Raw genomic sequence first — 41882 nt, forward strand, 5'->3', positions numbered from 1 at the left:
CCTGTTCAAGCACTGGGCCTGGGAGAGCAACTTCCTCTGGAAAGGATGAGAAGAGCCGTGTAACGGGCGACTGTTACGCACGGTTCTGTGGGAGCCCAGGGGTGGGATTCCCCTGGGCCACCCGACCCTTGGCGCTTGCGAGATCGCTCCAGACCCCACGCCGGTTTCAAGGAGCTGGCCGCATTCCACTACCGCACAGCTCCTCTCCTGATTTCCGCGGTCCCGGTCACCGCTTCCGCCCGCCGTACCGCGGGGCTGGAGCGATCGAGCTGGCTCGCGCGGGATTTTGGTCGCCCGGCCCTGCCAACGCAGCCGGTTCTCCCGCCGGCGCGGATCCCTTGATCACGGCCCGGTCCCACCTGTCAATGACGGGGCCGTGATCAGGGAAGCGCGCTGACGGTCAGGCGCAGGTGTAGCCGGACGGCAGGGCGGTGTTGCCGTTGGGCCTGCTCGCCTGGAAGCCGAAGCTGGTGGTGCTGGCTCCCGGCGCGAGCGTGCCGTTGTGGCTGATACTTCTGGCCGTGACGGTCTGGCCGCTGGTGGTGACGGTGGCGTTCCACGAGCCGGTTAGGGTGTGCCCGGCCGGCAGGGTGAAGGTGACGGTCCAGGTGGTGATCGTCGAGGTGCTGGTGTTGGTGATGGTCAGCGGCTGGATCACATACCCGTTCCCCCACTGGGACTGCATGGTCGGGGTGGCTGAGCAGGCACCGGTCGTGCCTCCCTGAGTGGTGATCTGGACGGTGTTGGAGACCGGTGAGACGTTACCAGCGGCATCGCGCGCCCGGACCTGGTAGCGGTAGGTGGTGTTCAAAGTCAGGCCCGTGTCGGTGAACGAGGTCGTGGCCGAGGTGCCGACCTGGGTGAACGTGCCGCCCATCGCGCCGGGAGCGCGCAGGATGTCATAGCCGGTCACACCGGTGTCGTCAGTGGAGGCCGTCCAGATCAGGCTGGTGCCGGTTGTGGTGGTGCCCGAGGCGGTGAGCCCGGCCGGGGCGGTCGGCGGCGTGGTGTCGCCTCCGGTGGCGGCCGTGGTGAAGATGGCCGGCGCGGAGTTGCCCGACAGGTTGCCCGCGCCGTCACGCGCCCGTACGTACACCTGGTATTGGGTGTTGGCACTCAGCCCGGTCAGGGTGATCGAGGTGGCGGTGGACTGGCCAAGCTGCGGGTCGGTGGCGCCCTGCTCCCGGTAGACGTTGTAGCCGGCCAAGCCGGAGCCGCCCTGGTCGGTGGACGCGGTCCAGGTCAGCGTGGCACTGGCGGCGGTCACGTTGGACGCGACCGGGGTGCCTGGCGTGGTCGGCGGCGTGGTGTCGGTCGGACTGGTAGTCAAGCCGAAGAACTCGATGGCGTAGAGGGCCATACCGCTCTGCGGAAGAGCATGCCCGGCGCCCTGGATGCTGTACGCCTCCACCTGCACGGTGCCGGACAGATTGGCGTACCGGCTGCGGTTCCAGTTTGCCTGCGGGGTGTCGGTGCTGGTCGGGGTCTGGCTCAGCCCAAACACATTGGTCCACTGCTCGATCGACTCTCGCAGCAGCGAGTAGGGCACGAGGGTGTCGCTGGTGCCGTGCCACAGCTGCATGCGCGGGCGGGGGCCGGAATATCCCGGGTACGCCTGGCGGACCGCATCGCCCCACTGCTGGGGTGTTCGGTCCATGCTCCCGCCGGTGCACCTGCTGCTTCCGGGCGGGTAGTCGGAGGCGCCGGCGAAGCAGTTGAAGGGCACACCCATGAAGGAGGCCCCTGCCTTGAACACGTCCGGGTAGACGGCGAGCATGTGCTGGGTCATCATGCCGCCGGACGAGCTTCCAGTGGCGTAGACACGGTTCGGGTCTCCCTGATAGTTCCGCTCGACATAGTCGATCATTGAGGTGATCGAGACCGGATCGCTGCCGCCGCCGCGCTGCTTGGCCGCGTCCGACCAGGTGTCGAAGCAGTTGCCGAACCCTGCCGACTGGGTGGCGGTCGGGTAGATGACGATGAAGCCATATCGATCCGCCAGCGAGGCGAACTCACTGCCCTGGTAGAAGCCGGGACCGGAGCCGCCGCAGCCATGCATCGCAACCACGATCGCCGGCGAGGCCGGGTGCGAGTCCGGCACATAGACGTGCATCCGCATGTTGCCCGGGTTGTTGCCGAAGCTGGTCACCTCCACCAGGGTGGCGGCGACGGCCGGCGATCCGAGTACCACGGTCATGACGGCAAAGAGCGCCGCGGCGCAGGCACTAGCCAGCACCGTGGTCAATCGTCTCATTCGCGCTCCTCCTCTCCATATCCGCGGCGCGCCGCGGATCGGTCCGCCGCGTATTGACATCGGTCGCTGGAAAATAGAAGGGCCACGATCCACCGTCAATGCACGCTTGGTGCGCATGCCCGCCAGTTCACCTGGCAGAGAGCTGTTTTCCCTGGTTATCAAGTAACTTGCTATCAAGGTCCTTGATAACGGTGTGGGAAACTTACATTGGGGCCCGTTCTGACGGGGCGCGATATCGTCTCCTGGTGACCGATCCGGGTGTCCCCGCGGCCGCTGCGCCGGACGCACCGCCGCCCCGTGTGAGCTACCTGGTGTTCCGGCTGGAACGCCGCATCCGCGCCTGCCTGGATGAAGCGCTCGCCCGGCACGGCATGACGACCACCGAATACATGGCGCTCAGCGAGCTGCGCCTGCGCGACGCCCCATCCTCGGCCGACCTGGCCCGCATCGCCTTCGTCACCCCGCAGGCGATGAACCTGGTCATCCGCGATCTCGAACAACGCGGCCTGATCCGCCGCGACCCGCATCCCCGTGGCGGCCGCGCTCTGCGCACCCGCCTTACCCCGAAAGGCCTGAGCACCCTCCGGCGATGCGACCGCTCCCTCGACAGCATCGAAGCCGTCATGCTCGCCGAGATCGACGACCCGGACCGCACGACACTTGCGGAAACGCTCACGCTGTGCGCCCAAGCCCTCCACCAGGACACGCGGGCCCTGACCCCAGTCCTTCGCTCGCAGAAGCCACCGCCGTCGCCCTAGCCATAGTGTGGTCCGTGGTCAGCCACGGACCACAAGCTGCAGCCAGCGCCGGACTCGACCAACCACAGAAGCGATCGAATCGGGACTTCTACACCGGCTCATCACGACCGCCATGATCACAGCCGACATCGCCGAGGCTGCGGCCGTCTACGTCGCGGCGCTGGCAGACGACCCGACTCAGCTCACCATTCTGGCTTCTGGGCTGGCTTGAGGGGGTCGGCGGCCGACCGCCCCTCGAAGTGAGCTCGCCGGACGCGTGATGGTCGACCAGGGACGGCGGTTCAGGGCCGAGCGGAGGTTCGCGAAGCGGGTCCGGCCCCGTGAGGCGATCAGCCTGCGCGGTGCTTGGCTGGACCGCCAATGAGGTGTCCTGGCCGACCGCCAAACGCTGGGCCGAGCGCTATCGCCAGCCTACCGCGGCAAGATCTTCTTCGCCGTAGGGGGCATAGCCAGGGTCCTTCAGCAAGGTCGCGGCGACGCCGGCGTTTCCGCCGCCGTACTCGCTCATGTCGGGCACATCCACGCCGATGCGGTTCAAGTCGTTGGTGCCGACGCCCTTCAACACCACGAAGTTGGTCATCTGGGTGGTGACGTCGGTGGAGCCCGTCACCCAGGGCAGCAGGCTCAGCGCGGCCGGCGCGGCATTCCTTCCGCGAGCACAGGCGCTCCTGCACACTGCCGATCAGGCGGTGCTCGCGGCCCGCGCCGCCGCGCCGCCGCGCACCATCACCATCGGCTACGTCGAGGACCTCGTCATCACCCCCGCAGTGCGGGACCTGCGCCGCCGCCATCCCGACGCTCACGTTCGCACGCAGCACCTGGACTCCGACGAAGCCCGTGCCCTGCCCGACCGCCAGGTCGATGTGCTCGTCGCCCGCACACCGCTTCCGATTCCGAGCGATGACCTGCACGTGACCGTCCTCTACGAGGAGCCCCGGGTACTCCTCGTGCCCGCATCCCACCGCCTCGCCGGGAAGGAGTCGGTCACCCCGGACGACTTCGCCCACGAACCCCTCGTCGCCTGCGCCGGGATGGCCGCAGCATGGACCGGGTTCTGGCGGCTCTCCCCCCGCCCGAACGGCGATCCGGCTCCACTCGGTCCCATGCTCGTCGACACCTTCGAGGACAAGCTCGAAGTCGTCGCCGACGGGCGAGCCATCGCCATCGTGCCCTTCGACGACCGGCGCAGCACGCTCCGCGACGATCTCGCCACCATCCCCATCGACGGAATCGAATCCTGTCAGGTGGCCGTCGTCACCCGCGCCAACGACCGCAACCCGCTCGTCGCCCACTTCCGGGAATCCGCCAAGAACTGCCTCGCCCGGGACCCCAAACGCACCCGCTCACGATAGTGAGACCCCACCGAGAGCGGCGGTCGCTAAATGGCGCGCTCACCGACATCGCGGTGGACACGCTGACCGATGCGGGTCACGAGGTGCGGGTCAGCGATCTGTACGCGATGCGCTGGAAATCCACCATCGACGCCGACGATTTCGGCGCGCCGCCGCCGACCCGCTGGGTGCGGTCCACGATTCCGGACGTGCCTACGAAACCGGCGCGCTCACGCCAATATCCGTACCGAACAGAACAAGCTATGGTGGGCCGATACCGTGATCCGGCCGTTATCTGGGGTTACTGCCATGTCCTAGCCAGGTTGGAGCGAAATGACTCTTTTCAGGCGCGTAAGGCACGCTGGCTGACGCTGCAGGCACGTTGCACCGGACGCGTGGCTAGGCGTTTCGACCGAGGTCGCGATCGGTGCGTGCGCGGTCAAGGCATACGACGCGGCGCCCCTTGAGCATCTTGGCCACCGTGGAACGGATTTCGTGGAATGCCGGGGCAGCCCGCACTTGCCTGACTGTCACGTCGTGAGTGGCGAGATGTGTGGCGGCAAGCTCTGGCCACGGAGGGTTGATCAGTGTGTCCAGCAGGGGCTCACCTGTGGTGCTGCAGATCGTCAGGTCGCACAGTGCCGCGCGCGCGAGTGGGTCGTCGACGGGATCGTCGATGTCGCCGACGCCGAGATCCGCGCCGCCCGCCGACGCCACGACCGGGCAACGCGCTGAAGAACCTTCACGACCAAGAGTGACCTCACTCGCTGCGACCAAGATCCTTCTCGGCGCCAACGGCTGTCCGCCGGTTCCTCACCCCCGGATGCCACAGAGGCCGGCACGGTCAAGGCGTTGGCCCGGGCACCGTCGCCCGCTGTGGCAGGTCTCCCTCGGTCTGATCGCCCCCGCCGCGGTTACAGGACCCTCCACTCGGGTCGCCGCTCACGCTCCAGGGTCGTGTATGCGACTGGGCGAATTTCGGCTTCGGGGCCACGCTCGTCGGCGGACATGCGGCGTAGGAACGCGTCGGCGAGCCGGTCGGTGAAGTCGTTGTCGAGCGGCTCATTCGTCACCAGGATGCGGTAATAGAGAGGACCCACGAGCTGATCGGTCTCGGCTGCGATGTCGAGGTCGGCGGGCAGGTCGCCCCGCCGTACGGCGCGCTCCAGTGGCAGGCGGTCACGGCGGCGTTGCTCGTCTAGGTACCTCCCGCGGAACTCCGCCGCGAAGGCCGGGTCGTGCTGCGCCTGGGCGATCAGGGCCCGGAAGACGGCTCCGGAGTCGGACTCGGCCAGGAAGGCGGCCAGGCGGCGGAGGTACATGCGTAGGTCGAGAGCCAGGTCGCCGTGGTCGGGCGGGGTGAGCTCCTCGGCCAGGTCCTGCAGGAAGGCGTCCATCAGGACCTCGGTCTTGGTCTTCCACCAGCGGTAGATGGTCTGTTTGGCGACGCCGGCCCGGGCCGCGATGCCTTCCATCGTGATAGCCGTGAAGCCCTTCTCGACGAGCAGATCGTCGGCCGCCTCCAGCACCGCCTGACGAGCCTGCTCGCTGCGCCCGTACCGGTTGCCGTGGTGTCGATCGGTCGTCCTGGGCTCGGCAGATGTCATGGGATCATCCTAGAGCTAGACTAGACGCAACGGTATGTCTAGGCTAACGCACATGTCACTCACACACACGCTCGCCGAGCCGCGGGTCCAGGGCGCGCTCGATCGCATGTTCGCCCAGGCCGCGCACGACGACGCCACCGCGGCCCGCATCCAGGCGGAACGCCCAGGTTGCCTCGGCGGAACACCGCAGGAGTACGCCGACGCCGCGGCGGAGATCTACATGCCGATCTCCCGCACGGGCGGCAAGCTCCTCTACAACCTCGTCCGGGCCACGCGGCCGGCCACCGTCGTGGAGTTCGGCATGTCGTTCGGGCTCTCAACGCTTTACCTGGCCTCAGCGGTACGCGACAACGGCGCCGGGCACGTCGTCACCACCGAGATGAGCAAGGACAAGATCGCCGCGGCGCGCCGCACCTTCACGGACACCGGCCTGCATGACCTGATCACGGTGCTCGAAGGTGACGCCCGGGAGACGCTCGCCGGCCTCGACGGCTCGGCGGACTTCGTCCTGCTCGACGGCTGGAAGGATCTGTGTCTTCCCGTGCTGCGCCTGCTCGAACCGCGCATGAAGCCCGGCACCCTGGTGGTGGCCGACGATGTCGACCTGGAAGGGCTACGGCCGCACCTGGACTACGTACGCGATCCGAAGAACGGCTACCAGAGCGTCACCTTCCCCGTCGAGGACGGCATGGAGATCAGCTGCCGCCTCTGAGTGGTCGGGTCGACGCCAGGCCGCGACCGGCCCTGTGGTGGCTCAGAATCGGCTGGCCGACCCACGATCCGGTGGCCCCCAGGACCGGCTCCCCCGGCTCAGGATCGGGTGGCCCGGCTCAGGATCGGATGGCTGTTGGGTGCCGTGCCAGCTGGTCCACAGCGCCGCGTACGAGCCGCCCTCCGCCACCAGCTCATCATGCGACCCGGCTGAGCAACAGTTCTTGAGTTGAGTTCGCTGGACCTCCCTCAACTTCCCCCCACTTGACCTGCGAGCTGGGTCTTCTCGTGTTTGCCGGATGGATCACGGTCATCTGAAGTAAACCTCACTCTGCGTGAAACAACAGTTACTAGAGTGACGGAATGGCGGCCGGAGTGAAGTCGGGAGGTGTGGGTTGGCGCTGGCAGCCGTACGCGATCTGCGCGAGCATCGGGCGCCAGCGACCGCGGAGGAACTCGCCGACTTCGAGACCGATGTGCTGGCAGGGTTCGTGCTCGCTCGGGCCTCGGTCGGGCTGGTCGACAGCACCATCCGCAACGACACCAACCACCTGGAGCTAATCCGGAGCTGGTTCGGCCGGCCGCTGTGGGAGATGGAACCCGCCGACGCCGATGCCTACTTCGGCAAGGCGCTGCGCGACGCCAAACCCTCCACCCGCACCGGCCGGGCGGCCGCGCTGACGGTCTACTTCCAGTTCCTCGTGCCACGTCAGGCCACGTTTGCCCTCTTGACGATCCTGCGTAGGCGAGGGTTGTCGGTGTTGCGGTTTCGCCAGCGATGTAGCGGCGGATCATGCTGCCCTGCTCGCGGTGGCCGGCGCGGTCGGTGCCGTTAAGGGTGAACTCGCGCAACGCGGTGAACTGCGCCTGCGCCGAGACCGACGAACAGTACGAGGGGTGCCTGTCCTTCTTCGACGTGCGCGGCCTGGTCGCACGGCCGCTCACCGTGGAGGTCGAGCACACCGGCCTGGACGGCCAGCAGAAGGTCACCGCCTTCCCGTACGGGCTGGCCCGCCTTGTCGCCCATGAGATCGCCCACCTGCACGGCCGCCTGTACACCAGTCGCATGCGCGAAGGCGTCAAGCCCATCCCGGTCGAGGACTACCGCGGCATCGGCCAGCCCTGGACGCCGCCCGTGAGCACGCCCAATCCCCAGGTCGGAAGGATCGTGCGTGTCTGGCGTCATCGAAGTTGGCAGGAGGGCAAGTGACCGACCTGGGCACTGTCATTTAGATCGGCATCTAATGAGCCCGTCCGAACGACATGCAAAGTGACAGTGTGATCCGAGCCTGGTTCGGAGGGACTCTGTGGCGAGGTGAGGGCATTCCTGCATCACCACCGCTTCTGGCCCGTTTCGACGCCCGGGGGTCAGAAATAGGCACCGTGTATGGCGGCGCCGAGGATGGGGCGGCGAAGGTGTTGTGGGTTAATCATGACGCCGGCGCTTCGGCTGGCGGGTGCCAGTGCCGCCGGGATGGGGTTGTCGAGACGCGTTCCTCGGGGGCGGGCGGCGTCGGCGATTTCGGGGCTCGATGCCGCACAAAGGGCCGGGTTTCGAGGTCGTTCGCGCCGCCGCCTCCGACCGGGCCAAGGCGGGTAGTGGCCTCCTGGCCCGTGCCCTGCGAAGGGGCCGGCCCTGAGGGGACGGCGCGCCCGCGGGGCCGTCCCTTCGCAGGGCGTCAGCGCTGCATGTCGATGATGAGCTTCCCGCGGACACCGCCGGCTTCGAGTCGTTGGTGAGCCTCTGCGATGTCGCTGATCGGGTAGATGGTGTCGATCACAGGGCGGATGCTTCCCGCCTCGGCGGAGGCGGTGAGCTCGGCGATCCGCGCGGGAGAGGGGTTGTTGCTGAAGAGCTTCATGCGCCGGGGTGAGAGGGCGGCCCGCAGTCCCATGGTTGCCATGGAGATCAGGATGCGGTCCTGGTCGAAGGCGAGCGCGACCATGCGGCCATGCTGGGTGAGCCGGGCCCGGTAGGCGCCGAGATCGGTGCCCACGACGTCGAGGATCACATCGAAGTGTCCGAGATTTTGCGGCCGGGTCGTGCGGTAGTCCAGGGCTGCGTCGGCGCCGAGTTCGGTGACCCAGTCGAGATTGCAGGCGCTGGCGAGCGCGGTGACGTGGGCGCCGAGCGCTTTGCCCAGTTGCACGGCGATGCTGCCGACGCCCCCTGTGGCACCGCGGACCAGGAGCCGTTCACCGCTGCTGAGGCCGGCCTTGTCCGTCAGGGCGGTCATGGCGGTGGTGCCCGACGACGGCAGGCTGGCGGCGTCCAGCAGGCTCAGGTTCTTGGGCGCTCGGGCGAGCCGCTGTTCGGGAACGGTGACGTAGTCGGCGATGGCGCCGAAGGCGAAGTGCGGCATCAGCCCCCACACCTCCTCTCCCGCACTCCACGCGTGAACTCCGGAGCCCAGGGCCGCGACGCGGCCGGTGAAGTCGCCTCCCAGGCCGCGGGGGAAGCGGGCTCGGGTGAGGCCGCGCAGTTTGCCGGCGCGGAAGGCGAGTTCCCCGGCGTCCACGCTCGCGGCGCGGACCTCGACGAGCACCTCTCCCGGCCCGGGCTCAGGCGTGGGCACGTCGTTGACGCGCAGCACCTCGGGAGGGCCGAAACGGGTGTATTGGACGCCGCGCATGATCTCTCCTCATCGTTCTGGACATAAGTGGGCTGGCGGCCCAGTTATGAGGTCGGCTACCGCATCCTCGGCGCGGCCCGGGAAGTCTTCGCACGTCAAGGCGCCGGCGCCTCCCTGAAGGAGATCGCGCGTCAAGCCGGGACAGGATCGGCGACACTGCACCGGCTCTTCCCCTCCCGCCGAGCCCTTCTCCAAGCCGTCTTCCACGATCGCGTCGAGGACCTGTGCGCCATGGCAGCACAACGCGCCAAGGACAGCGAGCCAGGTCCCGCGCTCCTCGCCTGGCTGCGCGACCTCAACGCCTACGCGACCGCCAGTCGCGGTCTGGCCGCCTCCCTGCTTCACCACGGCCGGGACGCCGATCTGCTGGAGCAGAACGAGGGCTGCCAGGCAATGATCACCAGTGCGGCGCGCGCACTCCTGCAACGAGCACAACAGACGGGCGCTGTACGTCCTGGCATCCTCGCCGAGGACCTACTCGCGCTCATCAACGCCATCTCACTGGCCACCGAGCACCACGACGACGACGAGCAGGCGAACCGGCTGCTGGACATCGGGATCGGGGGCATCCGCGGCCAGGCTGCACAGAGCCCGCCTTCGCCTGGATCCGAGGGATGAGCTGATCACCTAACGGCCCCGCTCGCAATGGAGCTGCACTGGAGCGGTGTAGGCATCCGGTGCGCGACAGGCCATGTGATCCTCCAGCAGGGGCCGTATCGCCCGCACGGACGGACGCCCGCCAGGTCCACAGCAGCGCCGTTGAACACTTCCAGGTGCATGGCGCGCACCATCTCGCTGCACCCCCGTTGCGGCCCTGATCGCCTAACACGTCTCCAAGGTCACGACGGCACCGTACGCCGGCGCGCGGACATCGCCCAGCGCCGCCCGCACGTCGAGCCCCAGCGACTCAGCGATCGTCCACCGCCAGACGCCGAGGACCAACGCCAACTGTCACCTTCGAGTTCTCACTGTCAAGCCGACTCTCAAGATCCACGCCAAACTCTCAAGTTCAATGGGCCCAGACAGTGCGCCCATGAGCAAAGGCAAGCGTCTGCGCCGGATAGCGGCCAGTGCGGCCGGAGCGGAGCTGACCGAGCGCAAGCTCACCGAGGGATGGGCGGGCGGCCCGCGCGTTCGGGTACGGCAAGCGGTCCCGGCTGACCTGCGCGCCATCGCCGAACTCGCACCGCTGGCCGGCGTACAGCTCGACGACACCCTGGCAGAGGCGGTCCGCGACGGCTCCAGCGGTGCAGGGTTGCGGGCGGGCATCAGCCAAGGGAAGTCTCGCCACTCCTCGGGTGTCAGCCCATGGCGCTGATCCACCAAGGCATCCAGGACGACAAGCATGTAGAGGGCGAAACTGTGGCGGGCCGAGTGGACTGTCGCGTAAGGGGCGTAAACCTTGTGCGGATCCATGCCCAGCCTCACGGGCGGGGTCAGCACCGTCTCGCAGCGCTGGTTGGCGGTGCGGAACACCCCGTTCCACGAATGCGGATGGAAGGGAGGGGTGAGAAACCCTCACCGTGTGAGATCGCCGGGATGGTGACGTACGTGATGGAAGGCGGTCCTGATTTCGGCGACCAGAAGATCTGGCTGTTCCAGACCGGGGAAGTGGCCGCCGCGGTCCAGCTCGTGCCATGACCGGAGGTCGTGGTAGCGGCGCTCGGCCCAGCGCCGGGCGGTCGGCCAAGGCTCGGCCGGGAACAGCGAACAGGCGGTGGGCGCCGTCACCGGTTGTGCGTTCTCTTCTTCGGCGCTGTGTGGTACCCACCGCATGGCCTCCCAGTACCAGCGAGCACTGGAGGCACCGGTCCCGGTCAGCCAGTACAGGGCGATGTTGTCCACTTGTTGCGACACGCTCACCCCGCCGCCGGCCTCCGGCCGGGTATCGGAGTAGGCGGCGAACTTCTCACCGAGCCACGCCGCCAGGCCGGCAGGCGAGTCGAGCAGGGAGTAGCCGAGGGTCTGCGGGCGCGTGCCCATGATCATCCCGAAGCCGTATCCGTCCGCGAGGTGAATGTTACGCCGCTCCAGCATGCGTTGTTCCGCCGGGTCCGGCGAGATCCGGTCGTCCGGCAGGGGAGAGGCGATCGGCATCGTCAGGTGCAGGCCGGCGACGCGCTCGGGCACCAGGCGCGCCAGTTCGGTGCTGACGAACGCGCCCCAGTCTCCGCCGTGCGCGCCGAACCGCTCGTAGCCGAGCACGGTCATCAGCTCGGCCCACGCCCGCGCCGTGCGGGCGGGGTGCCAGCCGCGCTCGCGTGGACGGTCGCTGAACCCGAACCCTGGCAGGGCCGGGGCGACGACGTGGAAGGCGTCACTCGCGGAACCGCCATGGCGGACCGGATCACTGAGCGGCCCGAGGACGTTCTCAAATTCGAGGACGGAGCCCGGCCAGCCGTGGGTCAGCAACAAGGGGAGCGCTGTGGGCTCGGGCGAGCGCACGTGCCAGAACGCGATACGCAGGCCGTCGAGGCGCACGCGGTAATGCGGAATCGTGTTCCACTGCTTTTCCCTGGCCCGCCAGTCGTGCTGTCGCCAGGTGTCCAGCAGCATCCTCAGCTGATCCAACTCGATACCCTGCGTGGCGTCCGGCACTGTTTCTGGCTCGGGAAGCCGGACCCCGTCAAGACGAGCCCGCAGGTCCACCAGGTCGCGGTCAGGAATGTGCATGGGGTAGGGCTCGATCTCGGGCGTTGTCGCCGTGTTTCCAGACATGGACAAAACCCTAGAAACGGGCCACTCCCGGGTCCATGCCTGAGATTGCCGGGAGAGCGGTCAGGAATTGCGATATGCCGAGGGACGGGTGCCGGTGTGCCGCAGGAAGGCCGTCGACAGAGCGCCGGGACTGGCGAAACCGCAGAGCGGCGCGATCTGGGCGACCGCGAGGTCGGTATCCTGCAGCAGGCGTTGCGCCTTCTCGATCCGCAATCGGGTGAGGAACCGGTGGGGCGTTTCTCCTGTGGCTCGGTTGAACACGCGGACGAGGTGATAGACGCTGAGATACACCTCGTCCGCGATGTCGGCCAGAGTGAGCGGTTCGACCAGTCGGTCACGCATGAGGGCGATCGCCGCGCGGACGCGTGCGTCCTCCCGCACTGGCGCCCGTTGACCAGGTAGCCGGGAATGGCGGGTGAGCAGGTGCACGGCCAGAAAGGCGGCCGCGGACTCGGCGTACAGGTCGCCGGTCTCGTCCGCGGAGCCGACGGCGCGGACAGCCTCCTCGATCAGCGGATCGCCGGCGGCCACGGACGCCGCCATGCTCGTGTAGTCCATCGTGCGGCCACCCAACTGCTCCGCGGTCCGTTCGACAGTGCCGCGCGGGATATGGATCTGCACGCTGCGCAACGGGCCGTCCGCGCGATAGCGGCGGAGGGCGGGCCTGTCGGGGACGCCCAGTTGGAGCCGCCCCGGTACCCAGGTGTGACGGCTCCATCGACCACCAATCCGCGTCTCCATCACGGTCCGGCCTGCTACGGGCAGTATCAGGTGCAAGTCCGCCGCGGCCGGCAACTCCATGTTCTCGACCAGCGGGACGTGGTCGAACCGTTGCGCGAGCAAGGACTGCCAGCCGAGGTCCTCCCAGCTGCAGTGCGTCCGCCGAACGTATTGATTCATGTCGAAACCGGCATAGGGCTGGAGATCGAAATTAACGGAGTCGAACACCATGCGACCGAGGCTAACGGCAAATGCCGCAGATCAGGATGCCCGAGCCTCACGCAGCCGGCCGTCTCAACCAACCAGCCCTGCTCCAACGCCTGGTCATAGCGGAGGAATGCGCGGTGACTGGTCAGGTAGCGGACAGCGACCGTGAGGCCGTCGCGTGTCGCGAGTTAACCAGCAGGATCACAGGCCATGTGCGTGCCACTCGTCGCGGCACACGGCTCAAGCAAGCCGCCGGAGGGCGGTTCAGGGGTGTGCTGGTTTCCTGCGTCGGTGTGTGAGGACCCCGCGATGGCAGGAGCAGTGCACGAGGCGGGTCGGGTTGCCGTCCAGTGAGCCGGGCTGCCCGCGGAGCATGATTACCGAAGGTCCGCCAACCACAATCAGGAACGGACTCATCCGTCGAGGAAACGCACCAGCTCCGCAGTGACGAACCGAGGGTTCTCCTCGGCCAGCCAGTGCCCTGCGCGCGGCACGTCCACCGTGCGCACGATCTTGGTCATGTGCGGGGCCACTGTGGCTCGGATCGCGTCGAGCTGCCCCTGGACGGCCTTCCCCCGAACGCCACGTTCTGCGACTCTTATCGGGCGATGGGAAGCCGCTTGGCCCAGTTGGTCGCGGTGCCGAGATCTGCCATGTGAGCCGTGGGACGATCTTGTGGTGATTACGGGTGACTGGGAGGTCCGACCGTGATGCGGCGTCCAGTGACGATGTTCTTCCTGCTGGCCTTCGTTATCACCTGGGCGGTGTGGATCCCCCGGGCGATTGACCCGCACGGTCCTGCGGAAGTCCTTGGCCAGGTGTGGTCCTACGGTCCGGCATTCGCGGCCGTGGGCGTGGCGGCCTTCACCGGCGGCTTGGGCGATCTGGGCCGCAGGCTGATCCGCTGGCGAGTCGGTCTCTTTTGGTACGCCGTCGCGTTGCTCGGCCCTGTTGTGGTGTCTCTCGTCATCGCGGGCGTGAACGTCCTGCTGGGCGGGAAGTGGGCCTTGGCCTGGGAGTCTCCCGGCGGACTGCTGGCCCTCTTCGCCGCGCTCGCGCTCACCGACGGGCTGGGCGAGGAGACCGGCTGGCGCGGTTTCGCCCTGCCCCGGATGCTCACCCGAATGAGTCCGCTGACCGCGAGCTTGACCCTCGGCCTGGTCTGGGCGGCCTGGCACCTGCCGCTCTTCTGGACCGGCAGGCCGGGCTGGTCGGCGACGGCAAGCTGGGGTAGCACCCGCGCGTGCAGGTCGTGCTCGCGGCGGCCCGGACGTCGGCGAGGCTGGTCATGGCCGGTAGCCGTGCGGTGCGACCCGTAGCCCGGGGCTACCTCAGCCGGCCGGGTCGGCTCTGGTCACGGCCGTCTTTGCGTCCAGCTCCCAGCCTTTCGCGTACGCCGCGGCGAACTCTTCCCCGCCCAGCGCGGCCTGACCCCGGTGGGTGAGCTCGCGGACCTGCGGATCGGTGTGGTCGTGCGCGCCCCGCAGCCGGGCGGCGGCCCCGAGCAGCACGGCCGACTCGTGCTGGCGCCCGCGCGTTTCGGCGAGCGCGGCCGCGTTCACCGTCACCAGCGACAGAATTGGCAGTTCCCGGGTTGCCAGCGCGGCCGCGTACGCCTCCCCCAGCGCCTTGCTGGCGCCGGGCAGGTCGCCCAGCGCCAAGCAGAGCGCGGCCCGTGCGCTGCGGACCAGCGTCCGGGCGTGGTCGGCGGGGAACGCGGTGCCGCCGCGCAGACCCCGTTCGGCGTCGGCGAGCAGGCTGGCCGCCCTGTCCAGGTCGCCTAGCCGCACCCGGACGTCGGCCTCCCGCGCGTCGACCAGGACCAGCATCTCCGCCGAGGACGCGTGCAGCGCCCGCTCCCGGGCGGAGTCGATCATCGCCATCGCCCGGTCGGTGTCGCCGCGCCGGATGTGCACGTCGATCCAGCGCAGGTCGCTGTAGAGCTGGTCGCCGAGGCTGAGCGAGCCGAACCCGCCGGCCAGCGTCCGGGCCTCGCGCAGGTCGGCCAGCGCGCCGTCGAGGTCGTCGTATCGCCGCAGCCGGGCGCGCATCGGCAGCGTGGCGGCCTGGCCCCAGCGGTCGCCGACCTGCCGGAAGCAGGCCAGGGCCGCCTTCACGTGGACACGCATCCGGTCGAGCGCGCCCGCGTTCTCGGCGATCTCGGTCAGGAACACGTGGGCTAGCCCGGACAGCCACACGTCGTCGCCGTCGGCCAGGCGCTGGAAGCTCGCGAGCGCGGCCTCCTCTTCCTGCAGGAAGAGCAGGATCGGGCCGAACACGCGGTAGTGGTTCGGCAGCTTCGGATGCGCGAAGAGCCGGTCGGCCAGCTCGCGCATCTCCGCCCGGTCATCCGCGGCTTCCCCGGCGGTGATCCCCGACAGGATGTCCGCCCGGTTGAGCAGGTAGGCGGCTCGGGCGCAGTCGCGCTCGGGCGTCGGCCCGCCGCCGGGCAGCGCCAGGGCCTCGCCCAGCCAGTAGGCGGCGTCGGAGTGGCGGCCGGACATCTGCCAGTACCAGGTCAGGGTCAGGGCGAGGGTGGTCGCGCCGGGGGAGTCGTGGGTGGCGCACAGGTGGCGCAGGGCAGCGAGGGTGTTGTCGTACTCGGCGCTGATGACCTTCATGGCTGTCAGCTGGCCAGGCCCGCGTAGTTGAGGGTCGTGGCGGGCCATCAGCTCGGTGAAGTGGGCGGCTGCCAGGTCGCGGGCCGTGCGGAGGTCGCCGGTGTCGGTCAGGCGGGCGGTGCCGTACTCGCGGATGGTTTCGAGCATGCGGTAGCGGCCGGTGCCGGGCGCGAGCTGCAGCAGTGACCGGTCGACGAGGGTGGCGAGCAGTTCGGGGATTTCGGCGGTGGGCACGGTGGTGCCGGCGCGGACGGTGGTGGCTGAGGCGGATGTGACGCCGCCGGGCAGGACGGAGATCCGTTCCGCGACGATGCGTTCGTGCTCGCTCAGCAGCTCCCAGCTCCAGGCGATGACCGCGCGCAGGGTGCGGTGCCGAGGTGGTGCCGTGCGGCTGCCGGTGGTGAGCAGCCGGAACCGGTCGGACAGCCCGTCGGCCAGGTCGGGCAGTGACAGCGTCCGCAACCGGGCGGCGGCCAGCTCGAGGGCCAGCGGCATACCGTCCAGGCCGCGCACCACGCGCACGATGTCAGGCAGCGTGATCTCGTCGACGTCGAACCCGGGTCGCACGGCGGCGGCCCGCTCGGTGAACAGGCGCACCGAGGCCGCCCGCCGGGCCTGTTCGACGCTGTCGTCCGGGTCGGGCAGCGCGAGCGGGGCCAGCGGCACGAGCGCCTCGCCGTCGACCGCGAGGGGCTCGCGGCTGGTGGCGAGCACGCGCAGCCCGGGGCTACGGGGCAGCAGCGCCGCGACCAGGTGGGCCACGGCGTCGATCAGGTGCTCGCAGTTGTCGACCAGCAGCAGGCTCTCCCGGCCGCCGAGCTCGCCGACGAGGACGTCCAGCTCGTCACCATCGACGCGCTTGCGGGCGTCGAGCATCGCGCCGCCGCGCAGCCCGATCCCGGCGAGAACGGCCGTGGCGATCTTCGCTGGTTCGGTGACGGGGGCGAGGTCGATGAGCCAGGCGCCGTCGCGGTATTCGGGGCGGTGGCGGCGAGCGGCCTCCAGCGCGAGCCGGGTCTTCCCGGCGCCGCCGGGGCCGAGGACGGTGACCAGGCGCGTGGTGGTGAGCAGGGTGCCGATGCGGCTGAGGTCGTCGTCGCGGCCGATGAAGCTGGTCAGCGGCGCGGGCAGGTTGGTCGGCCGGATCTGGTCTGGACTCCTGGCCGGAGCGCCTCCAGCCGAGGCGCCCGGCACCGGGATAGGTTGGTCGGGGCGCAGCAGGCGCAGATGGCGTTCCCGCAGGGCGGTGCCCGGGTCGGCGCCAAGGACATCAGCCAGGGTCTGGCGGACCCGCTCGTAGACGGCCAGCGCCTCGGCCTGACGCCCCTGAACGGCGAGCGCGTCCACCAGCAGCGCGGCCGCCCGCTCGTGGACCGGCTGCTCGGCCAGCAACCCGGTCAGCCGGGCAGCGGCCGCCTCGGCCCGCCCCAGCGACAACTCGGCGTCGGCGAGGTCGGCGACAGCCTCGATCGACACCTGTGCCAACCGTGTCGCGACCGTGGGCGCGACCGCGGCGATGACCGCGGGCTCGGCGCCAGGATCATCGCCCCACAACGCCACGGCCTCGGCGAGCGCGGCGACCGCGGCCTCCGCATCACCTGCCCGCAGCCTCTCCCGACCGGCAGCGGTGAGCCGCTCGAAGCGCAGCGCGTCAACGTCGGCTGCGTCCACCGCCAGCCGGTAGCCCCCCGCGACCTGCACGACCACGCCACGGGCCGCGCCGGTCGTGGTGAGGGCGCGGCGCAGCCTAGAGACGAGGGTCTGTAGGGCGTGGGCAGGGCCGGATGGCGGCTCCTCGGCCCAGATCGCATCGACCAGCACGCCCGGCTCGACCGCGCGGCCACCGGCGAGCGCCAGCCGGACGAGCAGGCCCTGCAACCGCGCGCCCGCAACGGGCAGGACCGCGTCACCGCGAGACACCTGAAACGCGCCGAGCAGCCTGACGCGAAGCCGTGCATCCCCCTCCATTCCCCGATTTTCGCGCGCTCACCCGCAAGGCCCCAAATCGGGGTGGCCATGTCCGCGCCGCGTGTGCCCTGTGTGTGCCCCGTGTGAGCGACCCGCCTCAGTCTTCACATGCCGAACCACAGGAGGAAACCTTGAACGACATCAAGCAGCGCCGCGGGGCAGGGACGGCGCTCATCGCCAGCGGAGGCATCTTCTTCACCGCCGAGTTCATCGCCGCCGCAGCATGGACGGATCCGCCCTACAGCTACACACACCACTTCATCAGCAACCTCGGGGTTCACGGCCCCACAACGGCGTTTGGGCAGTTCATGTACTCCCCGCTCGCGACGGTGGCGAATACCGGCTTCTTCTTGTTCGGGCTCGCCGCGCTGACCGGCGTCATCATGCTGAGGGGACTGCCGGGCAAGCGGCGCTGGGCGATGGTCGCGACGGCGGTGCTGCTGGCGGTCGGCGGCATGCTGGTGGGACTGTTCCCGGGGTCTAACGACAACGGCACGACCGACTACCACGGGCTGGGCGCTCTCATGGTGTTCATCCCCGGCAACGTGCTTTCCATACTGATCGGCAGGGCGCATCAGCTCCTAAGCATCTCCCCCAGACTGAGCCGGGCCCTGGTGGTGTTCGGGATACTCGGCTTGGTCTCGCTGGTGGCCTTCGGGACCGTCCTCGTCTCGGATGCCGGCGTCCTCATCGGCCTCTTCGAACGCGGAATCATCTACCCGTACCTGATCGGCTTCATCATCGTGGGAGCAGCACTACGGAAGCGCCGTGCGTAGGAACTCAGCGGTGCCGAAGCCAGAGGGAGCGGCGGCGGGTGACTGAGTAGGTCACCGCGACCGGGGCGGCGGCCCGTACAGTCGTCGATGCGTGTCCGGTTTGTGCTCGATCTTCGTTATCAGAACCTCTCGCAAAACCTTCCTCGCAGAACGTGGCTCGCGGTAGGTTCTGCGACATGAGCGATCTTGCCGACCCAGCCCCTCCGTGGCCAGCGTGTACCGCATCCTCACCGAGGGCATCCGTAGCGATGAGCCCCAAAGTAACTTTCAGTAACCGAAGTGACTGTTAGTCGCACGGACCCGAGCGGAGGGCCTCCACCCCTGCGGTGATGTACCGGATAACGAGCCGGGTGATCAATCGTTGAGTTGTGCTGGCGCGGTGGTCGCTCGGTTGGGCAGGAGGCCAGGGATGTCGATCTGACAGAGACCGCGCGGGCGCGCTAGTCGCAGATCTCGACGCGCACCCGGCGGAAGCCGCGACCCTTGCTCTCCACCTTCGCCACCCGAAGTCGGCCGATCTGCTTCGTGGAGGCGACGTGTGTTCCGCCGTCCGCCTGGGTGTCCAGACCGGCGATGTCCACGATTCGCACATCGGTGACCGTATCCGGGATTAGGTTCGTTGCGGTCCGGATGATGTCCGGAATGGCGAACGCCTCACTGCGGGGGAGAACCCGCACGTCAATGCGCCTGTCCGCCCGAATCTCCGCATTACATGCGTCCTCAACGGCCTGCTTGAAGCCGGGGGGAACCTCGGGCAGGTTGAAGTCCATCCGAGCGATTCCAACAGTCTGCAGTTCGGGAGACATGGATTCGTCCATGTTGCCGCCCGTGACCAGGCAGCCGTAGTCCCTGAACACCACCCCGCACAACACGTGCAGGCCGGAGTGCGTACGCATCAGGGCCGAGCGGCGCGCGTCGGCCACCGCCCCCGTCACCACGGTGCCCACGGGCGGGATCGGGTCGCCCTCTGCCGGGATCAGGGAGAGATCGTCCCCCTTGCGCACCCCGACGACGCGCGTCTCCACGCCCTGCCAGATCAGCACGCCGTGGTCGGCCGGCTGGCCGCCGCCCCCCGGATAGAACGCCGACTTGCTGAGCACGATCCCCTCGGGGGTCGCGTCCAGCACGACGGCCTCGAAGTCCCGGAGGTTCTGGTCCGCGAGTTCCAGCCGGTGCGTACGTCCGTGGAGGTCGTAGGTCATGCAGAAAGCCTAGCCATCACCACGGGCCGTATGGGCCGCTGTTGCCCCGGCCCATGCCCTTGACGGCGGGCTTGACGTCGACGATGTAGACGGTGGCGGCGATGACGGCCAGGATCGAGAACAGCCCGAGGCCGATGCCGATGAACTGGACGGTGCCGACGAACAGGAAAGCATTGAGGTAACTCCAGGCACCCGCGCCGGAGAACAGCGTCGCCAGCGCCGTGATGAGCAGCCAGAGCTCCTTCTTCAGCTTGCCTGCCGAGATGAACGCGTTCTTCGGCACCCGCAGCGCGTGTACCAGTGCATAGACCGACATGCCGAAGATGACGGCGGCGAGCACCAGGAAGAGAAGGTTGAAGACACCGTTGATAAGATTCATGTTGTTGGCTCCGCCCAACGCCGTGTGAAATCGGCCCCCAGCCTAATAGGCGGCCCGGTCAACCGGGCACCCCAAAGCGAAAGGCCCGCCTCCACAAGGGGTGCGGGCCTTCCCGTCATATCAGGCCTTCGTCGTGCGAGTGGTGCGAGTGGTGCGGGTCGAGCGGGTCTTCTTGACCGGCTCGGCGACGGGCGGCTGGGCGGCCTCCGACACCTCTTCCAGCTCGAGCGCGGCCTCGCCCGACGCCTTGCTGACGACCTTGCGGCCGCGCGTGGCGAAGTCCTCGTAGACCTCGGTGGCCTTGTGGGTCAGCTGGTCGGCGTACTCGCGGGCCTTCTCAGGCAGGTCCCTGGCGAGGCCCTCGGCCTTGTCGGCGTACGCGCGGGTGCGGTCGGGCAGGTCCCTGGCGAGCTCGTAGCGGCGGGACTGGAGCTTGCGCAGCTGCTCGGGCAGCTCGCGCAGCTTCTCCACGGCGTAGTCGCCGGCGCCGGCGACCGCGTAGAACGGCTTGGACTCGGTGAGCTTCTTGACCTCGGTGGCGAGCGTCATGGGTTAACCTTCCTTGGTTTCCTGGGTGACGTTGCCGTTGCGTGAGGTCGCCGCGTAGGGCTCAAGAGCGGCGAGAAACTCCTCGGGCAGCGGCTCCTCGTCGTCCGGTCCGGAGTCGTGCCGAGGGTGAGCGTTCTGGGAGGTTTGCTCATCCTCGGCCCGCTTCTCCTTGCGGAACGACTCATAAATGTCGATCAGCACCTGGCGTTGCCGCTCGGTGAGATTTGTGTCGGCCCTAATGGCAGTGATCACGTCGCTCGGCGGTTCGCGGTCCTCGATGAGGCCCGCCTGCACGTAGAGCGCCTGCGAGGAGATGCGCAGACCTTTGGCGATCTGGTTGAGGATCTCCGCGCTCGGCTTGCGCAGCCCGCGCTCGATCTGGCTGAGGTACGGATTGGAGACCCCAGCCGCCTCGGCGAGCTGGCGCAGCGAGATCTTCGCCTGCTGCCGCTGCTCGCGGATGTATTCTCCGATCGAGCCGACTTTCGGTAGTGCCATACCTCTAGTCTGCCTCGCGCTGCTTGCAATTGCAAACACAATGATTAACAGGAGCAAGCAGTCAGAGCTGGATAACCCACAGGAAGGGAGCAGCGGTGACCAATATCACAGAGAGCGTGATGTACCCGTAACGCACCGGCACGGCCAGCTCGGGACCCGGCTTGACCAGGCGATCCACCCGCGCCATGACGTTGTGCGCGTGCAGGCCCAGCATGCCGTGCGGGGTCGGCATGGCCCCGGCCGTGCCGAACCTGAGCAGCGCCGTGGCCAGCCTGCGCGGCGAGCAGTAGCGCCGGGCGCGGTCGTCGGCGGCCATCTCGATGAGCAGCTCCACCTGCGCCTGCGCGTCGGCCACGACCTTCGACCAGGGCAGCGCCCTGCGCAGCGCGGCGAACGGCAGCAGCACCAGGTCGTGGCGCTCCCGTACGTGCGCGACCTCGTGCGCCAGCACGGCCGCGAGCTCGTCCTGCGACAGCAGCTTGCGCGCGCCTTCACTGACCACGACCTGCGAACGCAGCCCCGGCACACAGTAGGCCGCCGCGCTCGGGTGGTCGAGCACCCGCACCCCTGGCATGGCCGGGTCGTCGTGGGCGATCAACGCGAGCAGCATGCGGTGCCGCCGCCGCGCCCGCAGCGCCTGCACGCCGGCCGTGAGCAGCACCACGACGAGCACGGCGAGCGCGGTGGTGCCCGCGATCATGGCGAGCACGTGCAGCGCGTCCCAAGGGGTGAGCGGCGTCTCGCCGCGCGCGAACGCGACGAGCCCGGGCAACACGCCCAGGCCATAAGGCTGGACCGCGTACGCCAGCATGGCGCCGGTCGTGGCCAGGCCCCAGGCCACGCCCAGGGACTGCCAGAGAATGATGGCCAGCCGGGGCGCGCGTGAGGTCCACCGGGCCGTCGTGAAACGCCAGGAGCCGACCGCGCACGCCGTGGCGAGCGCTGCCAGCGCCGCTGCCGTGATCACTCTTCCTCCAGCTCCGTGAGGGCTCTGCGCAGGATCTCCGCCTCCGGTCCTGACACGGCCTGGGCGAAGCGGGTGAGGGCGGCCGAGCGGTCGCCCGTCAAATCCAACGCTTCCAGCATAAGCTCGGCGATGTATGCGTCACGGCTTTCCGCCGGCTGATATCTCCACGCGCGACCGTCGCGCGTCCGCTGCAGAAACCCTTTGCGAGTGAGGCGATCGAGCACGGTCATGACCGTCGTGGGGGCAAGGTCGCGGTCGGCTATGAGCCTGCCGACCTCGCGGGCCGTCAACGCGGTGTGCTCCGCCCAGAGGATGTCCATGATGCTGCGCTCGAGTTCGCCAAGACCCTTCACGCCCTTCAGGGTAGCTCTACAACCTGTCGAGCTGACATCCGGGATGCTGGTGAGATGGATATCACGCTGGTCCAGGGCGACATCACCGAGCAGCGGCTGGACGCCATCGTCAATGCCGCGAACTCCTCGCTCATGGGCGGCGGGGGCGTGGACGGCGCCATTCATCGCCGCGGCGGCCCGGAGATCCTGGAGGAGTGCAGGAAGCTACGCGACTCCCACTACGGCAAGGGCCTGCCGACGGGTCAGGCGGTGGCGACCACGGCAGGGCGGCTGGCGGCGCGCTGGGTGATCCACACGGTCGGGCCCGTCCACTCCAAGTCGGAGGACCGCTCGGGGCTGCTGGCCTCCTGCTACGTCGCGTCGCTGCGCGTCGCCGACGAGCTCGGGGCCGGGTCGGTGGCCTTTCCCGCGATCTCGACCGGGCTCTACGGCTGGCCCATGGACGACGCGGCGCGGATCGCGCTGGACGCGGTGCGGCAGGCCGACACGTCGGTCGAGGAGGTCAGGTTCGTGCTCTTCGATCGGGCGGCGTACACCGCTTTCGAGTCGCTGCTTTGACGCGGCTCGGGATCTTTTGACGCGGCTCTAGTCGCGGGGATCTACCGCCGACCAGGGGAGCGTCAGCTCGCCGAGCCGCCACCTGGCCGCACCGCCCAGCGGCGGCCGCGTGGGCACCGGCCAGGAGCCGGCCAGCACCTGTACGGCGGCCAGCCACCGCTGCCGCGCCCCATGCACGCCATAAGGCGCGCTGACCGCCCACGCGCGGTCGAAGTCCGTCAGGAACGTATGGATCCGCTCACCAGGGACGTTCCGGTGGATGAGGGTCTTCGGCAGCCGGTCGGCCAGGTCGGAGGGCCGTTCGAAGGCGTCGAACCGGGCCGAGAACGTGATCGTCTCAGGCCCCCGGGACGACAGCCCCACCCACACCGCCCGCCGCCCGTTCTCCGACGACGTCCCCTCGACCAGCACGCCGTACGGGGCCAGCCGGCCGCGCAGCACGTCCCAGTAGTGCCAGGCCTCCGCCTCGGCGTACTGGCGTAGCACGTTGAAGGCCCGGATCAGCACCGGTGGCCGGGACACGGGCAGCTCGAAGCCGCCGAGCCGGAAGCTCAGCCCCTCCCGCTCGTACGGCTTCGCCACCGCCACCCTGGCCGGGTCGATCTCGATCCCCACCACCTCGACCCCGGGCGAGACCCGGCGCAGCCGGGTGAACAGCTCCAGCGTCGTGGCATGCGAGGCCCCGTAGCCCAGGTCCACCACCAGCGGCCGATCGACCGTCCGAAGCCGCCGCCCGTGCGCCGCCGCGATCCACCGATCGCAGCGCCGCAGCCGATTGTGCGCGGTCGTCCCCCTGGTGACGGCGCCTACGGGCTTGCTCACGTGACGCGGTGCACCCTGTGCTGCGCCGCCTGGGCGCGGGGACGGATGACCAGGCGGTCGATGTTCACGTGGGCGGGCCTGGTCACGCACCACGCGATGGCGTCCGCCACATCCTCCGCGCTCAGCGGGTCAGGCACGCCCTGGTACACGCGGGCCGCGGCCGTCTCGTCGCCGCGGAACCTGGTGACCGCGAAGCCCTCGCTCTTCACCATGCCCGGCGCGATCTCCACGACCCGCACCGGCTGCCCGACCAGCTCCAGGCGCAGCGTCTCGGTCATCGACGTCTGGGCATGCTTGGCCGCGCAGTAGCCGCCCCCTCCCTCGTACGACACCAGGCCCGCCGTCGAGGTCAGCATCACCAGCACGCCGTCGCCCGACTCGATGAGCCTGGGCGTCAAGGCCTGGGTCATGCGCAGCGAGCCGAGCACGTTGACGTCGTACATCTGCTGCCAGTCCTCGAGCCGCCCGTCCGCGACCGGCTCCAGGCCGAGCGCGCCGCCGGCGTTGTTGACCAGCACGTCGCAGCGATCGAGCGAGGCCGCCAGCGCATCCACCGACTCCTGCGAGGTCACGTCGAGCGTCACCGGCCTGATCAGCGGCTCTTCCGCGGCCAGCTTGTCCAGCCGCTCGCGCCGCCGCGCGCCCGCCACCACCTCATAGCCCTCGGCGGCGAGCCGGCGTGCCGTCGCCTCACCGATTCCACTGCTCGCCCCGGTCACCACAGCCGTTTTCCGCATGGCCCTCATCCTGCCAGCCCCGCCTCGCTCCCCAGTCGCGCCCTCGGAGCCGGGTGTCTCCGCCTCCCGACCGCGTGCACGCACCCCGCTGTGACCGTCTGTCGGGAATGTCGGAAAAATTTCGATGGTTGTAACGCTCTTGGAGGTGGTGTCGAGTGAGGCGACGACGGGTCAGCCGGGTCGCGACCATCAGCATGCACACATCCCCCCTGGACCAGCCGGGAACGGGCGACGCCGGGGGCATGAACGTGTACATCGTCGAGTCCGCCAAGCTGCTGGCGCAGCTGGGCGTCGAAGTGGAGATCTTCACCAGGGCGACCGCCCGCGACCTGCCACCCGTGGCCGAACTCGCCCCCGGCGTCCTCGTCAGGCACCTGACCGCCGGACCGTACGAGGAGATGGACCGCGCCGACCTGCCCGGGCAGCTGTGCGCGTTCCTGTCGGAGGTGCTGCGCACCGAGGCCATGTACGACCCGGGCCGCTACGACGTCATCCACTCCCACTACTGGCTGTCCGGCCAGGTCGGCTGGCTGGCCAAGGAACGCTGGGGCGTGCCGCTCGTGCACACCATGCACACCATGGCCAAGGTCAAGAACCTCCTGCTCGCCGCCGGCGACAAGCCGGAGCCGCAGGCCCGCGTGGTCGGCGAGGAACAGGTCGTGGAGATCGCCGACCGCCTCGTGGCCAACACCGCCGACGAGGCCGGCGAGCTCATCGACCTGTACGGCGCCGCCGAGGACCGCGTCGCCGTCGTCAACCCCGGCGTCAACCTCACCGTCTTCAGGCCCGGCTCCCAAGCCGCCGCCAGGGACCGGCTCGGCCTGCCGCTGGGCGCGCACGTGCTGCTGTTCGTGGGCCGCATCCAGCCCCTCAAGGCCCCCGACGTGCTGCTGCGCGCCGCCTCCAGAATGCTCATCGAGGACCCGTCGCTGCGTGAACGCCTGGTGATCGCCTGTGTGGGCGGCCCGTCAGGCAACGGTCTGGCCCGGCCGTCCATCCTCACCGAGCTGGCCGTCGAGCTGGGCATCTCCGACGTCGTACGCCTCGTGCCCCCTGCCGCTCAGCACGAGCTGGCCGACTGGTACCGGGCGGCCTCCGTCACCGTCGTCCCCTCCTACAGCGAGTCGTTCGGCCTCGTCGCCCTGGAGTCCCAGGCGTGCGGCACACCCGTGGCCGCGGCCGCCGTCGGCGGCCTGCGCACCGCCGTGCGAGACGGCGTCTCGGGCCTGCTCGTGGACGGCCACGACCCGGCCGAATGGGCTCAGGCGCTCCGCAGCGTCATCACCACGCCGCAGTGGCGCCACCAGCTCTCGCAGGGCGCCCGCACCCACGCGGCCGCCTTCGGCTGGCAGGCCACCGCCTCACGGCTGGTGGAGGTCTACGCGGGCGCCATCGCTAACCTGCACAAGACGCCCGTGGCAGTGAATCTGTAGCCTGCATTTCTATGCGCGATCTCGTCGAAGCCGCGCTCAAGGCCGCGGAGGTCTCCTATGAGGAGCCGCGGCCAGGGGCGTTCCTCGTCAAACTCCCTGGCCAGCACAAGCTCGCCACCATGACCTGGCTGATCGTGGGGGAGCGGGTGCTCCACGTCGAGGCGTTCTTCTGTCGCCAGCCCGACGAGAACCACGCCGAGTTCTACCGCTGGCTGCTGGAGAAGAACGGCTCCATGTACGGGGTGCACTTCTCCCTCGACCCCGTCGGGGACGTGTATCTCGTGGGCCGGGTGCCGCTGTCCGCCGTCACCGGGGAGGAGGTGGACCGGCTGCTCGGCTGCGTGCTGACGTACTCGGACGACTGGTTCGACCGGGCGCTGGAGCTGGGGTTCGCCTCCTCGATCAGGCGGGAGTGGGCGTGGCGGGCCAAGCGGGGGGAGTCGCTGGCCAACCTCCAGGCGTTCGCCCGATTCGCCGACCCTGACCGCTGAATCCGTACTATTGGCCCCATGGCGACTTTGGTGCTGCTACGGCACGGCGAGAGTGACTGGAACGCTAAGGGGCTGTTCACCGGTTGGGTGGACGTGAGCCTCTCGGCCAAGGGCGAGGACGAGGCCCGCCGCGGAGGCAAGCTCCTCCAGGACGCGGGGCTGCGTCCGGACATCGTCCACACCAGCCTCCTGACCAGGGCGATCCAGACGGCTCAGCTGGCGCAGGCGGAGGCCGACCTGCTCTGGCTGCCGGTCAAGCGCAGCTGGCGGCTCAACGAGCGCCACTACGGGGCGCTGCAGGGCAAGAACAAGGCGCAGACCCGGGAGGAGTTCGGGGACGAGCAGTTCATGTTGTGGCGCCGCTCGTACGACGTGCCACCGCCTCCGATCGCCGACGACGACGAATACTCCCAGGCCAGCGACCCCCGCTACGCCCTCCTGCCGCCGGAGCTCATGCCGCGGACGGAGTGCCTGAAGGACGTCGTCGACCGCATGATGCCGTACTGGTACGACGAGATCGTGCCGGACCTGGCGGCCGGACGGACCGTCCTGGTGGCGGCGCACGGCAACTCGCTGCGGGCCCTGGTGAAGCACCTGGACGACATCAGCGACGAGGACATCGCCGGGCTCAACATCCCGACCGGGATCCCGCTGGTCTACGAGCTGGACGCCGAGTTCAGGCCGCGGCAGCGCGGCGGCCAATACCTGGACCCGGATGCCGCCAAGGCCGCGATCGAGGCCGTCGCCAACCAGGGTCGTTGAAGGTAGCGGCACTCCAGTCCTCTTTGGCCTGCCACGCGGGCGGCGGCCTCGCGGAGGCTCTTGACCAGTGCGCACTGGAGGGCGTCGAGTTACTCGTCCTCCCGGAGTGCTACTTCGGCGGCATGCCCGCCGGTCGGGCCGCCGCCGAGGCCGTGGCCATGGCGGCGACGGAGCTGATCCCGGCGTTACGTGCCGCCGCTCCGGGCCTGACCGTCGTCGCGGGCTTCACTGAGCGCGCCGGCGACGGGCGGCTGCACAGCTCGGCGGCGGTCGTCAGCGACGGCCGCCTGCTCGGTGTCACGCGCAAGCTGTTCCCCAGGGAGGCGGCCTTTGACCCGGGCGCGGACCTGCCGCTCCATCACCACGCCGACACCGCGTTCGGCGTGGTGATCTGCTACGACTGCAACTTCATCGAACCGTCGCGCCTGCTGGCGCTGGCGGGCGCCCGCATCTTGGCCTGCCCGCTCAACAACGACCTGCACGCGGACGTCGCCCGCCGCTGGCGGGTCAGGTCCCGCTCGAACCTCATCGCCCGGGCCGTGGAGAACGACTGCTGGATGATCGCGGCCGACGTCACTGAATCGGCCGGGGCGCGGGAGGGCATCGGCGCGACCACGATCGTCGCCCCCGACGGCCGGATCGTCAGCGAGGCGCCCGCCGGCGAACCTGCCCTGCTCGTCGCCGACATCCAGCCGACGGGCCCGTCGCTGCTGGAGCAATGGGACGCCGCTCAGAACCCCGCGTTCTACAGCAGATGGCTGAGCAGCGTCACGGGCCGCTCGTCCGCGGGGCCGTAGGACTCAGCCCGCCAGCGCCTTACGCAGAACGTCCGCGCACTCCACCGGCCGCCCGATGAACCCGCCGTGGTCGCCCGGGAACTCGACAGGCTGCGTGCCGAGCAACTCGGCCAGCGCAACAGACGTCCGGTACGTGACCAGATTGCCCGACTCGACCCCCACACCGACCAGGACCCGCGCCGGGCCTGCCGTCAGCGCCGCGACGTTGGGCACGAAGCGGGCGGTGCCGCGCAGCTCGTGCAGGAAGAAGTGGGCGCTGTTGGCCAGATCCTGCGGCGTCGGCTCCTGCGGCCCCTCGGGCGCCCCCTCGGCCTCCAGGTCGAAGCCTGCGGTGATCATGAACTTCATCCAGGCCGCCCCCACACCCTCCCGCTGGTAGGTCTCGATGATGTCCTCGGTTCCGGCCCCCCGTTCGGCGGCGTCGGGAAGCAGCTCGAGGACGGGAGGCTCGTGCGCGAGCAGCGTCCGCACCCGCTGCGGATGCCGCTCGACCAGCGCGAGCCCGGTCACCGCGCCGCCGCTGCTGCCGAACACGTCGGCGGTCTCCGCCCCGAGCGCGTCCATGATCGCGACGACGTCGTCGGCCCGCAGCTCGGGCGTGGAGTCCTGCTCGGGGTCGTCGAGCGTGCTGCCGGAGATGCCCCGCGGGTCGAGGGTGACCACGGTGTGGTCGCCCGCGAGCGCGTCGGCGAACGGCGCGAACGCAGCGGCGTCCATCGGCGATCCGATGACGAAGAGCAGCGGGCCCGTGCCGCGGACCTCGTAGTACAGATGCGCGCCGGGTACATCGACGGTGTGAGTGGTGGCCATGCCGGTTGTCCTTCCCTTTGGGTCGTCGAGGGTAGGACTCCCGGCGCCGCCCGAAATCGTCGCGGCCCGAAGAAATCAGCCCGAAGAAATCAGCCTGGCCGGGTGCCGGTCACCAGATAGACGACGTCCTCCGCGACTCGTACCGCGTGGTCGGCGTAACGCTCGTAGTAGCGCCCGATCAGCGTGATGTCGATGGCCGGCTCCACCCCGTGCTGCCAGTCCTTCGACAACAGCAGCCGGAACAGCTTGCTGTGCAGCCGGTCCATCGCGTCGTCGTCCTGCGGCAGCTCCAGCGCCGACTCGACGTCGCGAGAGGCCACGCAGCTGCCGGCCTTGGTGACGATGTTCTCGGCGATCTGGCCCATTTCCAGGATCGTGGAGCGCATCTCCGGGGGGATCGCCGAGTCGGGGTGGCGCAGCCGGGCCACCTTGGCGACGTGTACGGCCAGGTCGCCCATGCGCTCCAGGTCGGTGCCCATGCGCAGCGCCGTGATCATCGTGCGCAGGTCGATCGCGACCGGTTGCTGCCTGGCCATGAGATCGAAGATCGTCGACTCGATCTCCGCGAACAGCGTGTTCACCTCGTCGTCACGGGAAATGACGTTCTCGGCGAGCGCGAGGTCGGGGTCGAGGAGCGCCGTGGTGGCGCGGGAGATGGCCGACCGGACGAGCCTGGTCATCTCGACCAGCTTGTCGGTCAGGCCGTCGAGTTCTTCGTGATAGACGTCGCGCATGTGGCAACCGTATGTGTCGCTCGATGAACGAACCCCTACAGCCAAATGAACTTTCCAGGAAAGGGATGTTCATCCCCTGATGAGGGGGTCTGTCCCTGGGGAAAGGCCGCCTACCATCGGAGACATGAGTGAGTTGGCCATGAGCTTCGTAGCCCTGGCCGGGTTCGTCGTGGGCGCCCTGGCGGTCCTGTTCTACCGAAACCAGATCGAGGCTCCGAGCCGCACCACCGACACCGACAGCGTGGAGACCGGCGCGGCGCTGCCGCAGGGCGTGGCCTCCGTGCTCGCGGTGCTCCCCTCGTCCGCCGTGGTGCTCGACGCGCACGACCGCGTGTTGCGCGCCAGCTCGGCGGCGCGAGCGTTCGGCCTGGTCAAGGGCGATCGGTTGATGGCCGCCGAACTTCTCGCGCTGGCCCGCCAGGTACGCCGCGACGGCGAGATCCGGGAGAGCGAGATCGACGTCGCCGGCCACAAATTCGGCCAGGAAACCACCAACTTCGCGGTACGCGTGGCGCCACTCGGCACCTACGGCCAGGTTCTGGTGCTCGCCGAGGACCAGACCGAGCGGCGCCGAGTCGAGGCGGTGCGCCGCGACTTCGTCGCCAACGTCAGCCACGAGCTGAAGACCCCGGTCGGCGCGCTGAGCCTGCTGGCCGAGACCATCCAGGACGCCGCCGACGACCCCGAGGCGGTCACCCGCTTCGCCGGGCGCATGCAACACGAGGCGGCCCGGCTCACCTACCTCGTCCAGGACCTGATCACGCTCAGCAGGATCCAGGGCGCCGAGCCCATCCCCACCCCGGGGCAGGTGTCGATCGACGAGGCCGTGCACGATGCCATCGACCACTGCAACACCAAGGCGGTGGCCAAGGACATCACGCTCGTCTCCGGCGGCACCGAGGGCCTGCGCATCTGGGGCGACGACGAGCTGCTCGTCACCGCGCTGCGCAACCTCATCGACAACGCCGTCGCCTACAGCCCGGAGCACACGAGGGTCGTGGTCAGCGTCCGCCCCGCGAACGAGTCCGTGGAGATCAGCGTCAGCGATCAGGGCATCGGCATCCCCGAGGAGGCGCTGGAGCGCATCTTCGAGCGTTTCTTCCGCGTCGACGCGGCCAGATCCCGGGCCACCGGCGGCACGGGGCTTGGCCTCGCTATCGTCAAGCACGTCGCCGCGGCGCACGCCGGCGAGGTGTCCGTATGGAGCAAGGAAGGGTCCGGCTCCACCTTCACGCTCCGCCTGCCCGCCTTCGGCGGCACGGCGGTGGCCGTACCACCCTCGATTCCCCTGGAGACAGCCAAATGACCCGAGTACTCGTCGTCGAAGATGAGGAGTCCTTCTCCGACGCCCTGTCCTACATGCTGCGCAAGGAGGGCTTCGAGGTGTCGGTCGCGGCGACCGGGCCCGAGGCGCTCGACACGTTCGACCGTAACGGCGCGGATCTGGTGCTGCTCGACCTGATGCTGCCGGGTTTGCCCGGTACGGAGGTGTGCCGTTCCCTCCGGCAGCGCTCCAAGGTGCCGGTCATCATGCTGACGGCCAAGGACAGCGAGATCGACAAGGTCGTGGGCCTCGAGCTGGGCGCCGACGATTACGTGACCAAGCCGTTCTCCTCGCGCGAGCTGGTCGCCCGCATCCGCGCCGTGTTGCGCCGCCAGGGCGACGCGCCGGAGGAGCTGGAGACGGCGGTGCTGGCCGTCGGCCCCGTCCGCATGGACGTCGACCGGCACGTCGTGGCCGTGCGTGGGGAGCAGGTGCAGTTGCCGCTGAAGGAGTTCGAGCTGCTGGAGGTCCTGCTGCGCAACGCCGGCCGGGTGCTCACCCGCGGCCAGCTCATCGACCGCGTCTGGGGCGCCGATTACGTGGGCGACACCAAGACGCTGGACGTCCACGTCAAGCGCCTGCGCGCGAAGATCGAGTCCGACCCGTCCAACCCGCGCTGCATCCTGACCGTGCGCGGCCTGGGCTACAAGTTCGACGCGATCGAGGAGTGATCAAACCCTTGTTCCGGTACGCGTTCGCCGTACCGGAACAAGGGTTTTTTCATGTTTAGTGAGATTCTTCCGCGTGTGCCGACGGCGTCGGGGTAGGCGTGGGGGCCGCGGTGGCACCCGGGGCCGGGGGGTAGGCCGCGAATTCGCGGCTGCGCGTGACCACAGGCACGTGCATGGACACCGTCCCGGCGTTGGCGAACTGGAGGTCCAGCTTGATGCTCTCGCCGCCTCTGAGGCTCTTGGGGATCCCTTCGAGCATGAGCTGCGGGCTCGGCTTGCCGGTGTTCACGAGCTGGTTGCTCGGCAGCTGGATCGGGGCCGTGACCTTCACCGTGCCCAGGCTCCCGGCGGAGACGGCCTGCAGGGTGTCGGGGGTGCCGGACGTGTTGAGGATATTCAGGTAGATCGGGGCGGAGCCGCGCCAGGGAAGCTGGGCGCCCGCGTCCGGGCCGAGGATGAATGCCTGCGGGATCTGAATGCCGCTAGAGCCGTAAGCGCCCTTCTCGATCAAGGCTTGGGCCTCGTTGGGGGCGTAGGGCGCGTTGGTGGTGGCGTTGAATCCAGCCCCGCAGCCGGCGAGTGCGGGCGCTGCCAAGAACGCGGCGGCTATGACAATCCAGCGACGGCTGGTCACGGGCGGGTTCTCCTTGGTCTTGCGCGTGCGTGTAGGGCAGCGCCCACCATATCCACCAGAATCCATGGTCATATCCACACCCCCGCAGGTCATTCGCTATGTCCGCAATGGAGATTCATAGACTTGACCGTTTGTCAAGCCCCAATACGCGGCTTTGACCTGCAGTTATGGGGATTTCACTGTTCCGGGAGGCTGTGGATGCGTGGTACTCTTGGGTACAGCGGAAGGGGTACTTGTCACATGACTTTCCAGGTCGGCGACACTGTCGTCTACCCCCACCATGGGGCTGCTCGGATCGAAGCAATCACCAAGCGATCCATCAAGGGTGAGGAAAAGACCTACTTGGTGCTCAAGGTCGACAAGGGCGACCTTACCGTCCAGGTGCCAGCTGAAAACGCAGAACTCGTCGGTGTGCGCGATGTTGTCGGCCAGGAAGGCCTAGAGCGGGTTTTCGACGTCCTCAGGATGCCGCACACGGAAGAGCCGACCAACTGGTCTCGTCGATACAAGGCCAATCTGGAGAAGCTCGCGTCGGGTGATGTGAACAAGGTCGCCGAGGTGGTTCGGGACCTGTGGCGGAGGGACCGCGAGCGCGGTCTGTCCGCGGGTGAGAAGCGCATGCTCGCCAAGGCGCGGCAGATCCTGGTCAGTGAGCTTGCCCTGGCCGAGAAGACCAATGAGGACAAGGCCGAGGCCTTGCTTGACGAGGTTCTCAACTCCTGAGCGCGAATCTTCCACGGGTGGGCGTCGGAGTCGACGTCCACCCGTTCAGTTCAGGCGCTTCGGAGCGAGAGCTCAACCTCGCCGGCCTGCACTGGCCGGGTGAGATCGGGCTGGACGGCCATTCCGACGGCGACGCCGCCGCGCACGCCGCGTGCGATGCGCTGCTGTCCGCGGCCGGGCTGGGCGATCTCGGCCTGCTGTTCGGCACCGCCGACCCGCGCTGGGCCGGCGCCTCGGGTGCTGAGCTGCTCGAGGAGACCGCCCGTCACGTGCGTGCCGCGGGCTACGAGATCGGCAACGTGGCCATCCAAGTGATCGGTAACCGGCCCAAGCTGGCGCCGCGCCGTACGGAGGCCGAGAAGGCACTCAGCGCCGCCGTGGGGGCGCCTGTGAGCGTCTCCGCCACCACCACCGACGGGCTCGGGCTGACCGGGCGCGGAGAGGGCATCGCGGCCATCGCGACCGCGTTGGTAGTCAACCTTTCCGCATAGCCGGGCGTCCTCATGGTGGGATACGTGAGGGTGTCCTGGCGGGTCGTCGCCTAGCCCGCCCAATGCGGAGGCGGCGGTTCGTCACTGGCGCGGTACGGACCGCCGCCTTCCCCTTTGGGTTGTTTGTCCTGTTAGGCGGGTAGGTCTTCCCACGACATGTGAACGTCTTCGGGGGGAGCAACACATGATCGGCGCGATTGTCTCCGCACTAGTCATCGGCGCCATCGTCGGTGCGCTGGCCCGGCTGATAGTGCCCGGCAAGCAAAGCATGTCGATCGGCCTGACCTTGATCGTCGGCATCGTGGCCGCGCTGATCGGCACGCTGATAGCGCACGCCTTCGGCTGGGCCGACACGCGCGGGATCGACTGGATCGAGCACATACTCCAGCTCGCGCTGGCGGTCGTAGGTGTGCTCCTCGTGACCAGAATGGGCATGGGGCGCGCCGGACGAACCCGTGGAACACCCACCTAACCTGCCCTTACGCAAAGACGGCGCATAATCGCCGTAGATCGGGTAGCGCATCCCCGTGGGAGTGAACCGCTCACTCTCACGGGGAGGTTTCATGTCATGACAATCCAGTCCATCCTTGGCGCCATTGTGATTGGCGCCGTGATTGGCGCAATCGGTCGCCTGCTGCTTCCCGGCAGGCAGGCCATCGGGTGGATCCTCACCATCGTCGTCGGCATCGTGGCCGCCCTCCTGGGCACGCTGCTCGCACAGGTGCTGGGCGTGGAGACGACGCCGGGCATCGACTGGATCGAACTGGTGATGCAGGTGGTGCTGGCGATTGTCGGCGTCGGCCTGGTCGCCGGGCTCCGGCGGGGGACCAGCGTGTAGGCGAGATACATCGGCCCGCCCGGGAGCATTGGCTTCCGGGCGGGCCTTCTGGGATCGGGCCGCTCGACGGCGCCGCGTCAGTCCTCTGGCGGGCGTGGGCTGCTGCGTAGGCGCCCGGAAGGCGCCGGGGTGTCGTCGTGGATCACCGGGTGCGGCGCGGTGTCCTCTAACCCCTCCTCGCGCTGTTCCACGACATCGACGTCGGCGCCGCCGACCGCTTGGCGATCGTCGGCTTGGCCCGCCGTCGTCCGGGGCTCGTCGGCGTCGGCGACCTCTGGGCCGTGAACCGGGTCGGGGACTTCCCCGTCCTCCTCGAAGACGGGGTGCGGCTGGGTGTCGGCATCCCTATCCCTGTCGTCCCTGTCGCCCCTGTCGTCAGGGCGCGGGTGAACGAGGACGTCGGCCGGCTTGACCCGGTCACCCCAGCGGACAGGGCGTGTCTCAGACTCTGGCGCGGGCTTCTCGTCCTCCTCCTGGACGGGCTCAGCGGCCGCCCAGGCGTGCTCCTGGTCCTGAACCGGCTCGTGAGCCTGGTCCTGAACCGGCTTGTGAGCTTGCTCCTGGGCGGGCTCGTGAGCCTGCTCCTGGATGGGCTCGTGAGCATGCTCCCGGGCGGGCCATTCGGTGACCCGCGCCGAAACGGGCGGCCGATCCTCAGCCGAGACCGAGGGGCGTTCCTGGGCGGGCACCGGCGGGGTCTCCGGGGCGGCGGTAGGGCCGACGAGCGGCGTGGGCTCGATCACGGGCGCGGGGGCCTCGGCGACCAGCGGGGGCGGCGTCTCGGCCGGCCGCCCGCGGTGGAAGGGCACGATGTCCGGTTCGCCCGTGCCATCGTCCCCCTCCTCTTCCTCGGCGCCCCGATGCGCCTGCACGTGCTTGATCATCAATAGCCACAACCACAGGGCCACGGCCAGCATGACCCAGGGCGCCAGGGCCACGCCCACGGAGGCCTGCCGCACGTCGAAAACGAACCGCACCGCCGGGGCGACGTTCGCCGCCGCCGCGGCCACGATGAGCAGGACCAGCACGGTCGCCGCCTGCACCCGTACCAGCAGCCGGGCCGAGCGCAGCAGCAAGATGCCGATCAGCGCGACCACGAGGAGCGCGTCGAACGCGGCCGGATAGAGGAAGGCCAGATCCGGCCTGGCCTCGCCGGTGACGGCGAGTGAACGAAGGTCGTCGAAGGAGAGCGCGCAGGCGGCCCCGGTCAGGGCGGCGACCGCGAGCCCGGCCAGGGCGATGCCCAGGCGACGGAGCGTAGAGGGGGGAGTCACGTCCATGGCGGTTTCGAGCCTACAGAAGAATGGGGATCAAGACCGATCTAGGGAGAGACATGGCCCAGCTGCCGGAAGAAGCACGCAAACTCCTGGACGCTCCGAACTACGCGACGGTGACAAGCATCAACCCCGACGGCGGGCCGCAGTCGACGGTCGTGTGGGTGCGTACGGACGGCGACGACGTGATCTTCTCGACCGCCAGAGGACGCAGGAAGCCGCGTAATTTCGAGCGCGATCCGCGGGCGAGCCTGCTGGTCATCGACCCGGATGACCCGTACCGGTATGTGGAGGTCCGCGGGCGGGTGACCATGACGGCCGACCCCGAGGGCGCCCTCATCGAGGAGCTGTCGCAGAAATACCGTGGTCAGTCATGGGAGGACAAGCCGGGGGTTGAGCGGTTGATTGTCCGGATCCGGCCGGACCGGGTCACGGTGCGGGGCTGATTTATCGACGTGATAACGCCGTCGAGGCGTTAGCCTTTCCTTCGTGAGCCTGCACATCTACGACACCAGCACGCGCGCCATCCGTGAATTCGTTCCGGTCGAAGCCGGCCGGGCGTCGATTTACCTGTGTGGTGCGACCGTGCAGGCTCCTCCGCACATCGGGCACATCCGCTCAGGTGTGAACTTCGATGTGCTCCGGCGTTGGATGACACGTTTCGGCTATGACGTGATGTTCTGCCGAAACGTCACGGACATCGACGACAAGATCATCAGGGTGGCCGCCGCGGAGGACGTGCCCTGGTTCGTGGTGGCCGAGCGCAACCAGCGGGCCTTCACGTGGGCGTACAACACGCTGGGCTGCCTGCCGCCGACCGTCGAGCCGCGCGCCACGGGGCACGTGCCCGAGATGATCACGCTGATGCAGCGGCTCATCGACGGCGGCCACGCCTACGCCTCGGGCGGTGACGTCTACTTCAACGTGCTGTCGTATGCCGACCGCTACGGCTCGCTCTCCAACCAGAAGGTGGAGAACATGCGGGCCGCGGCCGACACCGACGACGAGTCGTGCAAGCGCGACCCGCGCGACTTCGCCCTGTGGAAGGGTGAGAAGCCGGGCGAGCCGACCTGGCCGACCCCCTGGGGTCCCGGGCGTCCTGGCTGGCACCTGGAGTGCTCGGCCATGGCGACGAAATACCTCGGGCCGACGTTCGACATCCATGGGGGCGGGATCGACCTGATCTTCCCGCACCATGAGAACGAGATCGCCCAGTCCCAGGCGGCCGGCGACGGGTTCGCGCGCTTCTGGATGCACAACGGGATGCTCAAGATCGGCGCCGAGAAGATGAGCAAGTCGCTCGGCAACTCGCTGCTGATTCCCGAAATGGTGAAGAAAGTGCGCCCCGTGGAGCTTCGCTACTACCTGGCGGCGCCGCATTACCGCTCCTCGATCGAATACTCGGAGGAGGCGCTGCTGGAGGCGGCGGCCGCCTACCAGCGCATCGAGGGGTTCGTGACCCGTGCCGCCGAGGTGATCCACGACGTGGACGCGCACGCGCCGCTGCCGCAGGCGTTCGCGGACGCGCTCGACGACGACCTGGGCACGCCCCAGGCGCTCGCGGTCGTGCACGAAGTGGTGCGCGAAGGCAACGTGGCGCTGTCGCGGGGCGACAAGGAGGCCGTGGCGCGACTGCTGGCCGAGACACAGAACATGCTGGACGTCCTCGGCCTCGACCCGCGCTCGCCGCAGTGGCGGGGAGCCGGGTCGGACCTGGCGCCGGTGGTGGACGCGCTCGTGGCGGTGGCGCTGGAGCAGCGGAAGGCGGCCAGGGCACGCAAGGACTACGAGGCGGCGGACGCGATCAGGGACCAGCTGGCGGCGGCGGGCATCACGGTGGAGGACACGCCGCACGGGCCCCGCTGGGAGCTGTCCCGCTAGCCCGCACTTTCGCTCGGCACGGCCAGGGCTCTCGCCTCGGCGAGCAGTTCGGCCTGCCGGGCCCAGTCGCCACCGTCGAGTCCGAGCCCGACCGCGTCGGCTCCAGCGTCGGCGTACGCGGCCAGACGCTCGGCCACCTGCGCGGAACCGCCGGTCACCGGGACGCTCGCCGCCTCCTCAGGCGACATCCGGTGCACGTCGACCAGGGAACGGACGAAAGACTCCACGGCGGCCGCGGAGTCGCTCGCGAGGAAGGCGTGACCGCCCACGGAGATCGAGGGGACCGGCCGCCCGAGCTCGCCGGCGATTTCCCGCAATCGCGCCGCCTTCCCCGCCAGGGCCCGCGGGTTGATGAGTGAGGGCGCCCAGCCGTCCCCGTACAGCACGGCGCGGCGCATTGCGGCCTCGGAGTTCCCGCCGACCAGGATGGGCGGCACCGGAGCGGCCGGGGCCAGGACGACCTTCTCGCCTGCCAGCACCTCGGCCGGTTCGCCCCGAATGAGGCGCGGCAGGAGTTCCAGAGCGGCATCGGTACGGCGGCCGCGCTCTCCTTGCGGCGCTCCACCGGCCGAGCGCCAGAACGGCGAGCCGGGGAAGCCACCGATGCCGACGCCGAGCACGACACGGCCACCGGACAGATGCTGGAGTGTCTGGATCTGTGCGGCGACCCAGGCAGTAGGGCGGAGCGGCAGCGTGAGCACCCCGAATTCCAGCTTGATCCGGCTGGTCGCGGCCGCCACGGCAGCCAGGACGAGGGCGGGGTCGAATCCTGGCGTGCCGTCACCGATGAGCAGATCCGGCATCCCGACGGCGTCGTACCCGAGGGTTTCCAGGTGGCGGGCCATGGCGATGGCGGGGAGGCCGGAATCGTTCTCAGGCAGGCTGGTGGTGATCCGCATCGTCATCCTTCGCGATGGTGGGCAGGATCAGGATGACACCACGCTAGAACCCCAAGCAGACTTGAGGTCAATTCCTCCCTCCGTTGCCGCGTGCCTGGGGGTGCTCGGCCGAATGCCAGATCAGACCCTCCGACGGGGACGTTCGGCCACTTTGAGCTCGCATCCACCGTCCGAGCACGACCGTTGTATGCGCCCCCGTGAGATCGTCTGCGCCAGCCCGATCGCCCAGCAGGTCGGGCACCCGCGAAAGGCGATCACCCCCACGGGGGCCAGCAGCAAGGCGACCGGCCCAACCACCGGGATGAGCACAACCGAGCCGATCAACGCCCCGAAGCCCACCACACCGCGCACCAGATGCCGAGACAGCGACGAACTCGCGAAGCTCCGGCCATCGGTCATCGAGACCTCCGGGAACAGGACGACTCGACGACGGTGAGATCAGAAGGCGGCATTGAGATCCCCTAGAGCTGGATCGGACAACGTGCGCTGCACCGCCGCACGGGCACGATGCAACCGCGACTTCGTCGCCGCGATGCTGAGCCCCAGCGCGTCGGCGACCATCCGCCCACTGAGCCCCTGCACATCCCGCATGATCAGCACCTGCCGCTGGTCGGCGGGCAGCGCCGCGATCGCCGCCGCCACCCGCGCGGCCTCCAGACGCTCGAACACCTCCTCCTCGGCCGACGGCACCGCGACGGCTTCGGGGAGCGGCGGCTTCGGGGAGCGCATCATGAGCCGGGCCCGCCGCATGCACTCATTGCGAATGATCCTGAACATCCACGAGACAATCGCCCCAGAAGCACGCAAGGTTCCGATCTTGCGATACAGGACGATGAGCGCCTCCTGCGCGGCGTCCTCGGCGTCCTCGGGGGTGGCGCACAACGATCGCGCGAACCGCTGCACGTGCGGGTGCGCGCCCGCCACCAGCGCCGCGATCGACTCGACGTCACCCCTGCGAGCGGCGGCGACGAGCCGCTCGTCCGACCACGTCGTCTCAGCCACGTTCACGTCCCCTCCGGCGGAGCACGACGACACTACACGTGCAGATGAGCACGGCAGCGACGGCGACGGCGATACCTACGACCACGATGACCAACCTCCATGTTCGTTGTCGCCGGCGGGATCGCCGGGACGTGTATGAGAGGAGTTCCAGCCACGGAAGGATTCACCTCGCCGCAGTCGAATTCCGGTGGCCGAGCTCGGGGGGCCGGGTCCGGGGGGCCGGGCTCGGGGGGCCGGGTCGGGTGGTCAGGTTCGGTGGTCAGGTTCGGCGTGGGATGAGGCGCCCGGCGGCCCGAGTACCCTTGATTGCATGGCAGCAGGGGGTAGGGCTTCGGGCAGGCCCGCGAAGAAAAAGGGCCCGTCCAAAGGCGCCGGGGGGCAGGGTCGCCGTTCGCTCCAGGGCAAGGGCGCGACTCCGCCTGCCGAAATGCGCCATTGGTACAAGGACAAGGCCCGCACCGAGCGCATCGCCCGCGAGGAGCAGGGCGGCGCACGCCGCACGGCCTCGACGCGGCAGCGCCGCTCGGAAGACGCCCCTGAGTACATCGGCGGCCGCAACCCCGTGCTGGAGGCCCTGCAGGCAGGGGTGCCCTCCAACGCCCTCTACGTCGCCCAGCGCATCGAGAGCGACGACCGCGTACGCGACTCCATCAAGATCGCGACAGAACGCGGCATCGCCTTGCTAGAGGCCACCCGCGAAAAGCTCGACCGCCTGACGGAGGGCGGCGTACACCAGGGCATCGCACTCCAGATCCCCGCCTACGACTACGCGCACCCGTCGGAGTTGGTGGAACTCGCGCAAGACGCGGCCGAGACCCCTCTGATCGTCGCCCTGGACTCCGTCACCGACCCCCGCAACCTAGGCGCGATCGCCCGCTCCGCCACCGCCTTCGGCGCCCACGGCCTCCTCATCCCCTCGCGCCGCTCAGCCGGCGTAACGGGAGGCGCATGGAAGACATCCGCCGGCACCCTGGCCAACCTCCGCGTCGCCCGCGCCGCCAACCTGACGGCGGCACTGCGGGAATACCGCGACGCGGGCCTGTTCGTCATCGGCCTCGACGGCGCCGGCGAAACCGACATCGGCGACGTCCAACTCCTGTCCGAGCCCGCAGTGATCGTCGTGGGCTCGGAGGGCAAGGGCCTCTCCCGCCTGGTCCGTGAGCACTGCGACGTGCTGGCCCGCATCCCGATGCGCGCGGCGGCCGAATCCCTCAACGCGGGCGTGGCGGCGGGTGTGGCACTGTATGAAGTCGCTCGTCACAGGCGTCTCTAGCGTCTACACTGATAGGCCGCGCCGACGTAGCTCAATCGGCAGAGCATCTGTCTTGTAAACAGAAGGTCAGGGGTTCGATTCCCCTCGTCGGCTCTTCAGTAGAGGGCCCCTGAGCAGGCATTACGCCGCCAGGGGCTTTCTCTTTGTCAAGACAATGTCGAGATCTTGCTAACACCTTTGCTAACACGGTGGCTCCCGGTGGCTCCCCGCTATCCGCCGACGGCCTTGGCGAAGACATCGGCCGCCGTGGCTGCCTGTTCGTGGATGACGTGGGCGTAGACACGGAGGGTGATTGCCGGGTCGGCATGGCCGAGGCGGGCTGCGACGACGTGGACGGGGACGCCTGCCAGGAGCAGCGTTGTGGCGTGGATGTGGCGGAGGTCGTGCAGGCGGGCGTGGGGGAGTTGGGCCTTGGGGTTCTGCTTGTTGTGGGCCTCGATGAGCTTGGGCATCAGAGAACTCGGCGTGTCAGGGAAGAGAGGGTCTCCCCATCCGGTCGTGAACACGTAGGCGCCGCCGCCCTTCCATGATTCGCCGAGCTTTACGCGTTCCTCGTCCTGGCGGGCGCGGTGGGCCTTGAGAACCCTGACTGAGCCGGAGTCGAGGGACACCACGCGGGAACGTCCGCTCTTGGTGGTGCCCTCGATGCGCTGGCGGTCGATCACCGCCGCGGAGCCGGTGATGTGGATTTGGGGCTTGTCCCAGTCGATGTCGGTCCAGCGGAGGTTGAGTAGTTCACCGCGCCTGGCGCCCGTGTAAGCGGCCAGGCGGAAGAAGGCGAACAGGCGATGTTCGCGAGCGGTGTCGAGGAAGGCGCGGAGCTGTGTCGGCGTCCACACCATGCCGGGTTCCGAGACTTGTGTACGAGGGAGCTTGGCTCGTTCGGCCGGGTTGTTGGGAATGAGCTCGTCGACGAGGACGGCGTCCGTGAGGGCCTTACGGAGCACCGTGTGGACGTGCTTGATGGTGTTCGCGGCTAGAGGCCCTCCCTTCCTGCCGCCGCCCAGCAGCAGGTCACGGTACAGCTTGGTGATCGCTGACGGGCGCAGAGCTTGGAGGCGGACGGTGCCGATTCGCGGAGTGATGTAGAGCCGGATCATGTCTTTGTAGCCCTTGAGGGTGTGCGGCTTGATCTCGATGGCATGGCCCTCGATCCACTCGGCCAGGTATTCGGCGACGGTGATGGTGTTCCGGTCGATGTATTCGCCGCGGCGAGCCTTTACGCGTGCCTCGTCGCGGGCTTCCTTGGCCTCGTCCTCGGTGGCGAAGCCTCCCACCCACCTCGGGCGGCTCTCTCCGGTCTCAGGGTCTTTGACACGGACGACGTAGGACCATGTGCTACCGCGCTTCCCTCTCTGCCAAGGTTTGTTGAGACAGATGCCACTAAAGTTCATCTGAGTGATGAGGGTGAGTAAGGATCTCAACGAACCGTGAGCACGACACTGGCCAAGCGCCCGCTGCCGAGGATCGTCCATG

The 41882-nt window shown here is 68.9% G+C and carries 47 protein-coding genes and 1 tRNA gene; 24 read left to right on the forward strand and 24 right to left on the reverse strand.

The genetic code is table 11. From position 1 onward, the window contains the following. Positions 1–400 precede the first annotated feature (400 nt). Positions 401–2254 (reverse strand): extracellular catalytic domain type 1 short-chain-length polyhydroxyalkanoate depolymerase, encoded by a 1854-nt coding sequence (locus ACTWPT_RS55400; protein WP_443185620.1) that lies wholly within the window; start codon positions 2252–2254, stop codon positions 401–403. Positions 2255–2553: 299 nt separating this feature from the next. Here ACTWPT_RS55400 and ACTWPT_RS55405 point away from each other — a divergent pair, with 299 nt between their 5' ends. Beyond that, positions 2554–3012 carry a MarR family winged helix-turn-helix transcriptional regulator gene (locus ACTWPT_RS55405; protein WP_443185621.1) on the forward strand — a complete coding sequence of 153 codons (459 nt, stop codon included), beginning with the start codon at positions 2554–2556 and terminating at the stop codon, positions 3010–3012. Positions 3013–3412: 400 nt separating this feature from the next. Here the strand turns inward: ACTWPT_RS55405 and ACTWPT_RS55410 are convergent, their stop codons facing one another. Beyond that, positions 3413–3622 carry a hypothetical protein gene (locus tag ACTWPT_RS55410; RefSeq protein WP_443185622.1) on the reverse strand — a complete coding sequence of 70 codons (210 nt, stop codon included), beginning with the start codon at positions 3620–3622 and terminating at the stop codon, positions 3413–3415. Here ACTWPT_RS55410 and ACTWPT_RS55415 point away from each other — a divergent pair. Next, positions 3609–4364, forward strand: a complete 756-nt coding sequence (locus ACTWPT_RS55415) for a LysR family substrate-binding domain-containing protein (RefSeq protein ID WP_443185623.1) — start codon at positions 3609–3611, stop codon at positions 4362–4364. The genes ACTWPT_RS55410 and ACTWPT_RS55415 overlap by 14 nt on opposite strands. 378 nt (positions 4365–4742) lie before the next feature. Here the strand turns inward: ACTWPT_RS55415 and ACTWPT_RS55420 are convergent, their stop codons facing one another. Together ACTWPT_RS55420 and ACTWPT_RS55425 are read right to left on the reverse strand one after the other, a co-directional pair. Continuing rightward, positions 4743–5120: a hypothetical protein gene (locus ACTWPT_RS55420; RefSeq protein ID WP_443185624.1), complete on the reverse strand. Its 378-nt coding sequence runs from the start codon at positions 5118–5120 to the stop codon at positions 4743–4745. Positions 5121–5257: 137 nt separating this feature from the next. Next, positions 5258–5950: a TetR/AcrR family transcriptional regulator gene (locus tag ACTWPT_RS55425; protein ID WP_443185625.1), complete on the reverse strand. Its 693-nt coding sequence runs from the start codon at positions 5948–5950 to the stop codon at positions 5258–5260. Between the two features lie 52 nt (positions 5951–6002). Between ACTWPT_RS55425 and ACTWPT_RS55430 the strand changes: the two genes are divergently transcribed. The 3 genes from ACTWPT_RS55430 (at position 6003) to ACTWPT_RS55440 (ending at position 7871) form a co-directional block, all read left to right on the forward strand. After that, positions 6003–6662, forward strand: a complete 660-nt coding sequence (locus ACTWPT_RS55430; RefSeq protein WP_443185626.1) for an O-methyltransferase — start codon at positions 6003–6005, stop codon at positions 6660–6662. A 394-nt stretch (positions 6663–7056) separates the two neighbouring features. Then, entirely contained in the window at positions 7057–7497 is a 441-nt protein-coding gene (locus tag ACTWPT_RS55435) for a hypothetical protein (RefSeq protein ID WP_443185627.1), read from the forward strand. 2 nt (positions 7498–7499) lie between these two features. Beyond that, positions 7500–7871, forward strand: a complete 372-nt coding sequence (locus ACTWPT_RS55440; RefSeq protein ID WP_443185628.1) for a peptide deformylase — start codon at positions 7500–7502, stop codon at positions 7869–7871. A 469-nt stretch (positions 7872–8340) separates the two neighbouring features. On the opposite strand, the gene ACTWPT_RS55445 is transcribed toward ACTWPT_RS55440, so the two are convergent. Next, positions 8341–9294 (reverse strand): NAD(P)-dependent alcohol dehydrogenase, encoded by a 954-nt coding sequence (locus ACTWPT_RS55445; RefSeq protein ID WP_443185629.1) that lies wholly within the window; start codon positions 9292–9294, stop codon positions 8341–8343. A 27-nt stretch (positions 9295–9321) separates the two neighbouring features. On the opposite strand from ACTWPT_RS55445, the gene ACTWPT_RS55450 reads away from it, so the two are divergent. After that, complete coding sequence (locus tag ACTWPT_RS55450; protein WP_443185630.1) at positions 9322–9912, forward strand: TetR/AcrR family transcriptional regulator; 591 nt, start codon at positions 9322–9324, stop codon at positions 9910–9912. 204 nt (positions 9913–10116) lie between these two features. On the opposite strand, the gene ACTWPT_RS55455 is transcribed toward ACTWPT_RS55450, so the two are convergent. Beyond that, positions 10117–10242 (reverse strand): hypothetical protein, encoded by a 126-nt coding sequence (locus tag ACTWPT_RS55455; protein ID WP_443185631.1) that lies wholly within the window; start codon positions 10240–10242, stop codon positions 10117–10119. Positions 10243–10327: 85 nt separating this feature from the next. Between ACTWPT_RS55455 and ACTWPT_RS55460 the strand changes: the two genes are divergently transcribed. Further along, positions 10328–10612, forward strand: coding sequence for a hypothetical protein (locus ACTWPT_RS55460; protein WP_443185632.1), 285 nt, complete (start codon positions 10328–10330; stop codon positions 10610–10612). Positions 10613–10812: 200 nt separating this feature from the next. Here ACTWPT_RS55460 and ACTWPT_RS55465 read toward each other — a convergent pair whose 3' ends face one another. Further along, positions 10813–12012, reverse strand: coding sequence for an epoxide hydrolase family protein (locus tag ACTWPT_RS55465; RefSeq protein ID WP_443185633.1), 1200 nt, complete (start codon positions 12010–12012; stop codon positions 10813–10815). A gap of 60 nt (positions 12013–12072) precedes the next feature. Further along, positions 12073–12963 (reverse strand): helix-turn-helix domain-containing protein, encoded by an 891-nt coding sequence (locus tag ACTWPT_RS55470; protein ID WP_443185634.1) that lies wholly within the window; start codon positions 12961–12963, stop codon positions 12073–12075. A gap of 686 nt (positions 12964–13649) precedes the next feature. Between ACTWPT_RS55470 and ACTWPT_RS55475 the strand changes: the two genes are divergently transcribed. Further along, positions 13650–14258, forward strand: coding sequence for a CPBP family intramembrane glutamic endopeptidase (locus tag ACTWPT_RS55475; protein WP_443185635.1), 609 nt, complete (start codon positions 13650–13652; stop codon positions 14256–14258). Between the two features lie 12 nt (positions 14259–14270). Here the strand turns inward: ACTWPT_RS55475 and ACTWPT_RS55480 are convergent, their stop codons facing one another. Next, positions 14271–17528 carry an AfsR/SARP family transcriptional regulator gene (locus ACTWPT_RS55480; RefSeq protein ID WP_443185636.1) on the reverse strand — a complete coding sequence of 1086 codons (3258 nt, stop codon included), beginning with the start codon at positions 17526–17528 and terminating at the stop codon, positions 14271–14273. Between the two features lie 131 nt (positions 17529–17659). Between ACTWPT_RS55480 and ACTWPT_RS55485 the strand changes: the two genes are divergently transcribed. Continuing rightward, on the forward strand, positions 17660–18304 hold the full coding sequence (locus ACTWPT_RS55485; RefSeq protein WP_443185637.1) for a DUF998 domain-containing protein: 645 nt from the start codon (positions 17660–17662) through the stop codon (positions 18302–18304). A 440-nt stretch (positions 18305–18744) separates the two neighbouring features. Here ACTWPT_RS55485 and ACTWPT_RS55490 read toward each other — a convergent pair whose 3' ends face one another. The 6 genes from ACTWPT_RS55490 to ACTWPT_RS55515 all read right to left on the reverse strand — a co-directional run bounded on the left by ACTWPT_RS55490 (position 18745) and on the right by ACTWPT_RS55515 (position 22252). Beyond that, on the reverse strand, positions 18745–19506 hold the full coding sequence (locus ACTWPT_RS55490) for an alanyl-tRNA editing protein (RefSeq protein ID WP_443185638.1): 762 nt from the start codon (positions 19504–19506) through the stop codon (positions 18745–18747). Positions 19507–19522: 16 nt separating this feature from the next. Next, on the reverse strand, positions 19523–19885 hold the full coding sequence (locus tag ACTWPT_RS55495) for a DUF2516 family protein (protein WP_443185639.1): 363 nt from the start codon (positions 19883–19885) through the stop codon (positions 19523–19525). A gap of 120 nt (positions 19886–20005) precedes the next feature. Further along, positions 20006–20434: a hypothetical protein gene (locus tag ACTWPT_RS55500; RefSeq protein WP_443185640.1), complete on the reverse strand. Its 429-nt coding sequence runs from the start codon at positions 20432–20434 to the stop codon at positions 20006–20008. Between the two features lie 3 nt (positions 20435–20437). Then, the gene (locus ACTWPT_RS55505; RefSeq protein ID WP_443185641.1) at positions 20438–20932 is read right to left on the reverse strand and encodes a helix-turn-helix domain-containing protein; all 495 of its coding nucleotides are present in this window, start codon (positions 20930–20932) and stop codon (positions 20438–20440) included. A gap of 61 nt (positions 20933–20993) precedes the next feature. Then, on the reverse strand, positions 20994–21899 hold the full coding sequence (locus ACTWPT_RS55510) for a M56 family metallopeptidase (protein WP_443185642.1): 906 nt from the start codon (positions 21897–21899) through the stop codon (positions 20994–20996). Next, positions 21896–22252 carry a BlaI/MecI/CopY family transcriptional regulator gene (locus tag ACTWPT_RS55515; RefSeq protein ID WP_443185643.1) on the reverse strand — a complete coding sequence of 119 codons (357 nt, stop codon included), beginning with the start codon at positions 22250–22252 and terminating at the stop codon, positions 21896–21898. The genes ACTWPT_RS55510 and ACTWPT_RS55515 overlap by 4 nt, the downstream gene beginning before the upstream one ends. A 54-nt stretch (positions 22253–22306) precedes the next feature. Here ACTWPT_RS55515 and ACTWPT_RS55520 point away from each other — a divergent pair, with 54 nt between their 5' ends. Continuing rightward, the gene (locus tag ACTWPT_RS55520; RefSeq protein WP_443185644.1) at positions 22307–22810 is read left to right on the forward strand and encodes an O-acetyl-ADP-ribose deacetylase; all 504 of its coding nucleotides are present in this window, start codon (positions 22307–22309) and stop codon (positions 22808–22810) included. A 27-nt stretch (positions 22811–22837) separates the two neighbouring features. Here the strand turns inward: ACTWPT_RS55520 and ACTWPT_RS55525 are convergent, their stop codons facing one another. Both ACTWPT_RS55525 and ACTWPT_RS55530 read right to left on the reverse strand, forming a co-directional pair. After that, positions 22838–23632 carry a class I SAM-dependent methyltransferase gene (locus ACTWPT_RS55525; protein ID WP_443185645.1) on the reverse strand — a complete coding sequence of 265 codons (795 nt, stop codon included), beginning with the start codon at positions 23630–23632 and terminating at the stop codon, positions 22838–22840. Next, positions 23629–24369, reverse strand: coding sequence for an SDR family NAD(P)-dependent oxidoreductase (locus ACTWPT_RS55530; RefSeq protein ID WP_443185646.1), 741 nt, complete (start codon positions 24367–24369; stop codon positions 23629–23631). The genes ACTWPT_RS55525 and ACTWPT_RS55530 overlap by 4 nt, the downstream gene beginning before the upstream one ends. A gap of 155 nt (positions 24370–24524) precedes the next feature. Between ACTWPT_RS55530 and mshA the strand changes: the two genes are divergently transcribed. Genes mshA through ACTWPT_RS55550 form a run of 4 tightly spaced genes read left to right on the forward strand, consistent with a single transcriptional unit; the run spans position 24525 to position 27852 of the window. Beyond that, on the forward strand, positions 24525–25802 hold the full coding sequence (gene mshA, locus ACTWPT_RS55535) for a D-inositol-3-phosphate glycosyltransferase (RefSeq protein WP_443185647.1): 1278 nt from the start codon (positions 24525–24527) through the stop codon (positions 25800–25802). Between the two features lie 11 nt (positions 25803–25813). Then, the gene (locus tag ACTWPT_RS55540; RefSeq protein WP_443185648.1) at positions 25814–26293 is read left to right on the forward strand and encodes a YbjN domain-containing protein; all 480 of its coding nucleotides are present in this window, start codon (positions 25814–25816) and stop codon (positions 26291–26293) included. A gap of 18 nt (positions 26294–26311) precedes the next feature. Further along, on the forward strand, positions 26312–27055 hold the full coding sequence (locus ACTWPT_RS55545; RefSeq protein WP_443185649.1) for a phosphoglyceromutase: 744 nt from the start codon (positions 26312–26314) through the stop codon (positions 27053–27055). Continuing rightward, positions 27052–27852, forward strand: a complete 801-nt coding sequence (locus ACTWPT_RS55550; RefSeq protein WP_443185650.1) for a carbon-nitrogen hydrolase family protein — start codon at positions 27052–27054, stop codon at positions 27850–27852. Before ACTWPT_RS55545 ends, ACTWPT_RS55550 begins: the two co-directional genes overlap by 4 nt. 3 nt (positions 27853–27855) lie before the next feature. Here the strand turns inward: ACTWPT_RS55550 and ACTWPT_RS55555 are convergent, their stop codons facing one another. Both ACTWPT_RS55555 and phoU read right to left on the reverse strand, forming a co-directional pair. After that, complete coding sequence (locus tag ACTWPT_RS55555) at positions 27856–28662, reverse strand: alpha/beta fold hydrolase (RefSeq protein WP_443185651.1); 807 nt, start codon at positions 28660–28662, stop codon at positions 27856–27858. Between the two features lie 89 nt (positions 28663–28751). Further along, the gene (phoU, locus tag ACTWPT_RS55560) at positions 28752–29396 is read right to left on the reverse strand and encodes a phosphate signaling complex protein PhoU (RefSeq protein ID WP_443185652.1); all 645 of its coding nucleotides are present in this window, start codon (positions 29394–29396) and stop codon (positions 28752–28754) included. A gap of 124 nt (positions 29397–29520) precedes the next feature. Here phoU and ACTWPT_RS55565 point away from each other — a divergent pair, with 124 nt between their 5' ends. Further along, positions 29521–30702, forward strand: a complete 1182-nt coding sequence (locus tag ACTWPT_RS55565) for a sensor histidine kinase (RefSeq protein WP_443185653.1) — start codon at positions 29521–29523, stop codon at positions 30700–30702. Further along, positions 30699–31391: a winged helix-turn-helix domain-containing protein gene (locus ACTWPT_RS55570; RefSeq protein ID WP_443185654.1), complete on the forward strand. Its 693-nt coding sequence runs from the start codon at positions 30699–30701 to the stop codon at positions 31389–31391. Before ACTWPT_RS55565 ends, ACTWPT_RS55570 begins: the two co-directional genes overlap by 4 nt. Before the next feature lie 55 nt (positions 31392–31446). Here the strand turns inward: ACTWPT_RS55570 and ACTWPT_RS55575 are convergent, their stop codons facing one another. Further along, positions 31447–32025, reverse strand: a complete 579-nt coding sequence (locus tag ACTWPT_RS55575) for a copper chaperone PCu(A)C (protein WP_443185655.1) — start codon at positions 32023–32025, stop codon at positions 31447–31449. A gap of 240 nt (positions 32026–32265) precedes the next feature. Here ACTWPT_RS55575 and ACTWPT_RS55580 point away from each other — a divergent pair, with 240 nt between their 5' ends. The 4 genes from ACTWPT_RS55580 to ACTWPT_RS55595 all read left to right on the forward strand — a co-directional run bounded on the left by ACTWPT_RS55580 (position 32266) and on the right by ACTWPT_RS55595 (position 34077). Continuing rightward, complete coding sequence (locus tag ACTWPT_RS55580) at positions 32266–32748, forward strand: CarD family transcriptional regulator (protein ID WP_043624891.1); 483 nt, start codon at positions 32266–32268, stop codon at positions 32746–32748. Between the two features lie 17 nt (positions 32749–32765). After that, a complete protein-coding gene (gene ispF, locus ACTWPT_RS55585; protein ID WP_443185656.1) occupies positions 32766–33239 on the forward strand; it encodes a 2-C-methyl-D-erythritol 2,4-cyclodiphosphate synthase in 474 nt (157 codons plus the stop codon). Positions 33240–33423: 184 nt separating this feature from the next. After that, on the forward strand, positions 33424–33711 hold the full coding sequence (locus ACTWPT_RS55590; RefSeq protein ID WP_443185657.1) for a GlsB/YeaQ/YmgE family stress response membrane protein: 288 nt from the start codon (positions 33424–33426) through the stop codon (positions 33709–33711). A 96-nt stretch (positions 33712–33807) separates the two neighbouring features. Further along, the gene (locus ACTWPT_RS55595) at positions 33808–34077 is read left to right on the forward strand and encodes a GlsB/YeaQ/YmgE family stress response membrane protein (protein WP_397126264.1); all 270 of its coding nucleotides are present in this window, start codon (positions 33808–33810) and stop codon (positions 34075–34077) included. A 77-nt stretch (positions 34078–34154) separates the two neighbouring features. Here ACTWPT_RS55595 and ACTWPT_RS55600 read toward each other — a convergent pair whose 3' ends face one another. Beyond that, entirely contained in the window at positions 34155–35357 is a 1203-nt protein-coding gene (locus tag ACTWPT_RS55600; RefSeq protein ID WP_443185658.1) for a DUF2637 domain-containing protein, read from the reverse strand. A gap of 53 nt (positions 35358–35410) precedes the next feature. On the opposite strand from ACTWPT_RS55600, the gene ACTWPT_RS55605 reads away from it, so the two are divergent. Then, a complete protein-coding gene (locus ACTWPT_RS55605) occupies positions 35411–35797 on the forward strand; it encodes a PPOX class F420-dependent oxidoreductase (RefSeq protein WP_443185659.1) in 387 nt (128 codons plus the stop codon). A 43-nt stretch (positions 35798–35840) separates the two neighbouring features. Beyond that, positions 35841–37232: a cysteine--tRNA ligase gene (gene cysS / locus ACTWPT_RS55610; protein WP_443185660.1), complete on the forward strand. Its 1392-nt coding sequence runs from the start codon at positions 35841–35843 to the stop codon at positions 37230–37232. Here the strand turns inward: cysS and ACTWPT_RS55615 are convergent. Beyond that, a complete protein-coding gene (locus ACTWPT_RS55615; RefSeq protein WP_443185661.1) occupies positions 37229–38137 on the reverse strand; it encodes an LLM class flavin-dependent oxidoreductase in 909 nt (302 codons plus the stop codon). The two genes, cysS and ACTWPT_RS55615, sit on opposite strands and share 4 nt — an antisense overlap. Positions 38138–38569: 432 nt before the next feature. After that, on the reverse strand, positions 38570–39133 hold the full coding sequence (locus ACTWPT_RS55620; protein ID WP_443185662.1) for an RNA polymerase sigma factor: 564 nt from the start codon (positions 39131–39133) through the stop codon (positions 38570–38572). 310 nt (positions 39134–39443) lie between these two features. Here ACTWPT_RS55620 and rlmB point away from each other — a divergent pair, with 310 nt between their 5' ends. Continuing rightward, complete coding sequence (gene rlmB / locus ACTWPT_RS55625; RefSeq protein WP_443185663.1) at positions 39444–40406, forward strand: 23S rRNA (guanosine(2251)-2'-O)-methyltransferase RlmB; 963 nt, start codon at positions 39444–39446, stop codon at positions 40404–40406. A 20-nt stretch (positions 40407–40426) separates the two neighbouring features. Continuing rightward, a tRNA-Thr gene (locus ACTWPT_RS55630) sits at positions 40427–40499 on the forward strand. Positions 40500–40615: 116 nt separating this feature from the next. Here ACTWPT_RS55630 and ACTWPT_RS55635 read toward each other — a convergent pair. Continuing rightward, positions 40616–41881: a tyrosine-type recombinase/integrase gene (locus ACTWPT_RS55635; RefSeq protein ID WP_443185664.1), complete on the reverse strand. Its 1266-nt coding sequence runs from the start codon at positions 41879–41881 to the stop codon at positions 40616–40618. Between the last annotated feature and the right edge of the window lies 1 nt (position 41882).

The organism is Nonomuraea sp. 3N208, from assembly GCF_052245935.1.
In the GTDB taxonomy this organism is placed as follows: Bacteria; Actinomycetota; Actinomycetes; order Streptosporangiales; family Streptosporangiaceae; genus Nonomuraea.

Excerpts from the sequence above, each read along its gene's own strand:
- ACTWPT_RS55400 (WP_443185620.1), bottom strand. The coding sequence starts at position 2,254 with ATGAGACGATTGACCACGGTGCTGGCTAGTGCCTGCGCCGCGGCGCTC.
- ACTWPT_RS55425 (WP_443185625.1), bottom strand. The coding sequence starts at position 5,950 with ATGACATCTGCCGAGCCCAGGACGACCGATCGACACCACGGCAACCGG.
- ACTWPT_RS55430 (WP_443185626.1), top strand. The coding sequence starts at position 6,003 with ATGTCACTCACACACACGCTCGCCGAGCCGCGGGTCCAGGGCGCGCTC.
- ACTWPT_RS55445 (WP_443185629.1), bottom strand. The coding sequence starts at position 9,294 with ATGCGCGGCGTCCAATACACCCGTTTCGGCCCTCCCGAGGTGCTGCGC.
- ACTWPT_RS55460 (WP_443185632.1), top strand. The coding sequence starts at position 10,328 with ATGAGCAAAGGCAAGCGTCTGCGCCGGATAGCGGCCAGTGCGGCCGGA.
- ACTWPT_RS55465 (WP_443185633.1), bottom strand. The coding sequence starts at position 12,012 with ATGTCTGGAAACACGGCGACAACGCCCGAGATCGAGCCCTACCCCATG.
- ACTWPT_RS55470 (WP_443185634.1), bottom strand. The coding sequence starts at position 12,963 with ATGGTGTTCGACTCCGTTAATTTCGATCTCCAGCCCTATGCCGGTTTC.
- ACTWPT_RS55475 (WP_443185635.1), top strand. The coding sequence starts at position 13,650 with ATGCGGCGTCCAGTGACGATGTTCTTCCTGCTGGCCTTCGTTATCACC.
- ACTWPT_RS55480 (WP_443185636.1), bottom strand. The coding sequence starts at position 17,528 with ATGGAGGGGGATGCACGGCTTCGCGTCAGGCTGCTCGGCGCGTTTCAG.
- ACTWPT_RS55490 (WP_443185638.1), bottom strand. The coding sequence starts at position 19,506 with ATGACCTACGACCTCCACGGACGTACGCACCGGCTGGAACTCGCGGAC.
- ACTWPT_RS55495 (WP_443185639.1), bottom strand. The coding sequence starts at position 19,885 with ATGAATCTTATCAACGGTGTCTTCAACCTTCTCTTCCTGGTGCTCGCC.
- ACTWPT_RS55500 (WP_443185640.1), bottom strand. The coding sequence starts at position 20,434 with ATGACGCTCGCCACCGAGGTCAAGAAGCTCACCGAGTCCAAGCCGTTC.
- ACTWPT_RS55505 (WP_443185641.1), bottom strand. The coding sequence starts at position 20,932 with ATGGCACTACCGAAAGTCGGCTCGATCGGAGAATACATCCGCGAGCAG.
- ACTWPT_RS55520 (WP_443185644.1), top strand. The coding sequence starts at position 22,307 with ATGGATATCACGCTGGTCCAGGGCGACATCACCGAGCAGCGGCTGGAC.
- ACTWPT_RS55530 (WP_443185646.1), bottom strand. The coding sequence starts at position 24,369 with ATGCGGAAAACGGCTGTGGTGACCGGGGCGAGCAGTGGAATCGGTGAG.
- ACTWPT_RS55540 (WP_443185648.1), top strand. The coding sequence starts at position 25,814 with ATGCGCGATCTCGTCGAAGCCGCGCTCAAGGCCGCGGAGGTCTCCTAT.
- ACTWPT_RS55545 (WP_443185649.1), top strand. The coding sequence starts at position 26,312 with ATGGCGACTTTGGTGCTGCTACGGCACGGCGAGAGTGACTGGAACGCT.
- ACTWPT_RS55555 (WP_443185651.1), bottom strand. The coding sequence starts at position 28,662 with ATGGCCACCACTCACACCGTCGATGTACCCGGCGCGCATCTGTACTAC.
- phoU (WP_443185652.1), bottom strand. The coding sequence starts at position 29,396 with ATGCGCGACGTCTATCACGAAGAACTCGACGGCCTGACCGACAAGCTG.
- ACTWPT_RS55565 (WP_443185653.1), top strand. The coding sequence starts at position 29,521 with ATGAGTGAGTTGGCCATGAGCTTCGTAGCCCTGGCCGGGTTCGTCGTG.
- ACTWPT_RS55570 (WP_443185654.1), top strand. The coding sequence starts at position 30,699 with ATGACCCGAGTACTCGTCGTCGAAGATGAGGAGTCCTTCTCCGACGCC.
- ACTWPT_RS55580 (WP_043624891.1), top strand. The coding sequence starts at position 32,266 with ATGACTTTCCAGGTCGGCGACACTGTCGTCTACCCCCACCATGGGGCT.
- ACTWPT_RS55590 (WP_443185657.1), top strand. The coding sequence starts at position 33,424 with ATGATCGGCGCGATTGTCTCCGCACTAGTCATCGGCGCCATCGTCGGT.
- ACTWPT_RS55595 (WP_397126264.1), top strand. The coding sequence starts at position 33,808 with ATGACAATCCAGTCCATCCTTGGCGCCATTGTGATTGGCGCCGTGATT.
- ACTWPT_RS55600 (WP_443185658.1), bottom strand. The coding sequence starts at position 35,357 with ATGGACGTGACTCCCCCCTCTACGCTCCGTCGCCTGGGCATCGCCCTG.
- ACTWPT_RS55605 (WP_443185659.1), top strand. The coding sequence starts at position 35,411 with ATGGCCCAGCTGCCGGAAGAAGCACGCAAACTCCTGGACGCTCCGAAC.
- ACTWPT_RS55615 (WP_443185661.1), bottom strand. The coding sequence starts at position 38,137 with ATGACGATGCGGATCACCACCAGCCTGCCTGAGAACGATTCCGGCCTC.
- rlmB (WP_443185663.1), top strand. The coding sequence starts at position 39,444 with ATGGCAGCAGGGGGTAGGGCTTCGGGCAGGCCCGCGAAGAAAAAGGGC.
- ACTWPT_RS55635 (WP_443185664.1), bottom strand. The coding sequence starts at position 41,881 with ATGGACGATCCTCGGCAGCGGGCGCTTGGCCAGTGTCGTGCTCACGGT.